This is a genomic window from Lysinibacillus sp. GW823-FHT02G10 (assembly GCF_058797135.1).
The window spans coordinates 1-57,671 of sequence record NZ_JBXAJI010000005.1 but is presented as its reverse complement, the minus strand read 5'-3'; the positions used below and the strand labels follow the sequence as shown (position 1 = coordinate 57,671).

At 37.5% G+C, this 57,671-nt stretch carries 46 protein-coding genes (1 of these 46 running past the window's edge); 35 read left to right on the top strand and 11 right to left on the bottom strand.

Annotated features, from left to right (window positions below; all coding sequences use genetic code 11):
* The 22 genes from wecB to AC1RFD_RS15800 form a co-directional block, all read left to right on the top strand.
* Positions 1-190, top strand: the end of a protein-coding gene (wecB, locus tag AC1RFD_RS15905) for a non-hydrolyzing UDP-N-acetylglucosamine 2-epimerase (protein ID WP_004269471.1). It extends 932 nt beyond the left edge of the window; the window shows 190 of its 1,122 coding nt (coding positions 933-1,122); its start codon lies beyond the left edge, outside the window; the stop codon is at positions 188-190.
* A 537-nt stretch (positions 191-727) separates the two neighbouring features.
* Positions 728-1,099, top strand: coding sequence for an ATP synthase subunit I (locus AC1RFD_RS15900; RefSeq protein WP_004269472.1), 372 nt, complete (start codon positions 728-730; stop codon positions 1,097-1,099).
* Between the two features lie 36 nt (positions 1,100-1,135).
* Positions 1,136-1,846: a F0F1 ATP synthase subunit A gene (gene atpB / locus AC1RFD_RS15895; RefSeq protein ID WP_004269473.1), complete on the top strand. Its 711-nt coding sequence runs from the start codon at positions 1,136-1,138 to the stop codon at positions 1,844-1,846.
* Positions 1,847-1,909: 63 nt separating this feature from the next.
* Positions 1,910-2,134, top strand: coding sequence for a F0F1 ATP synthase subunit C (gene atpE / locus AC1RFD_RS15890; protein ID WP_004269474.1), 225 nt, complete (start codon positions 1,910-1,912; stop codon positions 2,132-2,134).
* A gap of 172 nt (positions 2,135-2,306) precedes the next feature.
* The gene (gene atpF, locus AC1RFD_RS15885; RefSeq protein ID WP_016992759.1) at positions 2,307-2,828 is read left to right on the top strand and encodes a F0F1 ATP synthase subunit B; all 522 of its coding nucleotides are present in this window, start codon (positions 2,307-2,309) and stop codon (positions 2,826-2,828) included.
* Positions 2,825-3,361: a F0F1 ATP synthase subunit delta gene (locus AC1RFD_RS15880; RefSeq protein ID WP_416141335.1), complete on the top strand. Its 537-nt coding sequence runs from the start codon at positions 2,825-2,827 to the stop codon at positions 3,359-3,361. Before atpF ends, AC1RFD_RS15880 begins: the two co-directional genes overlap by 4 nt.
* A 28-nt stretch (positions 3,362-3,389) precedes the next feature.
* Positions 3,390-4,898 (top strand): F0F1 ATP synthase subunit alpha, encoded by a 1,509-nt coding sequence (atpA, locus tag AC1RFD_RS15875; protein WP_004269477.1) that lies wholly within the window; start codon positions 3,390-3,392, stop codon positions 4,896-4,898.
* Positions 4,899-4,945: 47 nt separating this feature from the next.
* The gene (atpG, locus tag AC1RFD_RS15870; RefSeq protein WP_004269478.1) at positions 4,946-5,803 is read left to right on the top strand and encodes an ATP synthase F1 subunit gamma; all 858 of its coding nucleotides are present in this window, start codon (positions 4,946-4,948) and stop codon (positions 5,801-5,803) included.
* A gap of 51 nt (positions 5,804-5,854) precedes the next feature.
* Positions 5,855-7,270, top strand: coding sequence for a F0F1 ATP synthase subunit beta (gene atpD, locus AC1RFD_RS15865; protein WP_004269479.1), 1,416 nt, complete (start codon positions 5,855-5,857; stop codon positions 7,268-7,270).
* A gap of 24 nt (positions 7,271-7,294) precedes the next feature.
* Positions 7,295-7,702, top strand: a complete 408-nt coding sequence (locus tag AC1RFD_RS15860; RefSeq protein WP_004269480.1) for a F0F1 ATP synthase subunit epsilon — start codon at positions 7,295-7,297, stop codon at positions 7,700-7,702.
* 81 nt (positions 7,703-7,783) lie between these two features.
* Positions 7,784-8,023, top strand: a complete 240-nt coding sequence (locus tag AC1RFD_RS15855; protein WP_004269481.1) for a DUF1146 family protein — start codon at positions 7,784-7,786, stop codon at positions 8,021-8,023.
* Positions 8,024-8,486: 463 nt separating this feature from the next.
* Complete coding sequence (gene murA, locus AC1RFD_RS15850) at positions 8,487-9,797, top strand: UDP-N-acetylglucosamine 1-carboxyvinyltransferase (protein ID WP_048395622.1); 1,311 nt, start codon at positions 8,487-8,489, stop codon at positions 9,795-9,797.
* 81 nt (positions 9,798-9,878) lie between these two features.
* Positions 9,879-10,817 (top strand): stage II sporulation protein D, encoded by a 939-nt coding sequence (gene spoIID, locus AC1RFD_RS15845; protein ID WP_048395630.1) that lies wholly within the window; start codon positions 9,879-9,881, stop codon positions 10,815-10,817.
* A 37-nt stretch (positions 10,818-10,854) separates the two neighbouring features.
* Complete coding sequence (locus AC1RFD_RS15840) at positions 10,855-11,532, top strand: M23 family metallopeptidase (protein WP_048395635.1); 678 nt, start codon at positions 10,855-10,857, stop codon at positions 11,530-11,532.
* Between the two features lie 156 nt (positions 11,533-11,688).
* Complete coding sequence (locus tag AC1RFD_RS15835) at positions 11,689-11,949, top strand: sporulation transcriptional regulator SpoIIID (protein ID WP_004269485.1); 261 nt, start codon at positions 11,689-11,691, stop codon at positions 11,947-11,949.
* A gap of 209 nt (positions 11,950-12,158) precedes the next feature.
* Positions 12,159-13,154: a rod shape-determining protein gene (locus AC1RFD_RS15830; RefSeq protein ID WP_004269486.1), complete on the top strand. Its 996-nt coding sequence runs from the start codon at positions 12,159-12,161 to the stop codon at positions 13,152-13,154.
* 21 nt (positions 13,155-13,175) lie between these two features.
* Entirely contained in the window at positions 13,176-14,009 is an 834-nt protein-coding gene (locus AC1RFD_RS15825) for a flagellar hook-basal body protein (RefSeq protein ID WP_054548717.1), read from the top strand.
* Positions 14,010-14,033: 24 nt separating this feature from the next.
* Entirely contained in the window at positions 14,034-14,873 is an 840-nt protein-coding gene (locus tag AC1RFD_RS15820) for a flagellar hook-basal body protein (protein WP_048395638.1), read from the top strand.
* A 47-nt stretch (positions 14,874-14,920) separates the two neighbouring features.
* Positions 14,921-15,211 carry a DNA-directed RNA polymerase subunit beta gene (locus tag AC1RFD_RS15815; protein ID WP_004269489.1) on the top strand — a complete coding sequence of 97 codons (291 nt, stop codon included), beginning with the start codon at positions 14,921-14,923 and terminating at the stop codon, positions 15,209-15,211.
* Positions 15,212-15,268: 57 nt separating this feature from the next.
* Complete coding sequence (fabZ, locus tag AC1RFD_RS15810) at positions 15,269-15,712, top strand: 3-hydroxyacyl-ACP dehydratase FabZ (RefSeq protein WP_016991806.1); 444 nt, start codon at positions 15,269-15,271, stop codon at positions 15,710-15,712.
* 147 nt (positions 15,713-15,859) lie between these two features.
* Positions 15,860-16,243 carry a hypothetical protein gene (locus AC1RFD_RS15805; RefSeq protein ID WP_048395640.1) on the top strand — a complete coding sequence of 128 codons (384 nt, stop codon included), beginning with the start codon at positions 15,860-15,862 and terminating at the stop codon, positions 16,241-16,243.
* 109 nt (positions 16,244-16,352) lie between these two features.
* Complete coding sequence (locus AC1RFD_RS15800) at positions 16,353-16,778, top strand: hypothetical protein (RefSeq protein ID WP_048395642.1); 426 nt, start codon at positions 16,353-16,355, stop codon at positions 16,776-16,778.
* 405 nt (positions 16,779-17,183) lie between these two features.
* Here the strand turns inward: AC1RFD_RS15800 and AC1RFD_RS15795 are convergent, their stop codons facing one another.
* Positions 17,184-17,609: a YwpF family protein gene (locus tag AC1RFD_RS15795; RefSeq protein WP_048395644.1), complete on the bottom strand. Its 426-nt coding sequence runs from the start codon at positions 17,607-17,609 to the stop codon at positions 17,184-17,186.
* A gap of 297 nt (positions 17,610-17,906) precedes the next feature.
* Here AC1RFD_RS15795 and AC1RFD_RS15790 point away from each other — a divergent pair, with 297 nt between their 5' ends.
* Positions 17,907-18,305 (top strand): single-stranded DNA-binding protein, encoded by a 399-nt coding sequence (locus tag AC1RFD_RS15790; protein ID WP_066036933.1) that lies wholly within the window; start codon positions 17,907-17,909, stop codon positions 18,303-18,305.
* A 245-nt stretch (positions 18,306-18,550) separates the two neighbouring features.
* On the opposite strand, the gene AC1RFD_RS15785 is transcribed toward AC1RFD_RS15790, so the two are convergent.
* Together AC1RFD_RS15785 and AC1RFD_RS15780 are read right to left on the bottom strand one after the other, a co-directional pair.
* A complete protein-coding gene (locus AC1RFD_RS15785; protein ID WP_492475070.1) occupies positions 18,551-21,313 on the bottom strand; it encodes a DEAD/DEAH box helicase in 2,763 nt (920 codons plus the stop codon).
* The gene (locus tag AC1RFD_RS15780) at positions 21,310-22,884 is read right to left on the bottom strand and encodes a hypothetical protein (RefSeq protein ID WP_016991812.1); all 1,575 of its coding nucleotides are present in this window, start codon (positions 22,882-22,884) and stop codon (positions 21,310-21,312) included. The genes AC1RFD_RS15785 and AC1RFD_RS15780 overlap by 4 nt, the downstream gene beginning before the upstream one ends.
* Positions 22,885-23,088: 204 nt before the next feature.
* Between AC1RFD_RS15780 and AC1RFD_RS15775 the strand changes: the two genes are divergently transcribed.
* Positions 23,089-23,565, top strand: coding sequence for an IDEAL domain-containing protein (locus AC1RFD_RS15775; RefSeq protein ID WP_066036931.1), 477 nt, complete (start codon positions 23,089-23,091; stop codon positions 23,563-23,565).
* A 172-nt stretch (positions 23,566-23,737) separates the two neighbouring features.
* Positions 23,738-24,568, top strand: coding sequence for a flagellin N-terminal helical domain-containing protein (locus AC1RFD_RS15770; protein WP_066036930.1), 831 nt, complete (start codon positions 23,738-23,740; stop codon positions 24,566-24,568).
* 40 nt (positions 24,569-24,608) lie between these two features.
* Here AC1RFD_RS15770 and csaB read toward each other — a convergent pair whose 3' ends face one another.
* From csaB to AC1RFD_RS15745, 5 genes are all read right to left on the bottom strand, one after another.
* Positions 24,609-25,688, bottom strand: a complete 1,080-nt coding sequence (csaB, locus tag AC1RFD_RS15765) for a polysaccharide pyruvyl transferase CsaB (protein WP_066036929.1) — start codon at positions 25,686-25,688, stop codon at positions 24,609-24,611.
* Positions 25,688-27,601: a DUF5693 family protein gene (locus AC1RFD_RS15760; protein ID WP_492475069.1), complete on the bottom strand. Its 1,914-nt coding sequence runs from the start codon at positions 27,599-27,601 to the stop codon at positions 25,688-25,690. The genes csaB and AC1RFD_RS15760 overlap by 1 nt, the downstream gene beginning before the upstream one ends.
* A gap of 20 nt (positions 27,602-27,621) precedes the next feature.
* Entirely contained in the window at positions 27,622-29,178 is a 1,557-nt protein-coding gene (locus AC1RFD_RS15755) for a putative polysaccharide biosynthesis protein (RefSeq protein ID WP_054548722.1), read from the bottom strand.
* Positions 29,175-29,915, bottom strand: coding sequence for a WecB/TagA/CpsF family glycosyltransferase (locus tag AC1RFD_RS15750; RefSeq protein ID WP_492475068.1), 741 nt, complete (start codon positions 29,913-29,915; stop codon positions 29,175-29,177). The genes AC1RFD_RS15755 and AC1RFD_RS15750 overlap by 4 nt, the downstream gene beginning before the upstream one ends.
* Before the next feature lie 342 nt (positions 29,916-30,257).
* Positions 30,258-32,108 carry an S-layer homology domain-containing protein gene (locus tag AC1RFD_RS15745; protein WP_492475067.1) on the bottom strand — a complete coding sequence of 617 codons (1,851 nt, stop codon included), beginning with the start codon at positions 32,106-32,108 and terminating at the stop codon, positions 30,258-30,260.
* A 632-nt stretch (positions 32,109-32,740) separates the two neighbouring features.
* Between AC1RFD_RS15745 and AC1RFD_RS15740 the strand changes: the two genes are divergently transcribed.
* The 6 genes from AC1RFD_RS15740 to AC1RFD_RS15715 all read left to right on the top strand — a co-directional run bounded on the left by AC1RFD_RS15740 (position 32,741) and on the right by AC1RFD_RS15715 (position 44,079).
* Complete coding sequence (locus AC1RFD_RS15740) at positions 32,741-36,424, top strand: S-layer homology domain-containing protein (RefSeq protein ID WP_492475066.1); 3,684 nt, start codon at positions 32,741-32,743, stop codon at positions 36,422-36,424.
* A gap of 482 nt (positions 36,425-36,906) precedes the next feature.
* On the top strand, positions 36,907-37,137 hold the full coding sequence (locus tag AC1RFD_RS15735) for a JAB domain-containing protein (protein ID WP_492475115.1): 231 nt from the start codon (positions 36,907-36,909) through the stop codon (positions 37,135-37,137).
* A 427-nt stretch (positions 37,138-37,564) separates the two neighbouring features.
* Entirely contained in the window at positions 37,565-38,032 is a 468-nt protein-coding gene (locus tag AC1RFD_RS15730; RefSeq protein WP_492475065.1) for a DUF8426 domain-containing protein, read from the top strand.
* Between the two features lie 23 nt (positions 38,033-38,055).
* Positions 38,056-38,670: a DUF8426 domain-containing protein gene (locus AC1RFD_RS15725; protein ID WP_492475064.1), complete on the top strand. Its 615-nt coding sequence runs from the start codon at positions 38,056-38,058 to the stop codon at positions 38,668-38,670.
* 957 nt (positions 38,671-39,627) lie between these two features.
* The gene (locus AC1RFD_RS15720) at positions 39,628-41,520 is read left to right on the top strand and encodes a stalk domain-containing protein (protein WP_326140633.1); all 1,893 of its coding nucleotides are present in this window, start codon (positions 39,628-39,630) and stop codon (positions 41,518-41,520) included.
* A 66-nt stretch (positions 41,521-41,586) separates the two neighbouring features.
* Positions 41,587-44,079 carry an S-layer homology domain-containing protein gene (locus tag AC1RFD_RS15715; RefSeq protein WP_492475063.1) on the top strand — a complete coding sequence of 831 codons (2,493 nt, stop codon included), beginning with the start codon at positions 41,587-41,589 and terminating at the stop codon, positions 44,077-44,079.
* 87 nt (positions 44,080-44,166) lie between these two features.
* On the opposite strand, the gene AC1RFD_RS15710 is transcribed toward AC1RFD_RS15715, so the two are convergent.
* Together AC1RFD_RS15710 and AC1RFD_RS15705 are read right to left on the bottom strand one after the other, a co-directional pair.
* Positions 44,167-45,423, bottom strand: coding sequence for an HlyD family secretion protein (locus tag AC1RFD_RS15710; protein ID WP_492475062.1), 1,257 nt, complete (start codon positions 45,421-45,423; stop codon positions 44,167-44,169).
* Entirely contained in the window at positions 45,423-46,100 is a 678-nt protein-coding gene (locus AC1RFD_RS15705; protein ID WP_369354337.1) for a hypothetical protein, read from the bottom strand. Before AC1RFD_RS15705 ends, AC1RFD_RS15710 begins: the two co-directional genes overlap by 1 nt.
* Before the next feature lie 356 nt (positions 46,101-46,456).
* Here AC1RFD_RS15705 and AC1RFD_RS15700 point away from each other — a divergent pair, with 356 nt between their 5' ends.
* The 4 genes from AC1RFD_RS15700 to AC1RFD_RS15685 all read left to right on the top strand — a co-directional run bounded on the left by AC1RFD_RS15700 (position 46,457) and on the right by AC1RFD_RS15685 (position 55,018).
* Entirely contained in the window at positions 46,457-50,455 is a 3,999-nt protein-coding gene (locus tag AC1RFD_RS15700) for a cell wall-binding protein (RefSeq protein ID WP_492475061.1), read from the top strand.
* 200 nt (positions 50,456-50,655) lie between these two features.
* A complete protein-coding gene (locus AC1RFD_RS15695; RefSeq protein WP_492475060.1) occupies positions 50,656-51,723 on the top strand; it encodes a CAP and S-layer homology domain-containing protein in 1,068 nt (355 codons plus the stop codon).
* Positions 51,724-51,944: 221 nt separating this feature from the next.
* Positions 51,945-52,856: a C40 family peptidase gene (locus AC1RFD_RS15690; protein ID WP_009371892.1), complete on the top strand. Its 912-nt coding sequence runs from the start codon at positions 51,945-51,947 to the stop codon at positions 52,854-52,856.
* A gap of 233 nt (positions 52,857-53,089) precedes the next feature.
* The gene (locus AC1RFD_RS15685; protein WP_492475059.1) at positions 53,090-55,018 is read left to right on the top strand and encodes an N-acetylmuramoyl-L-alanine amidase; all 1,929 of its coding nucleotides are present in this window, start codon (positions 53,090-53,092) and stop codon (positions 55,016-55,018) included.
* Between the two features lie 414 nt (positions 55,019-55,432).
* On the opposite strand, the gene AC1RFD_RS15680 is transcribed toward AC1RFD_RS15685, so the two are convergent.
* Positions 55,433-57,400 carry an S-layer homology domain-containing protein gene (locus tag AC1RFD_RS15680; RefSeq protein WP_492475058.1) on the bottom strand — a complete coding sequence of 656 codons (1,968 nt, stop codon included), beginning with the start codon at positions 57,398-57,400 and terminating at the stop codon, positions 55,433-55,435.
* Positions 57,401-57,671: the final 271 nt, after the last annotated feature.

Sequence of the window (57,671 nt, the reverse complement as noted above, 5' to 3'; positions counted from 1 at the left end):
GGGGATTGCAGCAGGAACATTAAAGCTAGCAGGAACAGAAGAGGAAACAATTTACGCCTTAGCAAAGGAATTACTAACAGATAATAATGCCTATGAAGCAATGGCTAAAGCATCAAATCCATATGGAGATGGACATGCATCTAAGCGTATTGTTGAAGCATTGCTAGGATTTTTACAAAAAACTAATTAAAATACTATATTTTATATTAAAAATAAGTCTAATGTACCTGTTGAAATGGGTAAGCTAATTTACGAGCATAATCTTGTCGTAAATTAGCTTTTTTTATGCGTGAGAAGGTTGAGAAATTTTGAAACTATGAAATTTCATACACAAATTTGTCAACAATTTGACAAGAGTATAGAGGCTGTGAAGTTTTTCTCCTTTACCAATTGACTTCAAATATCACCTATTGTATGCTTACAAAGGGTAAGAATGATAAGGGTTTCTGTTCATAAATAGGACGTTGAAACACTTGTTATATCAACTTTCTACTAAATTGACAGTTCAAAATAAGACTGTCGATTTGCAACGTTTTGTGCGTTTCGGTTTTTACCGAGTCGGTAAGGGGTGTAAGTTATTTTTTTGGGCATTTACACCTGTAATTGAAATGACTCTCCCATTACTATTCCGCTGTGAGTAGTGCTTTTCACTGCTCTTTTCTGATTTCACATAGTGGTCAGCAAACGTTTTCATTACTCGAAAAAATGATTCAGGAGATTACAACCAATGCTAGATTTGCATCACATTTTTGCTGTGCAGAAGAGGGCGTTATTTTTTTTGCTTGCACTCTGCGCATTAGGCTGGGGATTTACCCCCTATCAAACTGTTTTTGCGGGCATCGCAGTCGGTGCATTCTTTGGTACGTATAATTTTTGGATTTTAGTTCGGCGTATGGAGAAGTTTGACAGATCCATTAGTGAAGGGAAGAAAATAGGCTCACTTGGTACAGCGCTTCGCTTTGGATCAGGTGTTGCGGCAGTCGCAATAGCCATTTCGTTGCCAAACTATTTTCACTTAATTAGCACGGTTATAGGGCTAATGATTCCGTACGTTTTTCTCTTTGTCGAGAGAATTGTGTCACATGTAAGGAACCGCTAATGTGCTTTAAATTAGAAAGAGAGGTGAAAAATAACAATGAATCATGAAGCTCCGTTACTAGAAGTCGGTTTTTTAACATTTAACTTATCAACAGTTATGATGTTACTAGTTGCAGCAATTATCGTATTTTTAATTGCCTTTATTTCAACTAGAAGCCTAAAGTTAAAACCTACTGGTATGCAAAACTTTATGGAATGGATTATGGATTTCGTTAAGAATATCATTAAAAGCAACATGGATTGGAAAACTGGTGGTCGATTCCACGTTCTAGGTATCACACTAATTATGTTTATCGCAGTATCTAACTTACTAGGTCTTCCTTTCTCAATTGTCTATGGGCATGAGCTATGGTGGAAATCACCAACAGCTGACCCTACAGTAACGATGACATTAGCAGCAATGATATTAGTCTTAACGCATTTCTATGGTGTAAAAATGAAGGGTACAGGTCATTATGTTGGTACATTCTTCAAACCAATGTCATTCATGTTCCCACTTAAAATAGTAGAAGAATTTGCAAACACATTAACATTAGGTTTACGTCTTTACGGTAACATTTACGCGGGTGAGATTTTACTTGGCTTACTTGCAGGTTTAGCATCATCAGGTGCTGTGGGATTCATCGGGGCAATCGTTCCAATGATGGCATGGCAAGGTTTCTCAATTTTCATCGGCTTTATCCAAGCCTTTATCTTCACAATGTTAACAATGGTTTACATGGCTCATAAAGTGAGCGATGACCATTAATATAAAGCATATACCCTATGCTTGAACAACAAAAACAAACAATTCCAAGGAGGAAATTTTCAAATGACAGGTTCATTAGGTTTATTAGCAGCAGCAATCGCAATCGGTTTAGGTGCACTTGGTGCAGGTATTGGTAACGGTCTTATTGTATCAAAAACAGTAGAAGGTATCGCTCGTCAACCAGAAGCTCGTGGCGTTCTTCAAACTACAATGTTCATCGGGGTTGCATTAGTTGAGGCCCTACCGATCATCGCAGTAGTAGTAGCATTCATCGTAATGAACAAATAATTCAGTTGAACACTGAATTTTACTAGTGGCGAAGCAGGATTCTCCAGATGAAACTTCGCCCTTCATTTTGGAACTGATAAAAGCTATGTGTAAATATAGCTTTTTAAAATAGGTAGTTTTTTAGTCATTAAATTATGTTGAAGTTAAAGCTCTTGAAGGGAGTGAAACAATCGTGTTTTTAGATAATCTTGTACTAGGTGCAGGCGGTGCTTCGTTAAATAGTGGAGATATCATCGCAACATTAGTTATTTTCATCGTATTAATGTTACTACTTAAGAAATTCGCTTGGGGTCCACTTATGGGCATTATGCAACAACGTGAAGAATTAGTAGCGAGTGAAATCGAAGCAGCTGAAAAAGCGCGCAAAGAATCGCACCAATTTTTAGAAGAACAAAAGAGCCTTCTTAAGGAAGCTCGTACAGAAGCACAATCGATTGTTGAAGGCGCTAAGAAGCAAGGCGAATTACAAAAAGAAGAAATTCTTACTGTAGCTCGTAATGAAGCAAATCGCTTAAAAGAATCGGCTTTACGTGAAATTGAGTCTGAAAAAGAAAAAGCTATTGCAGCTGTACGTGATGAAGTCGTTTCATTATCTGTACTTGCAGCATCTAAAGTCCTTAGCAAAGAGATTTCTGAGGCAGACAACCGTGCTCTAATTGAAGAGACGATTGCGAAGGCAGGGGAAGCTCGATGAGTAATTCAACTGTAGCAAAACGTTACGCTCAAGCGCTTTTTGAATTGGCGCAACAAAAAAATATTCTTACTGAAGTAGGAGCAGACTTAAGTGAACTAACAAAAGTAGTAAAAGAATCGCCTGATTTTTTAACGCTTTTAAATGCACCTAAGTTCTCCGTTGAACGAAAAAAACAAATGGTAGCTGATATCTTTAATGGTGCAACACCAGAAGTTTTACACATTGTTCAACTTCTAGTTGAGAAAAAACGTGTAAACGAGATGACACAAATTGCTAAGGCATATGCTGAACTTGCTGCGCAAGCACAAGGCACTGCAGATGCAACAGTATTTTCAACACGTGCACTTTCTGCAGAAGAAAGCGCTAATATTTCAGCAGCGTTCGCGAAACTTGTTGGAAAACAATCATTAAATATTACAAACGAAGTTGATCCATCTTTACTTGGTGGTATTCGTGTTCAAATCGGTAACCATATTTATGATAGCTCAGTAGCTAATAAACTAGAGCGTCTAAAACGTGAATTAATCGGTTAATAATTTAGAAATGTGAGAGGTGACATACATGGGCATCAAGGCTGAAGAAATCAGCAGTCTGATTAAACAACAGATTGAGAATTATGAATCTGAACTTAAAGTAAGCGAAGTTGGTACAGTTATCCGTATTGGTGACGGTATTGCTCTTGCTCATGGCCTCGACAACGCCATGGCTGGAGAACTACTAGAGTTCTCTAATGGTGTTATGGGTATGGCTCAAAACCTAGAAGAAGGTAACGTTGGTATCGTAATCTTAGGTCCATACACTGACATCAAAGAAGGCGATGAAGTTCGTCGTACAGGTCGTATCATGGAAGTACCAGTTGGTGAAGAACTAATTGGTCGTGTTGTAAACCCACTTGGACAACCAGTGGATGGACAAGGTCCTATCAACACTACAAAATCTCGTCCAATCGAAAGTCCAGCTTTCGGTGTAATGGCTCGTAAATCAGTACACGAACCACTACAAACTGGTATTAAAGCGATTGACGCATTAGTACCAATCGGTCGTGGTCAACGTGAGTTAATCATCGGTGACCGTCAAACTGGTAAAACATCTGTAGCTATCGATACAATTCTTAACCAAAATGACCAAAATATGATTTGTATCTACGTAGCAATCGGTCAAAAAGAATCTACTGTACGTGGTGTTGTAGAAACTCTTCGTAAACATGGCGCTTTAGATTACACAATCGTTGTGACAGCTTCTGCTTCTCAACCAGCTCCATTATTATTCTTAGCACCATTTGCTGGTGTATCTATGGCTGAAGAATTCATGTTACAAGGTAAACACGTATTAATCGTGTATGATGATCTTTCTAAACAAGCATCAGCTTACCGTGAACTTTCACTTCTTCTTCGCCGTCCTCCAGGTCGTGAAGCATATCCTGGTGACGTTTTCTACTTACACAGCCGCTTACTTGAACGTGCTGCGAAGTTAAATGAAACATATCAAAATGGTTCGATTACAGCTCTTCCATTCGTTGAGACACAAGCTGGGGATATCTCTGCATACATCCCAACTAACGTAATCTCAATCACTGATGGACAAATCTTCTTACAATCTGACTTATTCAACTCAGGTGTACGTCCAGCGATTAACGCCGGTCTTTCTGTATCACGTGTAGGTGGATCTGCTCAAATTAAAGCGATGAAAAAAGTTGCGGGTACACTTCGTCTTGACTTAGCTGCATTCCGTGAGCTTGAATCATTTGCTCAATTTGGTTCAGATTTAGATAAAGTAACACTTGCTAAACTTGAGCGTGGTAAACGTACGGTTGAAGTTCTTAAACAAGACCTTAACAAACCACTAAAAGTTGAAAAACAAGTTGCAATCCTTTACGCATTAACTAAAGGTCATTTAGATGATATTCCAGTACAAGATATCGTTCGCTTCGAATCAGAATTCTTAAGCTGGTTAGATTCAAACCACACAAACGTTTTAGATCATGTTCGTACTACTAAAGAGCTTGCTCCTGATGCGGATTATGAAGCAGCAATCAATGCATTCAAAAAAACTTTCGCTAAATCAGAATAAGTCTTAGCTAGTCACTTGATTAAAAAACAGAAGGTGGTGAAATACCAGTGGTAAACTTACGCGAAATTAAAGGTCGTATTACTTCAACAAAGAGTACGAAGCAAATTACAAAAGCAATGCAGATGGTTTCTTCTTCTAAGTTACGTCGTGCAGAGCAAAATGCTAAAGCTTACGTTCCTTACATGGAAAAAATTCAGGACGTAGTAGGCGCGATCGCTTCAGGGACAAAAGACAGCGGACATCCAATGTTAACTGCTCGTCCTGTTAAGAAAACGGCTTACTTAGTCATTGGTTCTGACCGTGGTCTTGCAGGTGCTTACAATTCAAGTATCCTACGTCAAGTACAACGTACGATTAACGAGCGTCATAAATCAAAAGACGAATACGTTATTTTAGCAGTAGGTCGTGTTGTTCGTGACTACTTTGTGAAACGTGATCATAATGTCATCAGTAATGTTGTCGGTCTACCTGACCAACCAACATTTGCTGATATTAAAGAAATCGCTCGTAATGCTGTTGGTATGTTCATTGATGGTACGTATGACGAACTTTATATGTACTATAATCACTTTGTCAGCGCTATTGCTAGCGAAGTGACAGAGAAAAAACTTCTTCCATTAACAGATATTGCCCCTGCAAGCGGTACTGCTTCTTATGAATTCGAGCCATCTGGTGAAGCAATTCTAGAAGTGTTACTTCCACAATATGCGGAAAGCTTAGTTTATGGCGCATTATTAGATGGAAAAGCAAGTGAACATGCTTCTCGTATGACGGCTATGAAAAATGCAACAGATAATGCAACTGATCTTATTTCAGACCTTTCTTTGCAATATAACCGTGCACGTCAAGCGGCGATTACACAAGAAATTACAGAAATCGTTGGTGGAGCTGCAGCCTTAGAATAGGCAAGCAGCTTCCCAATGTCGTATAAGAATACGATAGGAGGGTACACAGTAATGAATAAAGGACATGTTATTCAAGTAATGGGTCCAGTTGTTGACGTTAAATTCGACAATGGCCAATTACCAGCAATCTATAACGCTTTAACAGTTAAGATTGAACGTCCTAATGAAGAACCAACAATTCTTGCATTAGAAGTTGCGCTTCATTTAGGTGATGATTCTGTTCGTACAATTGCGATGTCATCTACTGATGGCTTACAACGTGGAGCAGAAGTAACAGACTTAGGAAAAGCTATCTCAGTACCAGTTGGTGAAGTTACACTAGGTCGTGTATTCAACGTACTTGGAGAAGTAATTGACTTAGGTGAAGAGATTCCAGCAGACGCACGTCGTGATTCAATTCACCGTGAAGCACCAACTTTCGAGAATCTTTCAACTACAGTTGAAATTCTTGAAACAGGTATCAAAGTAGTAGACTTACTTGCACCATATATCAAAGGTGGTAAAATCGGTCTATTCGGTGGTGCCGGTGTAGGTAAAACTGTATTAATCCAAGAATTAATCAACAATATCGCACAAGAGCACTCTGGTATCTCTGTATTCGCTGGTGTAGGTGAGCGTACTCGTGAAGGGAACGACTTATTCTTCGAAATGAGCGATTCAGGCGTTATCAAGCAAACAGCGATGGTATTCGGTCAAATGAACGAGCCACCTGGTGCACGTATGCGTGTTGCTTTAACTGGCCTTACAATGGCGGAATACTTCCGTGATGAGCAAGGTCAAGACGTACTTTTATTCATCGACAATATCTTCCGTTTCACACAAGCAGGTTCTGAGGTTTCTGCCCTATTAGGTCGTATGCCTTCAGCGGTAGGTTACCAACCAACACTTGCAACTGAAATGGGTAAACTACAAGAACGTATCACATCTACGAACAAAGGATCTGTAACTTCTATTCAAGCGATTTATGTACCAGCCGATGACTATACTGACCCGGCTCCAGCTACAACTTTCGCCCACTTAGATGCAACAACTAACCTTGAGCGTAAATTATCTGAAATGGGTATCTACCCTGCGGTTGACCCATTAGCTTCGACTTCTCGTGCATTATCACCTGAAATCGTAGGCGCTGAGCACTACGCAATTGCTACTGGTGTACAACGTACAATCCAACGTTACCGTGAATTACAAGATATCATTGCAATCTTAGGTATGGATGAGTTATCTGATGAAGATAAACAAACAGTAGAACGTGCTCGTCGTATTCAATTCTTCTTATCACAAAACTTCCACGTAGCGGAACAATTCACTGGTCAAAAAGGTTCTTATGTACCTGTAAAAGAAACTGTTCGTTCATTCAAGGAAATCCTTGATGGCAAATGGGATCACCTACCAGAAGATGCTTTCCGTCTAGTTGGTTCAATTGATGAAGTAGTTGAAAAAGCGAAAAGCATGGGCGTAGAGGTTTAATACTAGGGACGAGGAGGAAAAAATATGAAGACAGTTCTAGTCAATATTGTCACTCCCGACGGCCCAGTATACGATTCTGAAGTATCAATGGTAATCGCTAAAACAACTTCAGGAGAAATCGGTGTTCTTGCTGGCCATATTCCAATGGTTGCTCCACTTGCAATTGGTGCAGTGAAGCTTAAAAAAGAAAACGGTTCGACTGATATTGTTGCTGTAAGCGGTGGTTTCATTGAAGTTCGTCCAGAAAAAATCTCAATTTTAGCGCCGTCTGCTGAAATTGCTGAAAGCATCGATGTTCAACGTGCTAAAGAAGCCGTTAAACGTGCTGAAGGACGTCTTCAAAGTAAACAAGACAACATTGATTTCAAACGTGCTGACCTAGCATTAAAACGTGCGTTGAATCGTATCAACGTTCATGAGGGTAATATCTAATTCATTTTTAACGGGCAGATATCGCATCTGCCCGTTTTTTAAGGTGAATAAACATATTGAAGGAGAAATGGAGGATGCTACATGGAAATATATGAAGCGATCGGACAAGAAGCTTTATTGGGTATTTTATCTCACCTATTTTTTATTGCTATTACTTTTTACGCATTACAAGCTTTTATGATCGAAAAACTATTTAAAAAGAATCGAGTTTTTCAAATTCAGCTCATTTATATTTTACTTAGTATTGCGATAGGCTCAGCAGTATCTAATTTCTTTCTTCAAATATCTAGCTGGTCAGGCAAACTTCCTTATTTATTTTAAAGAATTCGTTGCTTTCTTTCATAAATTTATAGGTCTACATACTTCAAAGGACTTTATAATACCATTTGTGTGGCCCTTTGAACTATGTAAAAAGACGCTAATACATTAAATTCTTATGAATTTTACGCTATTAGCTACCAAGATACCCATTGATAAATGTACGATAATAGGGCCTGCCACTTCATTTTTTATAGAAAAAAGTGAAAAGTTGTTTTTTATTCATATATCTTTGGGTATGTATTAGAAGCGAACGGGTTATTGGTCATTCACAAAAAAAATTTAGCAGCGTACAATAAATAAATAGCAAAAAATCTAATAATGGCTTAAAATAGTGATTTGGACGCTTGAACGAGCGTTAGAAAAGTTGTACTATAGAGTTGTTTGTTTACTGATTATGACATTATACTTCTTTATTAAAATAAAAATTTGGTAGGTTAATAGATTGAATTCGGAGGGACATAGGGTGGATAAAATAATAGTGACTGGCGGCCAAAAACTACAGGGAAAAGTACGTGTAGAGGGCGCAAAAAATGCAGTGTTACCAATCCTTGCAGCAGCTTTACTTGCTTCAAAAGGAGAAAATGTAATTAAAGAAGTCCCTAATTTAGCAGACGTCTTTACAATAAATGAAGTACTTAAAAGTTTAAACGCAGCAGTTACATATATACCTGAAGATAATGCCGTATATATAGATGCAACAAAAGAACTTTCAAGTGAAGCTCAATTTGAATTTGTTAGTAAAATGCGTGCATCTATTTTAGTAATGGGATCTCTACTTGCTCGTAATGGCTATGCTCGTGTAGCACTTCCTGGAGGCTGTGCAATTGGATCACGTCCGATTGAATTACACTTAAAAGGCTTTGAAGCAATGGGTGCAAAAATTTCATTTGGCCATGGCTATGTTGAGGCGAAGACAGAGGGTCGCTTAAAAGGGGCTAATGTGTATTTGGATTTCCCAAGTGTTGGGGCAACTGAAAATATTATGACAGCTGCATCTTTAGCTGAAGGGACAACTGTAATTGAAAATGCAGCGAAAGAGCCTGAAATCGTGGATCTTGCAAACTTTATTAATAGTATGGGTGGCCGTGTAATCGGAGCGGGGACAAATACGATTCGTATCGAAGGAGTCGATACATTATATGGAGTAGAGCATCATATTATTCCTGACCGTATTGAAGCTGGTACATTTATGGTGGCAGCAGCTATTACGAGAGGAGATGTGGTGATTGAAAACGCAGTTCCTGAGCATATGACTGCTTTAATAGCTAAAATGCGTGAGATGGGCGTAGAAATTACTGAGTTGGATGAAGGAATCCGTGTACGAGTTCCCAAAACACTAAAAGCAGTTGATATCAAAACAATGCCACATCCTGGTTTCCCAACAGATATGCAATCACAAATGATGGCGTTAATGCTTACTGCTGAAGGTACGAGTATTATTACAGAAACGGTATTCGAAAACCGTTTTATGCATGTTGAGGAATTCCGTCGCATGAATGCTGGTGCTAAAATAGAGGGACGTTCTGTGTTTATCGAGGGGCCTGTGGATCTTCAGGGAGCTGAGGTAATGGCAACGGATTTACGAGCTGCGGCTGCATTAATTTTAGCGGGTCTTGTATCAGAAGGAATGACACGTGTCACAAAACTTCATCATTTAGATCGTGGTTATGTTGATTTCCATGGAAAATTAGCATCTCTTGGTGCTAATATTGAACGTATTACAGAAGAGGTAGTGACAATTGAAGATGTAACAGTTGAATTGCCTACAAACTAAATAGATTTTAAAACCCTTTGCTTTTTATGCAGAGGGTTTTTGTTTTCTCATAACTACAAGAAATCTAGCATATTATTCCTTATGAAAAAATGGATGATTAGTATAGGTGTCATTTGCTTGATTGGGGCATTATATATGCTTCCTATAGTAGGGTTTAGTGAAAGACAAGAGGCTATCATACCTCAAACTAGTGATAAGAATGCTTGTGAAATATTTATAGAAGTGGAGGGGCAAGAAGAAAAAATCCCTTTGGAAACGTATATTACAGGAGTAGTTGCTGCAGAAATGCCCGTTTCTTTTAAAAAAGAAGCATTGAAGGCACAAGCTATTGCAGCACGCACCTATGCGTTGAAAACGACAAATTACGGAAAAATTGCGATCGCCCCAACTGTGGCAAAGCAAGTCTTCTATGATGAAGAACAAAGAAAGGCGAATTGGGCTAGCAATTTCCTGGGAAATGAAAAGAAAATTGTCGAAGCTATCAATGAAACACAAGGACAAGTTATTCTTTATAATAATGAATTGATTACAGCCATGTTTCATTCAACAAGCAATGGTAAAACAGAAAGTGCTTATGGATATGGTGGAAATGATATTCCATATTTGCAAAGTGTTGCAAGTATATCTGATCAAACATCTCCTAAGTTTGAGGCTGAGCAAGAATGGACTTTAGCTCAATGGAATAAGCTCTGGCCTATACAATGGCAACCTAGTGATTTTAATCGTATCCAGTTATTTTATAATGATTCTGGACGAGTAGAACGTTTACAGCTAGGGAATAACGTCTGGACAGGGAGAGAGGTAAGAACGCTCCTTGGTATACCATCAACTGATTTCACAATCATCTTTAATGCCAATAAAAGAAAGGTTCAAGTGAAAACTCAAGGTTATGGGCATGGAGTGGGCATGAGTCAATATGGAGCTGAGGCAATGGCAAATGAAGGGAAAACAGCTGCCGAAATTTTACACTATTATTATCAAGATATTGAAATAAAAAAAATAGATGCATGTTTAAAATAACTTCTAGTTGTTCACACTGCAACTAGAGGTGATGAAAATGAGAGAGGATAAAAATAATAAAGCTTCTCAAAACCAAGATCCAAATCAAAAGGAAAATGGCCAATTACAAAAGAAACCGTGGTTTTGGCCAGTAGTTTACACAGGTGGTGCACTTGTTCTAGCAGGATTGTTATTTGGTTACAATAGTCTCGTATCAAAAGTAGAAGAGGCTCCTTTACCAGATTTAGCCGAAGTAGATCCAGGTCCTGTAGTGGAAACTAATGCACGAACTGAAAACATGAAGTATCCATTCAAAGAAGAGAATTTTAGTAAAGTACAAGTCTTACAAGAATTTTACGAGTTAGAGGCAAATGAAGAGTCTCGTGAAAATGCACTAATGGTATTTAATCAAACATTTACTACATCTTCAGGAATCTCTATTGCTATGAATGGTGAAGAGTTTGAAGTACTAGCTGCTATGAGTGGTAAAGTACTAGAGGTAAAACTAGACGCATTTACAGGCAATAAGATCGTGATCGAGCATCCAAATGGTATGCAGACACACTATAGCTCTGTGAAGGATATTGCTGTTAAAGAAGGCGATGAGGTTACACAAGGTCAAGCATTAGGAAAAGCGACTGACAACGAGTGGAATCAAGCGGCTGGCGTCCACATGCATTTCGAAATTCTTGAAAACGGAAAATATATCAATCCGAAAAAATTACTAGCTTTTTAATGAGAAAAGCTAGTAACGCATAAAAAGTCAGCATTTTATCAAGAAAATGCAAAACGTGTTCTGAATAGCTTTGTCCTCACATAAGGTGAAGAAATGCGCAAATGTGCATCTGATTGCCAAAGCATTTTGTGAAATTGTGTGGAAAGGACGAAGAACGTGCATGAGCACATTCGGAAGCGCTGCATACGCCTCGGTGAATTACTGATTGAGACGCGTGAGACTGTGCGTGTCCTCGCGAAAATGACTGGTTATTCAAAAAGTACGGTGCACAAGGATTTAACAGAGCGATTACCAACAATTCATGAAGGATTAGCTGACCAAGTGAAAGAAATACTCGCCTACCATAAGGCCGTACGTCATATTCGCGGAGGAGAAGCAACGAAAAACAAGTGGAAAGAAAGAGCGAGTCAAGAATGATTCGTTCTTTTTTGTTGTGTTGGACAAGCATAAGTGATGATTTTCTAAGAATAGTAATTCTATATTATAGCCGTTCACTGCCTAAAAAGAAAACAGTCTTATTCACTAAATTTAGGTGAAATTACCAATAGAATATGATAAAATATTCTAGATAAAGAGATAAAATGAACGTTATGTAGTTGGAACTGGCGGGAAGGAGAAATTATAAAATGTTTTCGAAAGATATTGGCATTGACTTAGGGACTGCGAACGTATTAATCCACGTTAAAGGGAAAGGGATCGTCCTCAATGAACCATCTGTTGTGGCGATCGATAAAAAGACAAATAAAGTATTAGCGGTTGGGGAAGAAGCCCGCCAAATGGTAGGGAGAACGCCAGGTAATATCACAGCTATTCGTCCACTAAGAGACGGAGTCATTGCAGATTTTGATGTGACAGAGGCGATGTTAAGACATTTCATCAATAAATTAAACGTAAAAGGATTTTTGGCGAAGCCACGCATATTAATTTGTTGTCCAACGAATATTACAAGTGTTGAACAAAAGGCAATTCGTGAAGCTGCTGAAAAATCCGGTGGTAAAAAAGTATATTTAGAGGAAGAGCCAAAAGTTGCAGCAATAGGTGCTGGAATGGATATTTTCCAACCAAGTGGAAATATGGTAGTCGATATCGGGGGCGGAACGACAGATATCGCAGTTCTATCAATGGGTGATATCGTAACAAGTGAATCCATTAAAGTAGCAGGCGATGTGTTTGATAACGATATTTTGCAATATATTAAAAAAGAATATAAATTGCTGATTGGAGAACGTACTGCAGAGGCAATCAAAATGACAATTGGTACAGTTTTCAAAGGTAGTCGCAATGATACAATGGATATTCGTGGCCGTGATATGGTAACAGGTTTACCACGTACAATTACAATTGAGTCTGAAGAAATTGAACGTGCACTACATGAATCAGTAGCCATGATTGTCCAGTCAGCTAAAAATGTCTTAGAAAAAACACCACCTGAACTATCAGCCGATATCATTGATCGTGGAGTGATTATAACTGGTGGTGGTGCATTATTACATGGAATGGACCAGCTATTAATAGAAGAGTTAAAGGTACCTGTTTTCATTGCAGAGAGACCTATGGATTGTGTAGCCATTGGTACAGGTATCATGCTTGAAAATATTGATCGTGTGCCAGCATCCTTATAAAAATAAAATGAGGTGATTTCTTTGTTTAAAGGATTTTATACAGTTGCAACAGGTATGATCACGCAACAAAGAAGAACAGAATTACTTACCAATAATTTATCAAATGCGAATACACCAGGATTTAAGGCAGATCAATCTACGATTCGCTCATTCCCAGATATGCTAATGTCTAGCATTGGAAAAACAAATGCTCCTGCTCACCAACAAGCCGGCGCTGAATATATGAGTCAAGTAGGAGCTTTAAATACAGGGACATATTTACAAGAAACATTGCCAAATTACATACAAGGCCAAATCTATAATACTGATTTTACAACAGATATGGCATTGATTAATGGAAACTTACCACAAAATGAAGATGGGGTTATGGGTTCAATTTTCTTCCGACTAGAGCATCCTGCTGGTGGTGAGGCTTACACACGTAATGGTAATTTCACGTTAGATGGGCAAGGCTATTTAGTTAACGGTCAAGGATTATATGTACTAAATGATGCTGGGCAACGTATCCAGCTACCAAATGATGATTTCCGATTAGATGAAAGTGGCGCTATCTTTGTAAATAATCAACAAGTAGCTCGTGTTGGTGTATCATTTGCTGCAAACCCGAGCATGCTACAAAAACAAGATAATGGTCTTATTCGTACAGAAAATGGTGAGAACTTGCCAACAGCTTATGGAGCGAATGGTGTTTCCTTTACACTACGTCAAAACTTTTTAGAAGGGTCAAACGTAGATTCTGGTCGCACAATGACAGATTTAATGACTGCCTACCGTGCATTTGAAGCAAATCAAAAAGTATTACAAGCTTATGATCGTAGCATGGAAAAGGCTGTAAATGAAATCGGAAAAATTTAATGGGCGAACAGGAGGCTTTTATCAATGCTACGTACAATGATTACAGCTACAAACACAATGGGGCAATTACAAAACAAACTGGATACCATTAGTAATAACATTGCTAACAGTAATACAACAGGCTATAAAACAAAGGAAGCATCCTTTAATGAATTACTTTATCAGCAATTTAATAATGATAAGCAGGATCGTGCAGAACGACAAACACCTGTTGGTATTCGCTATGGATCTGGCGCAATGATTGGGCAAATTAAATCCAATGAAAAGCAAGGTTCATTACAAACAACTAATCGTGATTTAGACTTAGCTTTCACAAAAGCGAAACAATATTTCAATATTTTGATGCCAGATGGTGAAAATGGAACTGAAACAGTGTATACTCGACAAGGTGACTTTTATTTATCTCCATTGAATAATGGAACAGTTATGCTTGTAACAGCAGAGGGTTATCCAGTAGCTAATGCTGCAGGACAAGCTATTACATTACCAGACACGGTTCAAAAGTTTGCTGTTCGAGATGGTGGCGTATTAGAAGCATCTTATCCAAATGGGGATATTATTCGTACGGATTTAGCTGTAACAGAATTCCAAAAGCCGCAATTAATGGAGCATGTTGCCGGTTCTTATATGGGATTACCTAATAATTTAGCTGAACTTGGCTATACGCAGGCAGAAGTTTTGACAGAGCTTGTGGGAGCCAACCGTCAGCAAATTGGCATGCAAAGTGGTACACTAGAAATGTCCAATGTTAACCTCTCGAAAGAAATGACAGAACTCATTCAAACACAACGTTCTTATCAATTCAACGCAAGAGCGGTGACATTAGCAGATCAAATGCTAGGACTTATTAATGGCATTCGATAGGAAGTTATCCAAAAACGCATAGTAAGGAATGAAGAGGAGTACAATCTATGACAAACGATTCACGTCGACGTTCTGTGCCGACACAAGAAACCGATACGCAACCGCAACCAGAAAAGAAAGAACGCCGCTCGACTGGAGAGCAACGCGAGGTTCGATGGGTGCAAATCCGACTGATTCCGATTTGGTTACGCATTGTAATTGTTCTCATTTTAGTCGTTGTTGCCGCAGCATTAGGCGCAATGTTTGGCTTTAGCGTTATTGGAGAAGGCAATGCTATGGATATTTTTAAACGAGAAACATGGCAGCATATATTTGATATTATGAATGGTAAAGAATAACATTATTCTTTACCTTACTTTGTGTATACATACTTAAATTTTTGAGGGGGAAATGACATGTTAACTGCAGAACAAATTCAAGCAATTTTACCACACCGCTATCCTTTTTTATTCGTCGATCGCATCATTGAATTAGAAGAAGGGAAACGTGCAGTAGGATTAAAAAACGTTTCAATTAACGAAGATTTTTTTAATGGGCACTTCCCAGGTTATCCAGTTATGCCAGGTGTGTTAATTGTGGAAGCTTTAGCTCAAGTAGGTGGAGTGGCTTTATTAAATGCTGAAGAATTTAAGGGTCGCTTAGCGTTTTTAACGGGTGTTGATAATTGTCGTTTCAAGCGTCAAGTCGTACCTGGCGACCAACTTAAATTGGAAGTAGAATTTGTAAAACTTCGTGGCGCAATGGGTAAAGGTCATGGTGTAGCAACTGTAGATGGAGAACTTGTATGTGAAGCCGATATTCTATTTGCAATTGGGCCTGAACAGCCTAAACAAGCTTAATTTGCATTTGTAGACCAAAAGATATAAAATAGATAAAGTCAAGTCAAAAATTGATTAGTAGGTTCTTAAATTGCGATGGTAAATAAGCGATTGTGAATTGAAATAGATGTAATTTTTAGGTTTTACAAACGTAGGAGGATTATTAAGATGTATAAGGAATTGTCTTCAGGTATTAAAATTAGCATTACTCGTTCGATTTCAACATCTTTTGAAACATACTTAGCAAGTATTGGTTGGGATGAAGAGCGCTTTTCCATGGAAGACTTCATTGCAAACTGGCAGACTTATTTTCAGGAGAATGCCGCGTGGATCGAAAAAATCCCTGCTGATACATTGATGAGCGCACAGTTTCATGAAGAAATGGCACAAAAAATCGATGAGGTTATTGCCAAAATTTTAAATGAAGAACCAACAGCACAGCAAGTCGAAACAATCGAGGCATTGCAAAAAGAGCTAGGCACAAACTATAGCTACGACTGTAAAGCAGAGGCAGCATATATTGAACAGTTATTAAAAGAAAAACAAAAATAGTTTGTACAAAAATCGGATAGTTCCCTCCTTTCTCGGGCAATCTATGTAGGATCACAAATACAGTAGATGTATTTGATGACATAGTACCCAAGAAAGGAGGTTTTTTACTATGTGGAAAATGTCATTTTTAACCATCATTCTTGCAACTGCATTCCTTGGAGGTTGTAACTGGGGAAATAATGCAGTAGAAGATCACCCTGTTCGAGAAGTCGAGAATGACGTACGTCGAGGAGTCGACGATGTCGAGGACGCATTAGATCCGAATAATCGTGACGATGCATACGATCGCAATAATGTAAATGGGAATGGTGTAGATCGAGGTACTGTTAACGATAATACAACATTACCAGAAGCAACAACACCTGGTTCAAATGCCGATATCAACAGCACAAACGGCTATGACAACACACCAAATGCAAACGGTGTAAATGGTGTTGAACGTAATGACAACATGAACGGTAACAATAATAATGATGTTGTCGACGATAAAGTAAACAACACTGAAAAATACCGTGATGGTATGAATAACCGATAACATAAAAAGAGTGTTTCCTCTGCGGAAAACACTCTTTTTTCAATTTAGAGGAAAGCAAAGCGAATACCGGTGGAAGCAGAGTAAGTACCCGCGAAAACAGAGTGAATACCAGCGGAAGGAGAGTGAATACCTGCAAGCTAAGCAAAACTCCCATCAAAAAAATTCTTCATATGCTCCAGTATATTTTCTGTAAACACGATTCTTATAGGTACAGGTATATGGAAACTGAAACTTCCGGAGCAATCGAGTAGCTACATCGTTGGAATTAATTTGAAAAAACGCTATAACTGTTTTAAAGGCTTCTTCCTTATAGCAACCACCAAATGTAACCCTCCTTTTTTAAATTGTATTGTACAAAAAAATTACTGCTTGTCCAATAAAAAAAACGATGCAAAATTCGCATCGTCAGTCATTTTTTAATTTTGGTCGCTTTTTCATATCTTGTGTAAAGCGATCCAGTAAATCCTCTAAAGAAACACCCTCAGCAAGTAGCTCGGAAAGTAATTGTTCTGCATATTTTGATCGTTTAATTTTAAGCGTACCTTTTAATAGGACTGAAACATGATTACCGATTTCTTCAACAGTATGTACGATCACCTGAAAAGGAGCGGGTTCATTATCTGGAAATGAAATAACTGCACGTACATTGAAGACTGTAGCATTTGCTAAGAGCTCATCAAAGGTTGAGCGATATTGTTTTTCCATAAACAATTCAAGTACCCAAGATTGATGGCTATTTTCCTGATTAATAATGATGCCATCGATTAAAGGGAATGGTTGCACGCCATCTTTTGTGACAAGGTCAAAGGAAAGCATTTTAAAGGTTTTCAATATGTATATTCCTCCTAAGTCTGTCATTCTTTTAGTATAACACATGAGGCAGCAGTTGTTTGTGATGCGCACTTGTGACGGTTTTTCAAAAACTGCGAAATTGCAGATTTCATGAAATAGCATTTGCCATTACAGCCTAAAGCATTCAACTAGAAAATTAACAAAAAACAGAAAAATGAAAATGCTAATTTACCTAATTTATGCACAAAAACTGAAGGAAATTAACAATATCGATTTTTGCGAATGCCGGAATCATTTTGTAAGATGAGAGCAATCAAAAACAAAGGAGGTGAATGAATGAATCAAGTCGGATTGGTTGGAAGGTTTACAAAAGACCCGGTGTTACGTTACTTATCTGGAAATCGTATGCAGACCCATTTCTCACTAGCCATTAATCGTAATTTTAAAAACAATCAAGGGGAAGTAGATACAGATTTTGTTTTCTGTACAGCTTGGGGAAGGCTTGCAGAGAATATCGTTAAATATTGCGGTAAAGGTTCATTAATCGGTGCCACTGGCCGTATTCAAACAAGGTCATTTGTAAATGAGGAAAGCACAAAGATTTTTATGACAGAGATAGTGGTTGAGGATGTCAGATTTTATCAACTTAAACAAAGAGATAGTGACGAAGCAGTTACTGAACCGCCACAGCCACCGAATGAACAGGAACACTTAAAGGATTTTGTTTTACCTTAGCAAGTAAAGTTTACATACGGGGCAAGAGAACTTTCATTGTCTGATCCGCCATTCTCCTTATATTTCTTGCACCGTAACAAACAGAAAGGAATGATGTGTAACACTATAATAAACATTGCTGAAGACCGCACAGCAATGGAATTTTCAACACAACTAAATACGAATAATGAAGTAAGTAGGGAAAAGAAGTAGCAAGTTCCACTAAAAGAGCGCCAAGAACTATTTGCTCTTGGCGCATCTCATTATTATATATCTAATGTTATTAAATCGCGGAGTTCTTGATCTTCTAACTCGGTCAACCACTGGCTTGATTGAATAAGCTCTTCGGATAATGCAGATTTCTGCACCAGCATCTTATCAATTTTTTCCTCGATCGTGCCAATTGTCACAAACTTATGGACCTGCACAAATTGTGTCTGTCCGATTCGATATGCTCGATCGGTCGCTTGGTTTTCAACAGCAGGATTCCACCAGCGATCTGCATGTAAAACATGATTAGCTGCTGTTAAATTAAGTCCTGTTCCACCAGCTTTCAAAGAAAGGATAAATATAGGGAAATCTCCTGCCTGGAAAGCCTCTACTAAGCGGTCTCGTTGCTGCTTAGGCATGGCACCAGTTAAAAATGGTGCATCCACATTATATATTTCACTAAAGCAATGTTGTAGCAATTGTCCCATTCCGATATATTGTGTAAAGATGAGACATTGCTCGCCATTGTCCACAATCTCAGCTGCCATTTGTACAATGCGCTCTAGCTTAGTCGAACGTGCAAGCATTGTTTCGGCATCCTCGAAAGATTCCTTTAAATATAAGGCAGGATGATTACATAGTTGCTTTAATTTACTGAGCATCTTTAAGACGCGACCCTTTTTTTGAAAGCCTGTTAACTGCTCCAGCTGATCAAGCGTCTCTAAAATATAGCCCTCATAAAGTGAAGCTTGCTCTGTTGTTAATGGACAATATTCATTCGATTCTAGCTTATTTGGTAAGTTAAGCTGTAAATGTGGATCTCGCTTTGTACGACGCAATAAGAATGGCTGAATTTTAGCTCGAAGCTTCTGCTTATGCGACTCTGATTCGTCTCGTTCAATAGGCAAAATAAATTCTTCATTGAAGCGACCAAAACTACCTAGATAGCCCTTATGAATGAAATCAAAAATAGCCCATAGCTCAGATAAACGATTTTCTACAGGTGTCCCAGTAAGAGCTATGTGATGGTCACCTAGCAATTTACGAATGGCTTTCGATTGTAATGTTTGCATATTTTTTATGTTTTGTGCTTCATCAAGTACTACCGTTGACCATTCGATATCCTGTAAAAATTCAGTATCCTGTGACACAGTACCATAGGTTGATAAAATGACATGTGGCTTTTCTGCTGTCACTAGCTTTTTAAACTCTTCATCCTTTGCTCGATTTGCTTGATAATGTGTATGCACAATCAGGGACGGGGCAAATCGAGCAAGTTCTTTTTGCCAGTTCCCAAGTACTGAAGTGGGACAAATAATGATGGATGGCTTTGTGTAAGTTGAAGACTCATAAATATGAAGCAAATAGGTAATCAATTGAACCGTTTTTCCAAGTCCCATATCATCAGCTAGACATGCACCGAAACCTTGTTGGCGCATAAAGACTAACCATTCAAAGCCTTCTAATTGATAAGGGCGTAAATCGGTTTGTAGGGACAATGGAATCGAGACGGCAGGTAAGCCTTTCTTCTCCAAAAGTTGCTCCATGTATGCTTTTAATGATTGTTGTATTTCCAATGCAAAGATTGGATCATCTCTCAGTGCATCATCTGCATCTTCTTCCTCAAGAGGGGCAGACAGATCTTCTGGTAACTCCCTAAATAATAATTCTCGAACAGTCCAACTTTCATCTTCTGCCTGTTGCATCAATTCACGCATTTCTTGCATCCAATTAGCATCTACTCGGAACCATTCAGTACCAATACGAATAAATTCACGTTTCTCATCCACAAGTTTTTTAAATTGCTCAGCTGAAATTGTTTGTCCGTTCATAGAAAACTGCCATTTAAACGTTAAAATATCATCTAAACCTGCTACCTTCCTTGTTGAAATATTGCTAGTTGTAACGCGTACTCGGATTTTGGATTGTTTTAAATCCTTTAGCCATGCTGGCAGTACAACATCAAAACCAAGTGCCTGCAATCTAGCAAGATCCTCCCGTAAAAAAGAGCGAACTTCTAAATCTTCCAGTGTCACACGAATAAAGATATCACTATTGATCGTATCGGTGGATAGAAGTTCTACAATTTGCTGTTGTTGCTGTGTAATTTCAGTCGCAAACATTCTCCACTTTGTAGGTAGTGCCTCTTCAATAGGTAAGGATTGTTTACGAATAGCAGGTGTCCAGTAGTTTTTCGTTGTAGCAGTGCTTAGCACCGTTTCTAATAACCATACATCGGCATCTTCTTCTGGCTCACTTAACCGTAAAGAAACGGAAACAGCTCCAGCTTGACGAGCTTGATCCAATGGCCAGCCTCCACGTAGGAAAAAGGGTAGTAACTTTGGTAAATCAGCTAGTATTAGCCCAACCTGTGAAAGCTTCTGCTGTACAGCCGTTTCCAATAATGCTGAATCGATATGATCAATAGGGAAAGTTAATGATGAAAAATCATCTGCAATCACAGCATGTGACCAAAGTGATGGCTCTTGCCAGTATGCTTGTAATGCATAAACTTTATTTAACCATTTTATACTTTCTTCATTTGCACCAATCCAATTAATGAAGGGGTGCTGGAAGCTTGTTGAAAAAATATCGAGTAATTCAGCCGTAGAAACTTCAATCGTAAAATCAGCCCGATTTGTTAATAATCCATAAACATTTGCCTCATAAGTAAAGAATAGCGAAGAAATTAATGTATCAACATCGATTGCTGTACCATTTGCAGTAAAACCCTGCAACGTAAAATATCCTTCCCGAGCTACTTCGATACGGAGCTGTTGTGTTTTGGAAAAAGGGGAAGGAGCATTTATTGTCATCATACTAAGTTTCCTTTCTCAATTTCTTCTTGTAACGCACGTAGTCGTTTATATTCTGCACGAATGGTTTGCATATATGTTTCAAAATAAGCTGCTTTACCAGCTCGCTTTGCAGCGCTACGCATACTTTTCCAAATACGCACAGCCTGTTTATAATTTAAGCGTGATTTTTGCGCAATTTCAGCCATTGCATAGACATGATATAAAGGTAAAACAGTTGCAGGTTCAACCTGTAATACATCCTTTAATCCACACATTTCTAAGTAAGAGAGGGATGATGGGTTTAGTTGATGCAGAGCTGCCCATTCCCGATAGCGACCTTTTTTAATTAAAAAACTTGAGAACGGCTGTAGTCCATACACACCAAAGGCACTATACAGCATTGCTTCCTCTTCCTCCGAAAGCTGAATCTCGTCAAATAAAAGTTGGAATTGCCTTACGTATTGGGCACGCTGAACGACTGGAACGACCTCCTGTAGAAACACTTCAGTCAAAGGTAAAATTGCTCGTAAAATGACTGCTAATGAATTTGACTCTCCAGCACGTTGAGCAAAAGTAGCTAGTTCAAACAAATCCTGCATTTGTGGTAAATCGACCTGTGCCAACTTTTCAAGCAGTAAATCCTCTTTCTGTAATAGCACATAAAATAATAATTTTAGTGATTGTAGAGAAATTTCTGCTGAAGAGTGAACAAGATTATTTATAAATGCCAATTCCTGTTCACGACGAGGCTTCTCATAAAAAAGTACTGCCCATAGTAGCATATATAGACGAAGGCGATTGGCAAAAAGCCCTTGTCTTTCTAATAAAAATTCTCTTACTAGCTCTTGGATGGCATCATAAAATGGATCTGTCGCAAATAGTCGTGATCGATTAGAAAGCTCTGTAAGAATGCTCTCAAAAGATTGCGTGCTTTGCTCGATAAAATATTTCATATAAGGTGAATCTAACGAATGTCCAGGTGTTTCATTTAAATGTCGCCATATCGAATTAAAAATGGCTAGCTCCATATAGAGCTTATAAAGAGGTTGCCATTCACGCTCAAAGGGCATATGTCGACGAAGACGCTCCAAAGCATCGGTTCTTACAGCGGAAAGCCCATAGCCTTCTAGTATGCGCCCAGGTGGTAATAATCGTTTCATCACCTCATCCACCATCATCGACCAGCTTTGCGGGCTGCGTTCATCTGCTAAAGATTTTAATTGAACAGATTTTTGTGCACGCCAAGCACTCGACCAATTTTGAACCGAATCAAAATATTGGTAGAGAGCGAGTAAAGCACCTATTTGATGTCGACACCATTTTGCTTGAGGACAGCTACAATGTAGCTCTTCCTTTGAAAAATCAATTTCAACAGAAGCGGGTCTGACATCTTGAACACTTGCATATAATATAGAACTTGCTCCATTAAATCGTTCAAAAACAATGGACTTATTCCTTACTGAAAAGACAGCACGGCGTACTAGTTCCTCATCTTCGGTAGAGGAAGGATGTAACCCTTGTTCAGCTTCTTTTAATTTAGTCAGCACAAATGTTTGATGTTCCTTAGCTAATTGCGATATAGACAATGCCATAACCTCACTCCTTTCATCATGTATGGCTATAGTTAACATTGTTAATTGTAAAAAGGAAAAAAAGACTGTCCTTCCATTATACGATTAAAATGCAGTAATGATAAGCTGAATGATCAGAAAGAAAAAAATGAGGTAAAGATAGTTAACAAGGCTTTTGATTTGTGTTAAAATCTGAATAATCAGATAACTAGGGAGGGATGAAGGATGATGCAAGTTCAATACATGAAGCCGTTTTACACAAAAGTTACTGGAGATAAATTACGTCTCGTATTTGCTTATCAATATTTCTCTATTTTAAAAGAGAATGAGATTTTCCATTTCATTCCCATAGAAGGTAAAGAGATGATCATCAACATGAAGACACAGCAGATTGAAAATTTATCTGAGGTTTTTGTTTTCCAAAAAGGAAATCGCTTTATTCGGTTACCACTTTATCAACTATTGCTTATTACTAATGTTCATGAGCATCTAGCACCAATACTTGAAAGCGCTACACCAAAGCAACAAATTCCGATGGTTTCTACTGTGACGGTTGGTGAAATCGATCAGCTTATTGCAGAGTTAGAGGAGAAAAATTTGGATCATTTGATTGATCAGGCATTACTAGAGAATAATAAAGAACTCTTTTTCGAATTGCTACAGCAAAAGAGCCATCAACTTGGGGGTTTCAAAATTGAATAGATGGAATGTCCAGTAAGCACCTACTTATCATAAATGACAAGCAGGTGCTTTTATTATGTAGTTAATCAACTATAAAATGTTAAAAAAACATAAAAAATTAGAAACGATTTCCAGTATTAAGGTCAATAGATGAGATGTTGGACCGATATAAAAACAAGAAGGTGGTGAAATCATGCTTGGTAAGTGGTCAGCGACAGGGATGGCAATCCTGAATAATATGAATCGTCATTATGGGGCGATGAGTAAAGCTATGCTACGAATTTCTTCCGGATATCGAATTAATAGTGCAGCAGACGATCCAGCAGGACTGGCGATTTCTGAAAAAATGCGTGCTCAAATTCGTGGCTTGAATATGGCAGCTAAGAATATACAGGATGGTATTTCGCTTGTGCAGACGGCAGAGGGGGCACTGAATGAGACACATGCCATGATTCAGCGTATGCGTGAGTTAGCAGTGGAGGCAGCCAATGATACATTAACAGATGATGATCGTAAAAAATTAGATTTGGAATTTCAGGAATTAAAAAAGGAAATCCAGCGCACATCAACCGATACAGAATTTAATACGAAGACATTACTTAATGGGGATTATGAAACAAATGGCATCAAGATTCAAGCAGGCGCCAATGAAGGACAGAGTATAGAATTATTTATTAATGGGATGGGGTCCGAGGCACTTGGGTTGAAGGATGCTTCTATTGCTACTCGTGAGGATGCGGAAAAAGCTATGTCTTCAATGGATGAAGCCTTAAAACGTGTTTCCAATGAGCGCTCACGTCTTGGTGCCTATCAGAACCGCTTGGAACATGCCTATAATGCTAATGTGAACACGGCAGAGAATTTACAAGCAGCAGAGTCTCGTATTCGAGATGCAGATATCGCAAAAGAGATGATGAATATGGTGAAGGCGCAAATTTTAATGCAAGCAGGTCAATATGTTTTAGCCATGCATATGCAACAGGCCCAGTCCATTTTAAAATTATTAGAAGTAGGAAAAAAATGATGAATTTCAATTAACATTGAAATTCATCATTTTTTAATGTTTATTTTGACAAAGCATCAATTGCTAATTTAGCAGTTGCAGTTGCTTCATCTTGCAATGGGATGACGGCCTGGCGCATTTTTTCTTGAACTGTTGTATAGGATTCAAGAATTGCTACAGCTTGTTCAAACAATGTTACACCATTCCAATCATCAACCTCGACATGACCGATGACAGGCTGATCAACGATATCAGCAAACGCATCAATTTTCGGATCATACGAAATGGCAATAAACGGTGTCGCATAGATTGCTGAGAAAATTAAGGAGTGCAGTCGCATACCTATTAATAGTTGAGATTGACCAATCACTGCGATTTTTTCTTCAATAGATAAATCAGCAGGAGCAATCAAGCTCTTTTCCTTCATAAGTGCTGCTACTTCCTGTGAAGTAATAAAATCATGCTCACCATGCATAGGCAGGAAAACGATTTGCTCACCCTGACGTACTAATTCATCTAGGCTGTGTGCAATTTTTTCCTTGTAGGCAACAGAGGATGGCCAATCTCGAACGCTTACAGAGATATAGCTATCGGCTGACAAAGAGACATTTTCTAGCCACTCACAATGAAAGTCATTACCGTTAAGTCCCATAACAGGATCTGGTACGATCTTTGTTTCTTTTCGCACACCGATCTCTGTTAAAAGAGCTAGAGAGGCTCTATCTCTGACTGTTATTTGTTCGACCTTATTAAAAACTGTACGAACAATAAATTTACTAAGTGGGTGATTAATCGGGCCCATACCTTGGGCGTAAACAAATACTGGCTTCTTCAACCATTTTGCGATTTGAATAACGCCCGCATAGTAAGGAATCGTTTTCATGCCTGTTTGATCCTGCATGAGACTACCGCCACCACTAATCAGTCCATCTGCTGTTTTAAGTAATTGACGAATTTCTTTCATTTTCCAACGGTTAATGGCTTTGACACCATATGTTTGCTCAGTAGCTGCTGGATTATTAGATAATACCGTGATTTCTATATCACTTTGCCACTTTTTTAAAGATTGGATAATGGACAGTAGAATGGCATCATCTCCGACATTATCAAATCCATAATAGCCAGATAAAACAACGTGCATTATGACCACCTCGCGATTGCCTTAGAAACCCAACGATAACCGATTTTGAAGATTAGGATAAACAAAAGTCCTACTACAAGACCTAGAGATACACTGTATAGTGTACGTAATACAGAAACAGCTACTGGGATGTGTAGATGAGTAAATGTATTCATGATGGATAAGAAACCGATAACACCTGGTACTAGGAGAATACTTCCCCATTTTCGATTAATCCCCATTACATAAAGCGCTAATATGAAGAATGGGAAACCAATTAAAAATTCCTTTGTTCTTGGTCGAACATACAATGTATTTTCTAGCCATTGTCTAAAGGCTAATTCCATATCACTTACAGAGCCAGAGTTACCTGTTCGGCTAATGTAAAATAATCCGACACCTGCCAACACAACGAGTAGTAGCACATGCCAATATTTTAATTCTTTATTTAACAATGTTACCGTATTTGATAAAGAGTTCTTAATGTTTTGTTCAGCTAGTCGGTTTATCTCAATCACTGTAAATAGTAAAACACCCATAATTGGAATAAGATAAACAAGCTTAACCCCTTTAAATACAGCAAAGCCTGTCATAAAGGCATTACCATTCAATAAGCCAATAACAATTACAATGCCAATAACGCTAATTGCTACTGCCTTTAAGTATTGGACCAATATGTTAGACACCTTCGTAGAACCTTGCGCTGATTTGATGACTGCATAGGTTGGTGCAAGGACTGCAATAATGAGTGCAAATGCTTGTAAAAACAGAGTACTTTTCAGGATAAAGTACGCAATTGCTAGTACAGCCATAAAGCCAGCTGCCGCGATACGAAGAGGCATCCATTTTACTAATTCAGAAATGATAAAGGTAAATAAAATACCTGCTACTAATACGGTTGCTGTGACCCAAGCTGGCACTACTACTTTATCAAATAGCTTTGGTTCACCTGCTTTGAAATGATCTGGCATTGTGTCATGCACACCATTTAAATAATCAATCGTTTCTTCTACATTTTCTTTGGCATTACCTGTTGTTTTAATATGATAGAAAATAGAGCGAATATTACGCTCTTTGACAGCTCGTGTTGTACGGTCAATACTTGCATTTAGCTTTAATTTAGTCTCTCTATTGACATTGATGCTATGCAAACGAATCATATTGTAATCCGTCATTTGAGCGATTTTACTTTCGCCTTTAAGTGGGTTACTTTCAATTGTGTAGAAGTAATAGCCAGCATCATTTAATTTTTCAACTAATTGATTGCCGTCTTCTTGTCCAAAACCAATAGCTTCATCACCCTGACCAAGTAAGCGGCCTGCTGAAGCCTCTTTTAAATCGACTAATTGATTGACCAACTTTTCATTAGCTACTTCATTATCTGCATTTTCCACCTTAAAGATGTGAGCTAGTCCATGCTTACTAATCATGTCAATAGCAGGCTGATCATAGCCAATTGGAGTTTTTAAATCAAAATTGTGGTTAGAAGCAGGAAGGAAATAGAAAGCTTCTTCTCCTATTTGTACTTCCTCTGGTTCAACGCTCTCCATGATCAGTTTTTGGTAGCTTTCGTTTTCAGGCACTCGAATATAATAGCCGCTATTAGTGATATCAACAGCATCTTTATAAGGTGTAAACAATAATTGTGCTGCTAACTCACTTTCTTTATAAACAGTAATTAAGTTTTGCTTTTCCATTTCCTTTAATGTTAAGGGCTCTAGACTCACAGTATTCAGCCCAGCATCCTTTAAGGAAGAAAGAATTTCATCCATTGTTAGGTCGCTATTTTTTTCTGCGGTTTGTATTTCATCATAGGGAATAACAATCTCATAAGCATCATTCGATTGCTCCGCATTCCACCTCTTCATAATACCTGTAGAGGAAACGACGAGTAAAAGAACAATGATTCCCCAAAGCCATTTCTGTTTTGACATAAGTGTCCTACCTCTCTTATTTATGAAAATCTTTTTCCGATAACAGGGATTTTCTTTAAATCTTGTTTATGAATAGCTTTCATCAGCCATAGTAGAAGGAAGTAAAGAGCTCCACCAACTACGATTGCGACAGTTAGATAGCCCATTGCCGACATTCTTGACCAATGTGTAAAGTCAAGCCAAAGTGTTGGTAATCCAACTGCTGCTCCCATTACAATGGAAGACACAATCATTTTCACCGTATCTTTTCCAAGGACAGTAAAGCGAATCGTACGATAAATAAAGACAGAATTCACAATAAATAACACAAAATACACTAGCAAAGTTGCATAGGCAGCACCATCTAAACCAAATGCTTGAATAAGGAAGATGTTAGAAAACACCTTAAGGACAACACCACTCAAAATAATGAGAGCTCCTGTTTTGGCAGCATTCATGCCCTGTAGAATACCTGTTCCTAGCAAAGTTAGTGATGTAAAGACAGAGCTTAGATTGATGATGGCTAACATTAAGCTTCCCTCAAAGTCTTTAAAAAGAGCTAGATTTAAAGGCAAGGTTAAGGCTAGTAGCCCAATAGCAGCTGGCCATGAAATAAGATGTGTCATACGATGAGTTTGCTCAATAATAGTGCGTGTTTCATCCAATTTACGCTCAGCTAGCTTCGTTGTAATCAAAGGCACAAGCGGCAAGATAATTGAAGAAGCAAAAACAGTCGTAATTTGAACTAATGTTAGTCCTCGACCATAAATACCATAAAGGTAGCTAATTTCACTTGCATCTGCACCAGCACTTCTTAAGCCATATGTAACCGTAAAGGAATCTACAAAGTTAAAGAGTGCCATTGTCACAGAACCGATCGCAATGGGAATCGAAATTTTTAAAATGGTTTTACTGTATTTAGAGAAATCCTTACCAGAATATTTCTCCTTACTCGTCACTTTTACCGAAGAACGGAAATATTTAAAGAGTAAATAGAAAAGTGAACCGAGGGCTCCTAATACAGAGCCTGCCATAATTCCACCAGCTACGATATCATTTGAATAATCCATTGCTACTAGGAAATACGCAACAATTAAAATTAATGCAACACGTACTAACTGCTCAATCACTTGAGAAATGGCAGTAGGTCGCATATCCCCAAATCCTTGGAAAAATCCACGATAGACAGCCATATAGGGGGCTACCAGTAATGTAAGGGCAACAATAATTAAGGCAATCTCTGTTGAAGGTCCACCAAGTGCATTCGCTATCTGCTCTGAAAAGCCGTAAATGATTGTAAAACTAATGACGCCAAAGGATAATGCAAGGATTCTTGCAGTCACATAAATTTTCTTAATTTTAGCAGTATCATGACTCGTCCTAGCTTCGGCTATTAGCTTAGAAATAGCGATAGGGATACCCGCAACGGATAAATAAAGTGCTACCATATAAACAGGATAGACAAGACTAAAAATACCAAGTACTTCATCACCAGCAATATTTTGAAGTGGTATACGGAAGATACTTCCGATTACTTTGGAAAGTAAGGTGGCAATCGTCAGGATGAGTGTGCTTTTAACAAATGTTGACTGACTCATTTTGTTTTGCCCTGACCTTTAAACTTTAATGCAAATACCTTTAAAGCAAAGCGAGGGAGCACAAGCATTCTTCCAAACCGACTCGGCTGGCGTAACAGTCGATAGAGCCATTCAAGATTTAACTTTTGCCAAATTACTGGTGCACGTTTTACAGTACCAGCGATGACATCGAAGGAGCCACCTACACCGATAAATACACCCTTTGAAAATTTATCAAGATTTTCTGTTATCCATTTTTCCTGTCTTGGTACACCTAATGCCACAAATACAAGATCAGGCTGTAAAGTTGCAATTTCTTTTGCAAAATCATTATTATTCCAGTCGAAGTAGCCATCATGATAGCCAACGACATCAACGTTTGGATAGTTCTTATGAATATTAGCAACCGTCTTTTCGATAGTTTCCTTTTGAGCACCTAGTAAATAGATTTTAAAATGCTTTTGCTGACCAACCTCTAACAGACGTACCATCGTATCATAGCCAGTTACTCGCTCTGGAAGTGAATCTCCAAGGATTTGTGCAGCCTTAACGACACCAATGCCATCTGCACAAATGTATGTTGCCTGCTTTAAGTAATTCATGACAGTTGGATTTTCATTTGCCTGCATGACAACTTCAGGATTGGCTGTCACAACGAAAGTTTTTTCTTGCTGTTCAATACGATTAACGAGTAAATCAACAAACCCTTGTTGACTAATATGTAAAAAGGGTACGCCCATAATCGTTACATGCCTCATATAGTGTTCAAACCTTTCTGTAATTCCATTTTCACTGCAATCTATCATACCACAAAAGCAATATTGACAGGAAATTTTCGATAATGGGTTTAACGATGATTACCTAAAGTATAGCTCTTATTAGTAACGATTTTTACATGGTATAACAATTGTCCTATTAAGCTTTTTTAGGACACTATTTTGACGTAGAATTTACTAAATTTTAGGGGGATAGTATGAAAATTATATCCTAAAATTTCGAGTTTCTTCTATTATATAGCGCTTTCATCTCGGTGATAAAAAATGACTAACAAAAAGAGTGCGAATTATCTTCGCACTCTTCTTTTGCGCATCCTATTAAAATCATTTTTTTACAATATAATCGCCATGTACCCAACCCGTTTTTCCGTTGTAAAGCACCTGATACCAGGCACCATTTTTTATAAACTCACCTTTATCGTCTACAACACCGATAATAAAGCCATTCGGTTTAACAGTACCTAAAATAGCACTTGTCGTAGATGGTTCACTTCGAACATTAAGTGTAATGTTCATATTAACAATTTGTAAGCCATTTTCAAGACTCACATAATCATCAATCACCCAGCCTTCTTGTCCATTGACACTTACTTTCAACCAACCACCATTTTCACCAAGAACTTTAAAGGAGGTATCCTTTGGCAAATTCGTAATAATCGAAGCATTATCTGCTGTATTTGGATACGTTCTCATATTGAGATTAATCGTCGTTTTACCAGTTGCTCCAGCTAACCCTAAATCCAATGCGTATTGCTTCGATGGACTCGGTAATGATGGAGCGGAAGATTGACTTTGATAGGCAGGCACATCAAACACTAGGTTTGTTGTCGTATGAGCACCAATTAATTCATAAATATCATAGATCTTTTTCGCTTGAATGACAGCCCACATCACATGTGTTGCATACTGGTGGACTGTCGGATTATCAGGATTCCAACGCATTTTATAGAGCGTATCCTGCCCCCTGCTAATATACTGATCCTTTACAAATTGGGCACCGCCGATAATGGCATCCTGAACAGTAAACCAGCCATTTGTATAAGCGCGCTCCGCACCATACTTATTAGCATCGGCATCTATAGCGCCAATACCGTATGCATTGTAGGTTGTCTTAATAGCAGTTAATTTATCGCGATTTTCTGGTGTTGCTACCATTGGCTTGCCATTTGTATCTAAGCCAACCTCGATCCCTTTAATTAGTGCAGAACCTCCATTGGCTGTTTCATGCAAGGCATGCGAGACTAAATAAATAGCATTAATTTTATTGTCTACACCAGCTTGAATGAAGGCATCCGCTGTACCTGCTAAGCTTCCTTTATTGGCAAGTACTTTATCATTTAGCTCTTTTGCACTCAGATTATTGACAACAGTAGATAATTTTAGGAATTGATAATAAGATGGGCTATCCTGCATAAAGCTTTTTGGGTGTACATAGTATGACACTAGTGCCTCGCTAGCCGTGAAAATGCCCGCACCATCGACCTTTGGATTATTCTTTGTTTGTTTATTTACTACAGAGGAGTAATCATGTGAGTAATTCGTCGTCATGTATTGCTTACCACCCGTCCCAGGCGCCTCTAGATGGATTAAACGATAGAGCACGGTAGCTGCCTCAGCACGAGTTGTTTGAGCAAGAGGTGCAAATTGATTATTTGGCTTCCCAACAAGTAGTCCTGTTGTGACGACAGCTTGTACATCTGCATAGGCCCATTTGGCAATGCGCGCATTATCACTAAAAGCAATAGGGGAGGAAGATGTATTGATGTTTTGATAAGTAAGAGCTCTTTTTAACATAGCCGCCATTTCCTGACGATTAATGTGATTATTCGGATGGAACTTACCTTGCTCGTCACCTTTAATTAACCCGTGATAGCTTGCTTGCTCGACTACTCCGTAATACCAGTCACCTTTTTTAACATCTGTAAAGGTTGCCTGACTAGAAGCTGCTGGTAAGTTCAGTGTTCTAACAAGAAAGGCTGCAAATTCAGCACGAGTGACAGCATCATTCGGACGATATTGGCCGAATTCATCACCCTTCATTAAATCGTTGGTAATAAGATAGTTCATTTCATGGTAGGCCCAGTGCTTCGAAATATCTTCTGCTGAAGCGGTAGTTGGCGCAAGATATAACATGCCTGCTAGCACGGCCCCGTAAAGAGGAAATTTACGTTTCATTTTTTAAGCTCCCTTCAATAGCTGATATGTTCTATCAAACTATCAAAAGTGTAGCATAAAAAGTGGCAATCTATTATTACAACATGGGGACAGATAGATTTAGCTTTTTATTTAATAAAGAAGAAACTCATAAAGTTGGTGGGGAAGAGGCGGAATTCGCTAAGAAACGCCTTCTATATTTCGGTTTCTTTACAATTATAACTAAAATATTACGGGAGTCTTTAATTTTTGACAATTTAGTAACCATTCCAGAAAATGCTTGGTTATTATTGAGAGTAAGGTATAATAGGTAACGGAACTATATGTTACCAATCCAAATGAGGATATAATTAGTTGTAATTTTAATGGTTTCTATTAAATACCATATTAGGTATGGTAAAAAAATCTTCTATAACTAAATTTATGTCCCAATGCTTGAATTTCGGAAAAGATAGTGTTATATTATTGTAGAAAGTGAATAAACTTACTAGAATGGTATTCTACTACGCTTTTTCTAGTAAATTTACTAACAAATTTGCTTTAGTTTTGTATTATTCAAGAAAGCTATAATACATACATTTAGGTAACTAGGCGGTACTATAGTTTTCGTTGGATTAATATCAATTTAAGGAATTTTAGGGAGGAATACATTAATGGCAAAGCAAAACAAAGGCCGTAAGTTCTTCGCGGCATCAGCAACAGCTGCATTAGTTGCATCGGCAATCGTACCTGTAGCATCTGCTGCGCAAGTAAACGACTATAACAAAATCTCTGGATACGCTAAAGAAGCAGTTCAATCTTTAGTTGACGCTGGTGTAATCCAAGGTGACACTAACGGGAACTTCAACCCACTTAACACAGTAACTCGTGCACAAGCTGCAGAAATCTTCACGAAAGCTCTAGAATTAGAAGCTGACGGCGATGTAAACTTCTCAGACGTTAAAAAAGGTGCTTGGTACTACAACTCAATCGCAGCAGTAGTAGCAAACGGCATTTTTGAAGGCGTAAGTGCAAACGAATTCGCTCCAAACAAATCTTTAACTCGTTCTGAAGCAGCTAAAGTTCTTGTAGATGCTTTCGGTTTAGAAGGTAGCGAAAGCTTAAGCCAATTCGCTGACGCTTCTCAAGTTAAACCATGGGCTAAAGATGCTCTAGAAACTGCTGTAGCAAACGGAATCTTCACTGGTTCTGAAGAAAACGGCAAATTAAACCTTAAACCAAACGCAGCGATCACTCGCCAAGACTTCGCAGTAGTATTCGCTCGTACGCTTGATCTAGCTGTTGAAACAGTTGACGCTTCTGTAAAAGCTATCAACAACACAACTGTTGAAGTAACATTCGACGAAGAAGTTAATGTTGATGATGTAAAAGCTGCTAACTTCAAAATCGAAGGATTAGAAGTAAAAAGCGCAGCTGTTAAACAAACAAACAAAAAAGTTGTTGTTTTAACTACTGCTGCTCAAACTGCTGATAAAGAATACGTTCTTTCTTATAAAGACGAAGAAATCGGCAAATTCAAAGGTATTACAGCGGTAATTCCAACTGCAATCAAAATGACTACTCCATCAGTACAAGGTACTCTTGGTAAAGAAGCTACTGTTTCTGCTCAAGTAACAGTTCCAGAAGGTCAATCTAAAGCTGGTATCCCTGTAACTTTCAACATCGTTACTGACACTAGCAACCAATTGAATCAAAAAGTGGAAGTTGTAACATATACTAATGAAGAAGGTATTGCTTCTTATTCTTATACTCGTTACTACGCACACAATGACTCTGTAACTGCTTATGCTACTGACAAAGCTTCAGTATTTGCAAAAGGTACAGTTTACTGGGCTGAATCATTAACTCTTACTGAAGTAACACAAGGTAACACTTTAGCTAACGGTTCTAAAAAAGTGTATAAAGTTGTTGCTCCTCAATTCAAAGATAAAAAAGATGCATATGTAAACATTACATTTGCTGAAAATGTTGATGTAACTCCTGACAAACTTGTTCGTGATGTAACTGTTACTGACGTAGGTGCAGATTCAGGTAAATATCCATACCAAGTATCTACAGGTGGAACTCAAGAAGTTCGTGTTAAATTAGACAAAAACGGTGAAGCTACATTCACTTTAACTGGCTCTAATGCTACTGTAACTCCAATTGTATTTGTCGATGGATACTATGACACTTATAATGTGTTTAAAGCAGGTAATGGTAAATTAGATGCACAAGAATTACAAGCTAAAGCTGCAAGCGTAAAATTCGATCTTAGCCATACTTTAGGTTTAAAAGTTGAAGCGCAAGGTCAACAAAATGCAGCTGCTATTACTACTAAAGGTAATGGTGGACGTAACTACCAAGTTACTTTAACTGATAAAGATGGAAAAGTTGCTCCAGATGACACAGCTCTTAAAGTTGTATTCCCTAAAGGATCAATTAGTAAAGATCAACCTGTATACATCACAGTTAAAGGTACTGACGGTAAAGATCTAGCTGCTCAAAAAGTAGTTGAAGACCAAGTTTACACTACTTATGTAAATGGAACTAAAGGTCAAGTTACATTTAAATTAACAGGTAACAAAGATGCATACGCTACTCCAACAGTATTTGTTGATAACGGTTCAGATGCAAATAAATTAGACAAATCTGATTTACAAACAGTTTCTGAAACAACATACTTTGTTGATGCTGTTGTAAATAAATCTAAATTATCTGTTCTTGATTCTGAAGGAGAAGAAGTGAAATCAGTTGCAACTTCTGCACCTGCATTCTTCGAATACAAATCAGTTGACCAAAACGGATTCGATTACTATGCTGAAACTGGAAGCTACGAAGTTTCTTACCAAGTATCTCCACAATTTGGTGATGTAACTGTTTCTGGTAATGGTTTAGCTGCAACTAAAGTTCAAAAAGGTACAACAGCTACAGTAAAAGTAACTGCAGTTAATGGTAAAGCATCATTACGTGTAGTTTCTGCTGATACTGCTATTGCATCTAACGTAACTGTATCTGCTTCTTCTTCACAAATTTCTTTAGAAGATCAACCAGCTACAGTAGAATTCTCTAAATACGCTAATGAATTAATTACTGATGTTGCTACTAATGTAAATACTACAACTGATGAATTAACAATCAAAGGTAAACTTTACAGCTACAAAGATGCATTCTACAAGTATCAAGGTAGTACAATTTCTAAAGAAAAATTCGAGTCATACATTGCAGGAAATACAGCTACAGTTTCTGTAACTAAAGATGCTGAAGGTAAATTAACATTCAACGTTCTTAGCGTTTCTGCTTCTGAAAACACAAAAGAAGGCTTACAAGCTGCAATTATCTCAGCACAAGCTAAACATGATGCTGCAGTTGAAGGCGCAGGAGAAGGTCAATACCCAGCTCCAGCGAAAGCTGATTTACAAACTGCAATCAATGCAGCAATTGCTGTTTATAACAACGTAGCTGCAACTCCAACACAAATTGCAGATGCTAGTAAAGCTCTAGCTACTGCAGTTAAAGCATTCGAAGATAAAAAAGTTGGAGATCAAAAAGCAGCATTAAATACAGCTCTTACAGCTGCTAAAGCTCTTGCTTCTAAAGTAAAAGCATTTAACGCACCTGCTCCAGCTGCTTTCCCAGCTGACGCTAAGGTAAATGAAGTTCAATCAGCTACATTAACAGCATTAAACTCAGCAATCACTGCTACTGATACATTATTAGCAGATGCTGCAGCAACATCTGCTGACTTTGCAGCTCAATTAGCAGTATTAAAAACTGCTGTTGACAACACTAACACAGATTTAGCTCACTTTAACAATGCTAAAACTGCATTAGATTCTTCAATTACTGTTGCTGAACGTGCTTATAATAATTCTAAAACTGGTGCAGGAAATGGCCAATATCCAGCTATCGCTAGAAATACATTATTAGCAGCAATTAATACAGCTAAATCTGTTTCAACTGACGCTAACGCAACTGTTTCTACTTTAACTCCTGCTAAAGGGGCTATCGATACAGCTAAAACAACGTTTGATGGTACTGTAATTGCTCATGATGTAACTCCAGTAACTACTGGATCAGGCGCAACATTAACATTAACATTCTCATCTTCAGAAGGTAATGTATTAGCAGTAGCAGACACTGTTACATTAGACCCAGCTTCTACAGCAACAGCTACAGCAGATCCAGTAGCAACTGCAGATACATTGGTAATTAATGTAACAACACCTGCTTTAGATCAGACAATCATTGTTCCAGTAACTGTTAATGGTCAAGCGGTTAAACTTACATTCACTTATGATGGTACTAATTGGAAAGTAACAAATCAAACTCCTGCTGGATTTGTTGAAGTAAAATAATTCCAATATTTTCTAACTACCAAAGATCAAAAATTTATCTAAATAGAAATGGCTCTGCATGAGAGAAATCTTGTGCAGAGCTTTTCTTTTTCCATTACTTCCGTAATACTAATTAAAATATGGAATAGTGATGAATGAATTGAACGATAATTTTTTCAATTCTGTGATAAACGGAATCTTTAACCTTATATCGTAGTCATGAATAGTACCAATCATAGCCTTTCGTCTAAACATAAAATGAAGGGCATTTTTTATGAGGAACTTACAGGAACGAAAAAGACTACGTATCTGTAATGATTTGTGACATTGTACAGATTAAACTAGTACGAGAGCAAAACCTTCTCTACAAAGAAAGACATATTCGTTTACCTTATGATGCTGAAAAATCATTTATGAGTTAGTCTGGACAGCGACAAAGAGATATTCGCATTTACTTGTTTGAGCACGAAGAATGAAGTCAATAATTTTTAAATAATTTATATATATACTTTATATTAGTAATTATTCATATTAGAAGTGTTATGAAAGCAGCAATTTTCTTCAAAATTGCAATTAACTTAGCATTTCTTAATCATTCTTATGATAACAATATACTTTCACCTGAAAATATTGCTTTAGCCGTAAGGCTTGTTGAAGGAGGTAAAATCATTGGTATCCATTTTATGGATTATATGATTTGTACATGGATAGATTATTGTTCATTAAAAGAATGAGGATACATCTAAGTGATAGGCAGTTTAAAGGATGAAATCATTACAACGATTTTTTATAGAAAGTATGCGTAGATCAATAGGAAAGACAATCAATAATAGCCGAGGTAGGTTATGGATCTCTACAGTTTGGGAAAGAAGAAATCGATCGGAGTTGGATAAGTTGTAAGTATCAAATATCGGTTAATAAGAATACTAACTGTTATTTTTTAACAAAAAGTGATGGAATAGAGTTCGTATGATTTGTGATTCTTCAGTCACTTTTGAACAGAATTTTGGCAATTCAAAGTAAACTAAAATGGTGTTCATTTGGAGTCTATTAGTAAATAAAACTGATTGACTTAGAATATATAGATAGTAAACTATATGGTTGACTATCTAGGTGGGGTGATTTAAAATAAGTTGTATAAAAGAGTGAAAGGTTGATTTTATGTCTGACTTCTGGATGATCCGAACAAAGCCGCTTCAAAATGATGAATACAACGTTTGCCTGGGAGAACAACGAATTCGCTTTAAATGGCCATTGATTGATAATTTAACAGGAATGAGTATTCAATCCATTGAAAATGTAATCAACGGTTTACCACTAAGTGCTGGGGATAAAAAATACAAGGTGACTCAACATAGAAGGGTAGCTCACGATATTGCTATAGGTGATTATGTTTTAATTCTTGGTGAGACAGAATATTGTATTGGAATGATCACAAGCCATTATGCATATGACTCATTCGCACAGCGTCATTATCGAACGTTTAGACCTTTAGTTCAGCAATCAAATCAAGTATCTTATCCATATCAAGGTTTGAAAGTAAATTTACCACAGCCCATAAAGGACTCCTTTGGTCAACTGACAATTACAAAAATTACTCCACATAAGACATGGTTTCAGTTACCTTAAATAGAAAGGAGATTCTACATTACATGATAGAAAAGCAATTATGGCTGGTTAGACCACTTCCACGGGGGGAAAATCGCCTTGCGTTTTTCATAGAAAAAAGTATTATTCAAGTCGGTTGGAATAATATTGGTGATTTATCCAATTGCAAAACAAGAGAAGATGTTCGACATGTGGTGGATCAGGTACAGCTAGAGCCACGTGATGCAAATTTAAAAGTGGGCCTGCACTATAATTTTGCAATTCAGATGAAAATTGGTGATTACTGTATTATCCCAAATGAAGATTACTTTTATGTAGCTGTCATTACTGGAGAATATGAATATATTATAGAAAACGAACTCCATACTAGAACCGTGAAGTTTTTAAACAACAGAGAGATTTATGCTAGGAAAGAAGAGCTTCCTGAAGCATTGGGTAGATCAATAAAATCCCGGCTGGCTCTAGCGAATTTAACCACTCATATTGAGCTATTTCTCTCTTTTTTAGAAAATAAAAATAGAGGTACTTCAGTTTCCATGATGGAGAAAATGCAAATATTACTCCCAAAGGCAGTGGAGATAATAGAAGAAGAATTAGAAAGCGATGATAAATATCATCGCTTATTAGCAGCCATGTCTGTTATTTATTATTCAAAGTAAATTATCAGGGAAGCAGGAACAATCTTTTTACATCACTTGGTGTTTTAAGTGGGAAAAGGACATTTAGATGTTTAGAATTATAGACTACGTGCATTGTATCAATAGATGCTTTTCTAGTTTAAATTATAACCATGATCTTCACACAACCCAATAGCCTTTACTCCTTTTACTGGAGTAAGGGCTTTTTGTGTTTGAGGAAGAATTAGAAATCAAAGAAGAGAAATATAATGTACCTGCAAGCTTGATATTGTGTTGGTGAAGTTAGTCCGTAAGGAAACAGTCCCCTACAAAATAGTAGTATTCGATCATCTTATAGTACCTTCATAATATTTCAAGAAACAGTCGGAGATAGTGACAGATAATATCCTGTAATTAATCATCTGATTTCTTGTAACTAAATATTCTATTGATGTATGTGTTAATGAAAATAATACTGCCTTGAAACAGCAATCTTTAAAGAATTCGTAATTACTCTAACAAGAAATGAAAGTATGGTTAATGTTCTATATGAAATCAATTTTTTTACAATCATATTAATTTAATAAGGAAAAAATTATATAAAAGGGATTTAACAGTCTTGTAACCTTTTTATATGATAACAAGTCTACTTAAAAGAAGAGTTCGATTGGTATTAATAGAATGTATATAAATAATAAGCTTATCCCCTTCCAAATTATTCACACATAGATTAATTTGAATTTGATAACAAGTCAGCTTAATTACGCTAAAACTCAATATATCGAAGTCTTTATAAAAGGATTGATTTGAGCAGTAATAAGTTTGATAGAAAATATCCATAGAATTATGGAAGTGCCCTTTACTTTATATGAAGCTTTCGAAGGAGAAAGGCTAGCACTCTAGTACCGAATTCTACTCTTTTCGATAAAAATCCCACATTTTAGGGGTTTTTCGTGTTAAGATGATAAAGACTATTGTAAGAGGAAAAAGGAGATTAAGATGTTTAAGAAACTTAGGACTACATGTATTGTATCGGCAGTTGCGTTGGCTACGATTTTGCCAGGACAAGCGTCTGCATCAGCTACTAGTAACAATGGAATTCAGATAAAAAACAATGTTTCAATTACGATTAATGGAGAGACGATTCAAGTCAATGATCCTATTTTAAATAAATCGGATTTCTTATTATTACCAATGCGTGCATTGTATGAAGCAGTTGGTGCAAGTGTGGATTGGGATAAGGAAACGTTGACGGCATCGGCGATTCGCAATGGTAAGATGGTTGATTTAACGATCGATTCGAATACGGCTTTAGTAGATGGTCAAGAGGTTGCAATGGATGTTGCGCCGTTTATGTATAAAGATCGTACCTACATGCCATTACGTTTCGTCAGCGAAAACTTTGATGGAGTTGTTAATTGGGATGAGGCTACTCAATCGGTGGATATTACATTATCAGATGAAACAACAGCACCACCGCAGGAAGACCCATATATCTTACATATCAATAACAAACGTATTGTCATGAAAGATCCGATTGTTTCAAAGGATGGAAGAACCTACTTACCTGCTAGCTATATTTATGATTATTTAGATGATTCATCTGGTACTTGGCAGCCTGATGGTTCCTTTGAATTGTTAATTGGTGGGATGAGCTTTATTTTCAATGATAATAGCAATCAGGCTTTGGTTAATAACGAAGCAGTGACAATGATCGAAAAGCCATTTATACAAAAAGGTAAAATGTACATTCCTACCAAGTTTCTTGTGGACGCATTAGGCGGAAATTTACGTTATATCACAGAGAAAAAAGAAATGTATATTTATGTTTACCGTTATATGTTCACAAGCCCCTTCCTAGATAAATCATATGGCACGACGTCATCACCCGAGGCTGTTCCTTCTGCTCGTTTAGAGGGGGATCGTGACTTATTTATTAGTGATAATCCAGAAACGTTAACACGTAAGCTTGTACCAATGAATAATGCGACGCTCGCCCAATATGATGTCAAACCAACTGCGGCAACGAATAAGCATCGTGTCTTTGGCTGGCATTACAACACATTAGGTACGGATGTCACTCTTGGCATTACCGTTCAAAACAAGTCTACGACAGAGAGCATTAAAGTGACTGACTCGAAGGGCATTAGCCAAAAAACAGGTAATAGCTGGGTAGGTCATGACCTAGGTTTGTCAATTGCGGACGCTACTTTAAATAACAAGCTTCAAAAATCAGAAAGTAGTGGTATTGTCATTGCACCAGGGGAAACAAAGGTCATTGAAATATACGATTTACACTATGATTATATTATCGGCTTTTTACATGATTTAGATATTCAAGCAGTCAATGGTGGAAAGCCAGAGTATACGATTCGTACTGTGCTTTCAAAAGATAATACAGATTTAACAACAATCCAATCAGAACAGGTTGCCGTGGATGAGTATGCGAAACATCCAAGGGGTGCGTGGCCAAGTGCTACCATTCTAGCAGAGCTACCAGCCTATACAGTAGATACTCCAGAGGTAGGCTATAACATTTCCAATGGCCGTACAGACCATTTACAAACAGCTGAAAATTCATTTTCTCAAATCAATGGTGCTGTAGGAAACCCAGGTCACTTCGGTATGAACTATAAAGTGTCCATTCCTGTTGTCAATCCAACAGGCTCTACAAAAACGATTAAGCTGAAGTTGGCTGGTCGAGGAGGATTATACAGCGGAGCGATTAAGGTGAATGGCAATGTGTATTTAGTGCCTTCTTTAAGAGTTGGGGCAGAGTATGTTGAATTACCAGATTTCAAAATGAAGGGTTCAAAAGATACGATTGAATTAGAGCTAATGCATGCTGGTGGTGTAAACCTTCCAGTAGCAATCTATGTAGAAACAAAATAAAAAAGTCACTGGCACGGGTCATGTGACATGGTACGTGCCATACTTTGAATTAATTCGGAGTGAAAAATGGCAAGAAAACTAATAACGATTATTGTAGTCCTACTCATGCTTACACTAACAGTTAGCCCCATCAATGGACAAGCTGCTGGTTTAGGCAATAAAGTCAGTGAAGTTAAAACAGAGGTTTCACCACAGGTAATACATTCACAGCAAAACTATACGTCAGGTTCGATACGTCAGTTTGTAAATGTTTTAGATGTCAATTTAAATAATACATATACAAAACTAGAAATTGGTATGCCAAATCCTATTAATTCATTAAAAACAACATCAGCGATGGCCAAGCAAAACACATATGATGGGCATCGTGTGGTTGGGGCTGTCAATGCCTCTTACTTTTTAGGAAATGGTATGCCTGCGAACTTGTTAGCAGAAAACAATGAAATTGTGAACTATGGTATTTTGGGAGATACATATGATAGCCCAACACAAAAGCCAGTTGCATTTGGTTTATCGAAATCAGGGAAAGCGATTGCAGACTATTATTCTACGAATCTAACTTTTCAAGTGAATGGCAAAAGCTATCCTATCGATCTTATTAATAGTGAACGAGGAACAAATAAAAACGTTTTATATACACCGGAAAAAAGATCAACAGGGACAAATACATGGGGTGTAGAACTCGTTGTGTCGGGCGCTAGTCAAGATACAAGCACCTTGCATTTTGGTGACCAGTTCTCTGGTACAGTATCTCATGTAACAGCATATGGAGCAGAAGGTAACTCTTCTGTACCAGCAGATGGCTTTGTTATCTCTGTTCAAAATAAAGAGTTAGCCGCTGAATTAAGTAGCATTACAGCAGGTACAAGCGTGGATGTCAGCTTATCGATCGATCAAAAATGGATGGATGCACAGTTCATCTTAGCTGCTGGACCAATGCTTGTGCGTAACGGCAAAGTGGATATTTCTATGCCAACGAATTCAGGGTTTGCTTCTACACGTAGTCCACGTACAGCAGTAGCTATAGATGCTACAGGTACAAAGGTATCTCTTGTAACGATTGATGGACGCATAAGTGGTCATAGTAATGGTGTTAATTTATCAGATTTAGCTGCTCATTTAATTTCAGTGGGTGCTTCTTCGGCTATTAACCTAGATGGAGGCGGCTCTACAGCAATGGTGGCGCGTAACCCAGGAGGTTATTTCGCCAACCTAGTGAATAGACCGTCAGAGGGTAGTGAACGTCGTGTATCTGCCATTTTACAGGTAGTGAATACAGCGCCACCAGGGAAAGTAAAATCAATTACGTTAAGTAGTGTTGGTCAGGTAATGAAAGGTTCTTCTGTAGATATGCAGGTTGTAAGTGCCTATGATCAATACTTGAATCCAATGACCATCAACCCAGCAAATATGAACTGGACAGTTGAAGGTAATATCGGCAAAATGGATGGTGCAACCTTCACAGCAACACAAAAGGGTGAAGGGAAAATTATTGGAGAGTATGAAGGAATTCGTACGTCTACAGCTGTGAAAGTAGTAGATCTAGCAGAAAAACCTATTGTACTAGATAGCTTTGATAATACGTCATCTTGGACAACAGAAGTGGCGAAAGCTAATGCTTCATTAGCAAGCTCTAAAGAGTATGCAAGACAGGGAACGGCTAGCTTACAATTAAACTATGATTTCACAACTAGTGGCACAGGCACAAAAGCTGCCTATATGGTTGCGAAAACACCAATTGCTATTTCAGGGCAGCCTAAAAATATCGGTCTTTGGGTATTTGGCGATGCTGGTAAGCATTGGCTAAGAGGCGTTGTGATTGATGGTGTTGGAGCTAAGCATACAATTGATTTTACAAGCCAGGGTGGTTTAGACTGGAGTGGTTGGAAGTACGTGACGGCGAATATTCCGAGTGACTTACCACAGCCATTGAAATTCGAGCGTTTGTATGTTGCTCAGCCAACAGCATCTCTTCAGAAGAAAGGACAGCTGTATTTCGATCAATTACAAGCCGTTTATAAAGATAATCATGAGGAATTAGTTTATACAGATGTAACAAAAGGACATTGGGCATTTTCCGAAATCCAAAGTCTATACGATCAATCCCTTATTAAAGGATACTCAAATGGAACGTTCAAACCAGAGGCATCCATTACACGTGCTGAGGCAGCTACGATCATTGCCAGAGCTTTAAATCTAACTACAACGAAGGATTCTAGCTTTAAAGATGTGAGTAAGAGCCATTATGCATACAGTGCCATTGCCGCAGTTGAGCAGGCTGGCATTATTAAAGGGCAAGAGGCAGGGAAGTTTAATCCAAACGGACAGCTTTCACGTGCAGAAATGTCTGCCATTTTAACAAGGGCCTATAAATTAACGGGTACAAGCAAAGTAAGCTTCTCTGATGTGAAATCAACACATTGGGCATACAGCCATATCCAAGCACTTGTGGCAAATGATTTAACTGGCGGCTTCCCAGATAACACATTTAGACCAGATGCACAAATTACACGTGCGCAATTTGCAAGCTTCTTAAATAGATGTTTATCATTAAAATAAAAATGACGAATCCCCTGTAGTAATCTACAGGGGATTTCTTTTGTAAAAAAAACCGCCTTGTCCATAAAAAGACGAGGCGGATTTAGGTTAGAAAACGATATATTTCACATATTGCTTCCAAGTTAGCTCTTTAAAATGGCTCCATTGGATTTTCTCAACAGGTAATGTTCTGAAGGTATAGGCTTCGAGATTACGTTTCTCATTCGAGAGCATTGGCGTACCTTCATCAAGATAATCCATAAAAATAGCTGACTTAGCCGTTTTAAATTGTACATTGACATCAATTAGCTGTATTTTACCGTCCTGATTGATGATATACAGCTTTTTGTTCCCTTTTTTAGCTGTGGCTAGCCACGATTTATCGACTTTATAGGAATCGAATGCTTCGTTGACAATAATAGAGGCTTTGCCAGTTGTCGAAAATGGGATGTCCTCGAGTGGGGCATCTTGCTGTAAGGTCACTTCATAATTAGTTGGTTGTGGCAAGGCAGCCGTTTTGGCTAACTCATTTGCCCAAACTGTCTGATCGTCAGTAGCAATCGTTTGTTTTTCTAATACGATGCCAGATAGATCATCCTTGACATGTTTCACCTTGAAATCTACAGTTTGCCCTTCCTCCACCTTTTGCCATTCCTTTTCTGATAAATAGGCATACATTGCTTTTTCATTCGAATAGATTTCAAAAGTTAGCGCACCAGCTTCTTCCTTAATCGCTGCCACAACACCATCAATAGGGCTGACAATACCCTGACGAGATTGAATTTGTGTAATTTGGGCTTCAAGTAACGCAATTTGACGATTTGTTTCGGCAATATGTCGATTTAACAGGGCAACTGCTGTAGATGCTGAATTTTGTTGAGCAAGCTCTAATTTTAGCGTTACGGATAGCTTGTCATTGATTTGATCCGTATTAATGGAGCTTTTTGGATTAGAATCGTCTCCATATTCATCCTCAATTTGATCAAGTGCATCCTGTAAATCTTGTAATTCTGTTTCATAGGCTGTGCGTTCAGATTCAAGCTTTGTTAACTCCTCATCCACCTCATCCGTTTTATAGGTAGCAAGTACATCATTCATCATCACTTCTTGGCCACGCTTTACATTCACAGCTGATAAGTTAGTTGCATCAGCAGTAATCGTGTATGTCTCAGCAGGTGCTACAATGGTTTCTTTATGAACACGCTCTGTATTCGTGCCGATATAAGCTTTTTGAAATTCATCGATAAAGTAGGATCGTGTCACGTTGCTATTATCTTTAAAGACAAAATAAGCATTTATGCCGATTACTAGCATTGCTAACACGATGGTCGTAGTTGTCCATGGTCTTGTTTTGATAAATGCCATCATCCTAACCCCCTAGCAATCCATTCTTTAATTGGTAGTACACTAATCAAGCCAACAAAAAGGGCCATAAATAGCTGTATACCAATCAATTTGACTACTAACATTTTTCTACTAGCCTCTTCCTCCCATTTTGATAGAAAGAGATACTGTACAATAATGATTAAAACCGTTGTAACCGTCAATTGATTGAGGGTAAATAACACGAAATCTGTTTCAATCACCTGTAAGGCAGCAGGAGCTAAGGAGAAGAAAGAAAACATGGTTGTATAGCCTACTGCATAGAAAACAGCAAAGAGGATTGCTTTTTCAATTAATAGAAAGGCTACAACATAAAGCTGTACTCTTTTTATCCAAGTATAAGGAATGTCCGTTAATAGATGTAAAAGATAGGTAACACCATAATAGTGGAAGCAAAAATAGACGATTGCCCATAAAACGGCACCAAGCATCGAAAGTATACGTGCTACATAGTATTCATTTTGTAAATCCTTTGCGAATAAGGATGTTAAATTTTCTGTCCCCATTCCCCAATATTCGCGAGCAGCAAACAACAGGATGAAAAGAATGAACACCGTTAGTACTCTTTTTTTATATCCGATGACCTCGCCTTCCTCTACGATGCTAGTAAAGTAGGTAGGATTTTTTAAGCTATGCCAGAACTTATAATGGTAAAACATAAAACAGCGTCCTTTCTTCCAAAATAGGATATCAAAGTTGTAGTATACACCTTGTAAAGATATTATGACATATGAAAATAGCTGTTTTTTTCCAATAAATTCATTGAAAAAACATAATCTCTTATTATATGTCAATTGGTGAAAACCTTATATAACACCATTGTATAGTATAATTGAAATAACTTCCTGTTTTTCTAGCTAGTAATTTAGAAAAATTACTTTTGATATGTCTCATTTTGTAAATATATTAGAATGGCTTGAAATAAAGCAATTTTTACCGATACTAAAGTCATAAATTCTAAATGAAAATGAACACAATCATTTTCCTATACATAAACGATGAAAGGGTGGTTCGATTGAATCGAAAATTGACAGCAGGGGTCATAACAGGTCTTTTATTGGCACCTACGGCTATAGCGAACGCACAGGAAAATGATGCACAATCCCGCGTCACAACACATACGGAGCAAGTTGCCTATACGAACGAGGTAGCAGCTGCAACGACAAGGGAGCAGCTTATTGCACAATTTGGTAAGCTGTCGGAGAACTCATCGGCTGATGACATGGTTATTGCAAAAGGTGACCTTCAAGTTTTAAGTGCTGCAGGTTTTAATGAACACGAAGTTGCATTTATTGAAGCGAAGTATCGCTATTTGGAGGAGCAACGTAGCTTATTAAGTGAGCTACAAAAATTAGGAAAAGAAATGACAGGAATCTCGTTTACAAGTAAAACATTTATTGCAGATGTAGCCGCTTTCGATAAGAAATATGATAACTTTTTAAAAATCGGCACGGATAATCTAAAAGCGTATGTAACTGTTCAAAAGGAATTTGAAGCAGCTGTCACAGCCGCACTTAATAATGCCAAAAGTATTGCCTCAACAGTTCGTGGTACAGCGTTGCAATATGGCTATGATGATGCAGCACGCAATGTCTATTTTAAAGGCAAGGGAATGGATGTTGACAAGTTAAGTAAGCTGAAAGTGGACGCAGCAAAAGCAGAAGCTGTCACTACAGAATTAGATCAGCTAGTTGAGCTATTAGAGAAATCTACAGATTATGCAGCTATTTCACCTGGAATGAATAGCTTTACGACGAATTATAATGCACTGACAGCAGAGCAAAAGAAAGTAGTCGAAGCTTATAATCCAAAAGATGATAAAATCACACCTTTTAAGAAGTATAAGGATGCCTTGTCAGGTTTATCTGCTCTAGAAAAAGTGACTTCTAGTATTGCGCAATTAAAAGGTAAGCAGCCTGCAGATTTCACTTCAGCCTCAAGCTTTATTAGTGCTGTGGCAGCTGTTGAGAAAGCCTATAATAGTCTGGATGCTGCCTCAAAACAATTATTAAAAACGGAATATGAAAGTATTGCACAATATCTTCAGGCAGCAAATATTTCAAAAAGCATTTCAGGATTGCGTGTATCCAAAGAAGCGTCATATCGTACCGCAGTTACTGGACTAAAAACAGAATATGATAACCTAACAATTGATAAAGGATTTGTTAAAAACGCGAACGAATTACAATCAGCAATAGCCAATATTACTGTAGCTGAAAGTATCGAAGCCCTTATAAAATTGATTGAGCCTAAAGCAGACAGTGAAAAAGTAGCTGCCATTAAAGCAGCACGTGCAGCTTATGATAATCCACCTGCTCCAACTGGAATAACAATCAATCCAAGCAATGTAAAAAAAATCGTCAGTAATTTAGCCGAGCTGACATCTTGGGAGAAAAATTTAAGTGCTGCGTTAAAGGTAGATAAGTTAATTGATAGCCTAGATCCAACTGCAAAAACTTTTGAAAGTAAGACGCTCTCTGCCTGGACTGCCTTTAACAAGTTAAATGAAAATGATAAAGCGTTAGTGCAAGGAGCTACAAAACTAACACTGTTCCAAAAATACGCAGATTTATCGAAAAAAATTGCTACATTAAAACCAACAGCTGACTATGGTACACAGCTTGCTTCATTGAAAAATCTAGTAGATCAATTAGATTCACAAGGTAGTGGCTATGAAGAAGCACTTAGCAATTTAAAAACACAGCTGATAGAAAAAGTAGAGGCTTTAATTAATGAGGAAAAAGCAGTAAAAGACGTTATTGAGGAAATTGATCTGCTAGATAAAAATATAGCTATTGAAAAAATATTAACCGTACGAGCAAACTATAATGAGTTATCACCAACAGCTAAAAAGCGCGTAACGAATATTAAAGAGCTAACAGATTTAGAGAAATCCTATAAATCGGTTGTTAATGTCATCTCTCAATTTGAAAAATTGGATCCTTCCTCTAAAAGCTATATTTCTAAAGCAAAGTCAGCTTATACGGCTTACTCCAAACTAGATAATGCTAATCAGGAGTTTGTTTTAAATTATAAGGGCTTGAGTAAAAAAGTACCTGTTATAGATGTTATTGTTCAAATTGATGCTTTAAATACTTCAAAAAAGACCTATAAAGATGATGTGCAAAAGGCAACGGGTGCTTATAACGCATTAAATAATATAGAGCCAAAACTTCAAGACGAGGTCATCAATTATGTACACCTAACAAACGCACAAGGCTATATCAATACGGCCAAAGCATTTGATGACCGTATTCTAGCCTTAGCAAATGAAGGCCCTGACACATTTGTCAAAAAGGTAGCCGAACTTACATTAGAATATAAAGCAATGGATAAGAACGCACAGAAGCTAGTGGAGCAAGCCAAAATGTTAAGCTCCTATGAAAAGGATAACAAGGCGGTAATCAAGGTTATCCAAATGATTGATGCCTTAAATCCAACAAATAAGGATTATACAAAAAAGGTTCTTGATGCACGTAAAGCCTATAATGCACTTGATCAAGTTTCCCAAAAGCGAGTGACAAACTATGCTAATCTCACTGCTGTAGAGGATGTTGCTTCCTTGATTGGTCTCATTGCCTCATTAAAGCCAACAAGTAAAACTTTCTATCAAGATATGAAAACAGCGCGTGAGCTTTATGATGCATTGCCAGCAGAGAAGCAGCAAGCGATCGTAAACTATGATGCACTGGTAGCAGCAGAGAATGAACAGGGATTAGCACAGAGTGTAGTCGAGCTAATTAAATTAACAGAAGTGCAAGATGCGGACTATTTAACGAAGCTGATGAATGCGCGTGTAGCATACGATAAGCTGTCATCTGACCAAAAGAAATTAGTGACGAATATTAAAGATTTAACAACACGTGAAAAAGCAGTGAAACCAATTTTAAGTGTGATGGTTCAAATTAATGAACTAGATCCAGAATCAACAAACTTTGTTAGTAAGGTAAACTCAGCACGTAAAGCGTATGATAAATTATCGAAAGATCAAAAAAAATACATCGATAATATTAATATTCTCTTAAAATTCGAGCCTGTCTCTAATGTAATGGAATTGATTAGTAAACTTAAATCTTCAAGTAACACATTCCTTCAAGATACATCACGAGCACGCTCACTTTACGATGCACTACCTGACGATATGAAGCAATATGTGACAAACTACTACTTATTGCAAGCAGCGGAGTCTAGTATTTTAGGTGCTGGTAATGTCATGCAAATGATTGATGACTTACCATCCGTTGACCCAAAGCAATATGTGAAACGTATTCAAGAAATCCGTGCTGCTTACAATGCTTTACCAAAGGATCAGCAACGGGCTGTTCAAAATTATAAAGTGCTACAAGATCAGGAAAAGCTAATAAAGCCTGTAATGAGTATTGTAGAAGATATAGACCGATTGCTAACGGCAAAAGATATGAATAGCCAATACCAAAAGATTTTAAAAGCCTATGATAAGCTCAATGCGGATCAACGTCGCTATGTTTATAACGACCAGCTATTGCTTTCGCTAGATAATGTTATAAAGGTTTATAATAATATTGCTAAATTGAATCCAAAGGATAAATATTACTTTGGCATGGTGGAAGCGGCGCGTAAAGAATATGATAGTTTGAATACGACAGATAAACAACGTATCTCCAATTATGCTCTTTTACTCGAAGCAGAGAAAAGTTTAGCTGATGTGAAGAAGGTTGTGGAGATCATAGCGGGACTGTCTCCAAGCTCTTCAACGTATATTGAAGATGTGGCGAATGCCGTTGCTGCCTATAAGGCATTGGACTCTAAAATTAAAGGACAGGTCATTAATGAGGATGTCTTAAAGCAGGCTGAAAAAGATGTGGCTGCCGTTCTCAAAGTTGTTCAAGCGATCGGAAATATTGATCCAGACAGCTCCTCATTCGAGAAAAAAGTGTTAGCTGCTCAAAAAGATTATAGTAATTTTTCAATTGAGCAACAGGGCTTAGTGTATAATTACCGCATTCTAGAAGACTATCTTAAAATGATTCAATAGTATGATAAAAAAGGAGTTTTCCCAATCAATATAACGGGAAAACTCCTTTTATAAGTAAGAAAAAATGAATCCTAATATTAATTTCCAAAAAAGTGAAACTATATCATCTGAAATTCGTATCTTATAGTATAAATGGTCGCTTTGACTGGGAGGTACCATTTGATACATTTTCATTTTGCCAACGTGAGGAGGTCGCCCTGTTGAAAAAATTATTGAGTATAATGGTACTTTCAATAGCTGCAACCGTAGGAAGTTTAACTAGTTTTAGTCAAGTAGAAGCAGCGTCTGCTAAGGCAGTAGATGTGACAAATTCATACTGGGCAAATGCCTCGATTCAACATATGCTCACAAAACAATATATGACTACATACAACGACAACACTTTTAAGCCAGAGCAAGCTATTACAAGGGCAGAGGCTGCTGCTGCCATTGCTCGCTCTCTTCAAACAAACATTGACATTGAGAACCCTGTAAAATTCAAGGATGTTCCTACAACACATCCATATTACAAGGAAATTTGCCAGCTTGTTAAACTGGGAGTTATTCAAAAAAGTGATGCCTTTCATCCAGAAGAGCCTTTAAAGCGTATGCAGGTTGCCAAAATGCTAGCACTAGCTTACCAAATTAAAGTAGATGGCAAAAATAATAGCCAGTTTGCGGATATTACGCGTACGCATTGGGCAAAAGACTATATTGAATCCTTAGCAGATATCGGCATTATTAGTGGAGTGGATGCTAAACATTTTGCTCCTGACCAATTGGTAACACGTGCACAGTTTGCTGTATTTGTTGAGCGAAGCATGGTTTTTCAACAAAAAATTAAGGCATTGGAAGTAGCCTATGACTATCTAGCAAAGGATTATATCCCAACTGTAAACCTTTCTTCTGAGTGGTCAAAAAAGGTGATTGAATTAATAAATGTTGAAAGACAGAAGAATAAGCTAGAACCTGTTACTTATGATTCGGAACTGACACAAATTGCTATTATCAAAGCACAAGACATGGTAAATCGCCATTATTTTGAACACGTTTCTCCATTTTATGGGGCACCCTGGGATTTAGCGACATTATTTGATTACAACTATACAAGTTTTGGAGAGAATATTGCTAGAAATATTAAAACACCTGAAATTGCTGTTAAGGCATGGATGGCTTCACCTAGCCATCGAGATAATATTTTAAAAGAGCACTATACGAACACAGGTGTTGCAATAGCACAGGATAGCAAAGGAAATTACTATTGGGTCCAAATGTTCTCTAGTCAATAAGTTGTTGTGTAACAAAGAATCGCTAATATTACAGAAATGTTACGAAAGTTCCAAATTACGATAAAAAAATCCCCTTTTTAACGCTGGAAATACCACCAAACGTTGGTATTACAGCGTTTTTTTGCTGTCTAAAACCGTTACACAATTGAAAAATAACATTCGCCTCTTTTGTGATAGTCTATGTATAGGCAAAAAAGTTTTGAGAGGGGTATAACAAAAGTATGAATAAGAAATGGTTATTACCAATTTTTGCATCATTTATGTTATTTTCAACTACTAATATTAATACTGCTGAAGCAGCGTCTAAAGCAGATTTAACTGATACAGCTTCTAAATATTTAGGTGTTCCATATAAATACGGCGGTACTACAACAAGCGGTTTTGATTGCTCTGGCTTTACTTCTAAAGTATTTTCAGACTTAGGCATTCAATTAAACCGTACGTCAGGATCTCAATATCAACAAGGTACTGCAGTTGCCAAGAGTGATCTTCAAGTTGGCGATTTAGTATTTTTCAATACAAGTGGTAGTGGTATTTCACATGTGGGGATATACATAGGTGATGGTAAAATGATCCACTCTCAAACTGGTCAAGGTGTAAGCTACTCAAATGTTAATGACCCATATTATTGGGGCGATCGTTATGTAGGTGCTAAACGTGTGGCAACATTTGATGCTCAACAACAAGCTGAAGTAAAACAAGCAGCTATTGACTTTTCCGTATATGCTTCTCGTGCAGAGGTAGCAGTACAAATTGCAAAAGCTTTAAACTTAGATACATCTGATACTACTACTAGTTTCGTAGATGTAAAACCTACATATGCTCATGCAGGTGCTATTGCAGCTGTAGCAAAATTAGGTATCTTTGAAGGCGATGCAAATGGTAAATTCAACCCGTCTTCACCAATTACACGTGCACAAATTGCTAAAGTATTAGTGCTAGCATTTGGTCTTGAAAATAATGGTGGAAGTGTAGCTTTTAGTGATGTGCCTCAAAAGAGCTGGGCTAATGAATATGTTTCTACTCTAGCATCAAATGGCATTACAAATGGTGACGGAGACGGTAGCTTCGGTTCTGATGAATTACTAAAAATCGAACAATTAAAAGTATTTATTGAAAGAATTCAACAATAAGTTCATAAAGTTAACACTTTAATTGTGTCATAGATTGCAAGAAATGATCTTTTGAATAGCGTATAATGGAAGAAGGGTTTGCAATAGCAGACTCTTCTATTTTTATGATAATTTTGTAGGAAAGGATGTGAATTGGAAAATTAAATTTTAACAGTTCTATTGTATGATGCTTTATTTAGCTAATTTTGTTAAAATGGACACGTTAAGAGAACAAGAAGGGAGGAAATAAGACATTGAACATCAAAAAAATTAGTCTTATCTTGTGCGTCTTATTCATTTCGGCTTCTATGTTTACGATACATAGTGCAAGTGTCAGTGCAGCTAACAATTCGAATATCACATTTGAAGATGTTACTAAAAATCACCCAGCCTATGAAGAAATCAATTATTTAGTAAATTTGGGGGTAATTCAAGGTTACTTTGTGAATGGTAAGAGAGTCTTTGGCCCAAATAATAGTGTAACAAGAGGACAAGCAGCTAAAATGGTTGTTGTTGCCTCTGGTAATAAACCATTAGTTGTAAATAAATCTAGCTTTTCAGATGTTACAGTCGGCACTGAAATGTCAGGTTATATAGAACGTGCTGTACAGCTAGGATTTTTCGACAAAAATATAAAAGGTCAATTCTTACCAAATAAGCCTCTAACTCGTGGAGAAATGAGTTATGTATTAACAAAGGCTTTTAATTTAGATACTAGTGAGTATGAGGGGATCGACTCACCATTTACTGATGTAGGAATCACACATGAATATGTGAAATATATCAATACCATCTATTATAATGGTATTACAAACGGAACAGGTAATACGTATTTACCAAATGGCACTGTAACACGTTCACAATTCTCATTATTCGTGGCGCGTGCAAACAGTGAAAAATATCGATTAGAGCTTCCTGTAAAAGGTGTACAAGTTCCAGATACATCACAAGTAATAGGCTTAGTGAAGGTCACTACAGATGGGTTAAACATCCGTAAGTCAAAAGATTCTACTTCAAGCACGAACATTGTAGGCAAAGTCAATACTGGCGGTAAATTATCAGTCTACGCTGTTGAAAGTAATTGGCTAAAGGTTACTTATAAAGGCGCGTATGCCTATATCTATAAGCAATATGCAGAATTTGTAGATGCAGATGGCAATGCGTTAGGAACAGTCGAAAAAGAAGTAACAACAAAAAATGCTGTCAATTTATATGTGAAGCCTACTTCATCAGCAAAAGTAATTTCATCGATTAAAGCGAATGAAAAGCTTCCTGTCTACAAAACAATTGGTGGCTATTACTTAACACAAGTAAATGGTTTACCAGGTTATATTGTAGCGAATAGCACTACGGATATTGTGGAGGAAGAAAAGCCAAATCCAAATCCAAATCCAAATCCAGATCCAACACCACCAGCTTCTGGTGATGTGCTAGGAAGAGTAACGGTTGCTAATTTAAATGTTCGCAGTCAAAGTAACTCTACATCAGCCGTGTTATTTAAGCTGAATAAAGGAGAGTATGTCCAAGTTAATAACATCAATGGTTACTGGGCAGAAATCACCTATAATGGCCAATCAGGCTATGTTCACAAGTCTTATTTGAAACTATTAAATCAAACAGCTAAACCTTTACAAAATCGTATTATCATCCTAGACCCAGGTCATGGTGGTAAAGATCCAGGTACAGTAAAGGGCTCTGCTTCTGAAAAGAACATTACATTAAAAGTCAGCACACAAGTGAAACAATTACTAGAGAATGCTGGTGCAAAAGTTTATATGACACGTACTGGTGATACGTATCCATCCTTACAAGATCGCGTAGACTTTACTCAAGCAAACTATGGTGAAATTTTTGTAAGTGTTCATGTCAACTCTGCTGCTAATACGTCAGCGTCTGGTACTGAAACATATTATGCAATATCTACAGGAGATATGTATCAGGAAGACATTGATTTAGCGACATATGTTAATAATCAAATTGTCAACAATTTAAATATGAAAAATCGTGGTGTCAAGCAAGAGCAATACTACGTAATTCGTAATATGGTGATCCCTTCTATTCTAGTAGAACTTGGTTTCTTAACGAATGCAGAGGATAACAGTAAAATGACAAATGATCAATACGTTAAATTATTTGCAGAATCTATTTATAATGGTATTTTGCAATATTATAAAAAACAATAATTGATTAAGAGACGATTCCAAAGATGTACTAGCCTTTGGGATCGTTTTTCTTATTCTCTATATACCCATATAAGAAAAATACAAACTAATTGATAAAATGGCCATAAAATTTTCTCTAATCATACAAATAAAAGCTAATTAGATTGCTTGCTAGCTAGTATGAAAGATAAGGAAAAGACACTTTTGCACATGGGTGATTGGAGAGGAGCCAACATCACTCCTGATTGAGCGTCACAGAGGAGAGCCTAGAGCGAACATAAGTAAGTGAAGTGCTCATCGGACGGCCCCTGGAAAGGTGGCTGGAGGAACGGAAATCAACCTCCTGCCTTATAAAAAGGCCTTTTTGCCAGTGACTTTATCTTTTTTCAACAACAGTAAATGGCTGTCTCATTTATTAAGAGACAGCCATTTACGTTATTTCACGGTATTGATGAATTTAATATAATCCTTACTTATATATCCAGGTTCAGTGTTTAGTTTATCTGAAACAATTTGATACCAACCATTTGAGCTTGTATCTGTAACGATGACAGGCATATTACTTTTACTAAATGTGAAAAGTGGACTTTGACTTGTTGATGCATCTGCACGAACATTTAGTCCAGCAGTTGTTGTGAGAGCGATTTTATAGGGATTATTTGCATCTTTAAAGCCTAAAGCTTTTTCTGCACGATAGTAATGTCCTGCAATTTTTGCCCCCCAGAATGGATCTGAAGCGTATTTTACGTTGAAGCCGATAGCCTTAGAACCAACAACTGCGCCATTTGTATAACGTCCACCTGGCGTAATATAATTTGGCTGAAGGAATTTTTCAACTAGCTCATTAATATTGGCTTCCACACTATCAAACTTCTTGTTTAGTGGATTTGTATCATAGACATATAAGCCAAATAGATTGTTTAGATTTTGAGCGTGATCACTCATACCATAGGCACTCTCATGCTGTGCTAAGGATAAAATAAGCATAGCATTGATATGAGAATTGGCTTCCACTTCTTTTAATACAGAGCCTAAACCAAGTAGTTTACTTTTAGTTGTGGCATTTTTATAAATCGAAGCACCTGAGCTTTCAACCTCTGCTAATTTTCCCACAATATATTGATCTAGCTCATCTGCTGTATATTGAGTTGCTGCACGAGCTGGTAAGAACTGATAGTAGTTATAGGCTTCTCCCTTTGAAGAACCATCAGCATTGGTAAAGTTGATGCCATCCCAGCTAAAGTATTTCTCACCCTGCTTCATAAAGCTAGGTGCCTTGCCATACACGTAACTAGCAGAATATTTATTAGTTTTATAATCATATAAAGTATGTTTTATTTCACCGTACTCATTTGTGTAATAAGAACGGCCTTTCACTAAAGCAGAAGGAATTAAGGTAACGTCAGCCTGCTTTAAATAGCCAGTATGACCAGCTAAGCGTACTTTTACTTGTGTGGCATCACTACCTAGATACTCCATTTCTGTATTACCCGCAACTGCGATTTGATCCTTAATCGTTTCAGAATTTAGAGCAACATAATTATTCGTTACAACATAACCTGAAGTCATTTTAATAATTTTATCATTTTGAGTAATCACTAAGGAACTAGTCGTCATCGCCTTTTCAGCTGCTTCAAAGCTAGTAAAGGTTTGTTTGTCTACCAAGTTACCATTGGAAACTTCTTTGACGATATATGCAGTAGTATTACCGTTATTACCAGTATTATTGTTGTTCCCATTATTAGTATTACCGTTATTTTCGGAGTTACCATTGTTTTCATTTTTACCAGCTTCAAGCTGATCAGCAAGAAGTATTAATCGTAGAATAAATGTCGATGCCTCACCAATTGTGGCATTGTCTCTTGGTAAAAACATGCCATTGGAGCTACCTTTAATAAGTCCTAATTGTGCACCGATTGCAACATCCTCACGGAAATCTTTAAAAATAGTTGTATTGTCTTTGAAGGTAATAGAAGAAGTACCTTTTGGTATTTTTAAATAATCAACTGCTCTGATTAGCACCACTGCCATATGCTCTCTTGAAATACGGTCATCTGGCTTAAATGAGCCATCCGTATAACCAGTAATAATTCCAGCAGTTGCGGCAAGCTTAATTTCATTTGCAAATAAATATGTGTCTGACACATCTGTAAACGTTATCTCGTTCTTTGTGTCCAAATTTAATGCTTTTGCTATGTATGTGGCGAATTCACCGCGTGTAACCGTAGCATTTGGACGATAGCTTCCATTTGCATCCTTTAGTAATGCATCTTTCTGAATTAAATAGCGTAGACCACTTTCATGCATATGTCCTGATAGCTCGTCTGCATAGACAGATTGAGGCTGCCAAATGACTAGACTAACAAGCATCATGAGCAACATAAAAATTGATAGTTTTTTCATAGTTTTACCCTCCTAAACTGATATCATTTTAACAAAGTTACACAATCAAGATAAGGGTCAAATGTTAGAAATGCCATAAAATATACCAGCGTTTTATAGGCAATAAGTATGCTTTTGTAATTTGGTGTGAAAGTTAGTTTTAAATAGGGGAAGGAAAGTGAACCGAAATTCACATGAGTTTCTTCTATTATATATGTCATTTGTGTTATCCCCAAAAAATAATGCCGTACATTGCTTACTAAGAAACAATGTACGGCATTTTATTGAAGTA

Excerpts from the sequence above, each read along its gene's own strand:
- AC1RFD_RS15790 (WP_066036933.1), top strand. The coding sequence starts at position 17,907 with ATGAATCAAGTCGGATTGGTTGGAAGGTTTACAAAAGACCCGGTGTTA.
- AC1RFD_RS15705 (WP_369354337.1), bottom strand. The coding sequence starts at position 46,100 with ATGTTTTACCATTATAAGTTCTGGCATAGCTTAAAAAATCCTACCTAC.
- fabZ (WP_016991806.1), top strand. The coding sequence starts at position 15,269 with ATGTTAACTGCAGAACAAATTCAAGCAATTTTACCACACCGCTATCCT.
- AC1RFD_RS15750 (WP_492475068.1), bottom strand. The coding sequence starts at position 29,915 with ATGAGGCATGTAACGATTATGGGCGTACCCTTTTTACATATTAGTCAA.
- AC1RFD_RS15880 (WP_416141335.1), top strand. The coding sequence starts at position 2,825 with ATGAGTAATTCAACTGTAGCAAAACGTTACGCTCAAGCGCTTTTTGAA.
- AC1RFD_RS15740 (WP_492475066.1), top strand. The coding sequence starts at position 32,741 with ATGGCAAAGCAAAACAAAGGCCGTAAGTTCTTCGCGGCATCAGCAACA.
- spoIID (WP_048395630.1), top strand. The coding sequence starts at position 9,879 with ATGAAAAAATGGATGATTAGTATAGGTGTCATTTGCTTGATTGGGGCA.
- AC1RFD_RS15755 (WP_054548722.1), bottom strand. The coding sequence starts at position 29,178 with ATGAGTCAGTCAACATTTGTTAAAAGCACACTCATCCTGACGATTGCC.
- AC1RFD_RS15820 (WP_048395638.1), top strand. The coding sequence starts at position 14,034 with ATGCTACGTACAATGATTACAGCTACAAACACAATGGGGCAATTACAA.
- AC1RFD_RS15745 (WP_492475067.1), bottom strand. The coding sequence starts at position 32,108 with ATGAAACGTAAATTTCCTCTTTACGGGGCCGTGCTAGCAGGCATGTTA.
- atpD (WP_004269479.1), top strand. The coding sequence starts at position 5,855 with ATGAATAAAGGACATGTTATTCAAGTAATGGGTCCAGTTGTTGACGTT.
- AC1RFD_RS15770 (WP_066036930.1), top strand. The coding sequence starts at position 23,738 with ATGCTTGGTAAGTGGTCAGCGACAGGGATGGCAATCCTGAATAATATG.
- csaB (WP_066036929.1), bottom strand. The coding sequence starts at position 25,688 with ATGCACGTTGTTTTATCTGGCTATTATGGATTTGATAATGTCGGAGAT.
- AC1RFD_RS15830 (WP_004269486.1), top strand. The coding sequence starts at position 12,159 with ATGTTTTCGAAAGATATTGGCATTGACTTAGGGACTGCGAACGTATTA.
- AC1RFD_RS15775 (WP_066036931.1), top strand. The coding sequence starts at position 23,089 with ATGATGCAAGTTCAATACATGAAGCCGTTTTACACAAAAGTTACTGGA.
- AC1RFD_RS15780 (WP_016991812.1), bottom strand. The coding sequence starts at position 22,884 with ATGGCATTGTCTATATCGCAATTAGCTAAGGAACATCAAACATTTGTG.
- AC1RFD_RS15805 (WP_048395640.1), top strand. The coding sequence starts at position 15,860 with ATGTATAAGGAATTGTCTTCAGGTATTAAAATTAGCATTACTCGTTCG.
- AC1RFD_RS15800 (WP_048395642.1), top strand. The coding sequence starts at position 16,353 with ATGTGGAAAATGTCATTTTTAACCATCATTCTTGCAACTGCATTCCTT.
- AC1RFD_RS15725 (WP_492475064.1), top strand. The coding sequence starts at position 38,056 with ATGATAGAAAAGCAATTATGGCTGGTTAGACCACTTCCACGGGGGGAA.
- atpE (WP_004269474.1), top strand. The coding sequence starts at position 1,910 with ATGACAGGTTCATTAGGTTTATTAGCAGCAGCAATCGCAATCGGTTTA.
- AC1RFD_RS15815 (WP_004269489.1), top strand. The coding sequence starts at position 14,921 with ATGACAAACGATTCACGTCGACGTTCTGTGCCGACACAAGAAACCGAT.
- AC1RFD_RS15855 (WP_004269481.1), top strand. The coding sequence starts at position 7,784 with ATGGAAATATATGAAGCGATCGGACAAGAAGCTTTATTGGGTATTTTA.
- AC1RFD_RS15760 (WP_492475069.1), bottom strand. The coding sequence starts at position 27,601 with ATGTCAAAACAGAAATGGCTTTGGGGAATCATTGTTCTTTTACTCGTC.
- AC1RFD_RS15715 (WP_492475063.1), top strand. The coding sequence starts at position 41,587 with ATGGCAAGAAAACTAATAACGATTATTGTAGTCCTACTCATGCTTACA.
- AC1RFD_RS15680 (WP_492475058.1), bottom strand. The coding sequence starts at position 57,400 with ATGAAAAAACTATCAATTTTTATGTTGCTCATGATGCTTGTTAGTCTA.
- AC1RFD_RS15900 (WP_004269472.1), top strand. The coding sequence starts at position 728 with ATGCTAGATTTGCATCACATTTTTGCTGTGCAGAAGAGGGCGTTATTT.
- AC1RFD_RS15840 (WP_048395635.1), top strand. The coding sequence starts at position 10,855 with ATGAGAGAGGATAAAAATAATAAAGCTTCTCAAAACCAAGATCCAAAT.
- AC1RFD_RS15720 (WP_326140633.1), top strand. The coding sequence starts at position 39,628 with ATGTTTAAGAAACTTAGGACTACATGTATTGTATCGGCAGTTGCGTTG.
- AC1RFD_RS15690 (WP_009371892.1), top strand. The coding sequence starts at position 51,945 with ATGAATAAGAAATGGTTATTACCAATTTTTGCATCATTTATGTTATTT.
- AC1RFD_RS15710 (WP_492475062.1), bottom strand. The coding sequence starts at position 45,423 with ATGGCATTTATCAAAACAAGACCATGGACAACTACGACCATCGTGTTA.
- atpB (WP_004269473.1), top strand. The coding sequence starts at position 1,136 with ATGAATCATGAAGCTCCGTTACTAGAAGTCGGTTTTTTAACATTTAAC.
- atpA (WP_004269477.1), top strand. The coding sequence starts at position 3,390 with ATGGGCATCAAGGCTGAAGAAATCAGCAGTCTGATTAAACAACAGATT.
- AC1RFD_RS15730 (WP_492475065.1), top strand. The coding sequence starts at position 37,565 with ATGTCTGACTTCTGGATGATCCGAACAAAGCCGCTTCAAAATGATGAA.
- AC1RFD_RS15785 (WP_492475070.1), bottom strand. The coding sequence starts at position 21,313 with ATGATGACAATAAATGCTCCTTCCCCTTTTTCCAAAACACAACAGCTC.
- AC1RFD_RS15860 (WP_004269480.1), top strand. The coding sequence starts at position 7,295 with ATGAAGACAGTTCTAGTCAATATTGTCACTCCCGACGGCCCAGTATAC.